Genomic DNA, 56,240 nt, shown 5'->3' on the forward strand with positions numbered 1-56,240 from the left:
CGAAGATCACCGATGGTTGACCTGCCCCATCTCCACCACCGCCAGGCCGTCAAGACCCCCTGACCAGCCAACTCAGGATGGAACTACCCCAGGGAGGATGCGCGGACCTTGGACTGGCGCCCCGGCGCCCCGGTTCCGGGACGCGTCAGTCGACGGTCGGCAGCTTCGGGCCGAGGACGTCGTCGGCGTCGACGATCGTGTACGCGTACCCCTGTTCGGCGAGGAAGCGCTGCCGGTGCGCCGCGTACTCGGTGTCGATCGTGTCCCGGGAGACCACCGTGTAGAAGTGCGCCTGCCGGCCGTCGGCCTTCGGCCGCAACACCCGACCGAGCCGCTGGGCCTCTTCCTGGCGCGAGCCGAACGTGCCGGAGACCTGGATCGCCACCGCCGCCTCGGGCAGGTCGATGGAGAAGTTGCCGACCTTCGAGATCACCAGCGTCCGCAGTTCACCGGTGCGGAACGCGTCGAAGAGCCGCTCCCGCTCCTTGTTCGTGGTCGAGCCCTGGATGATCGGGGCGTCCAGGTATTCGCCGAGCTGGTGCAGCTGATCGATGTACGCGCCGATCACCAGCACCTGGTCGTCCGGGTGCCGGTCGACCAGCGCCTTGACCACCGGCAGTTTGGTGCGGGCGGTCGCCGCCATCCGGTAGCGCTCCTCCGCCTCCGCGGTCGCGTACGACATCCGCTCCGCGTCGGTCAGGGTCACCCGGACCTCGGTGCACTCGGCCGGGGCGATCCAGCCCTGCGACTCGATGTCCTTCCACGGCGCGTCGTACCGCTTCGGCCCGATGAGGCTGAACACGTCACCCTCGCGGCCGTCCTCGCGTACCAGAGTCGCGGTGAGGCCCAGCCGGCGGCGGGCCTGGAGGTCCGCGGTGAACCGGAAGATCGGCGCGGGCAGCAGGTGCACCTCGTCGTAGACGACCAGGCCCCAGTCGCGGGCCCCGAACAGGTCCAGGTGGGTGAACGCGCCGCCGCGCCGCGAGGTGAGCACCTGGTACGTGGCGATGGTGACCGGGCGGATCTCCTTGCGCTCGCCGGAGTATTCGCCGATCTCCTCCTCGGTCAGCGAGGTACGGGCGATCAGCTCCCGCTTCCACTGCCGACCGGCGACCGTGTTGGTGACCAGGATCAGCGTGGTCGCCTTCGCCTCGGCCATCGCCGCCGCGCCGACCAGGGTCTTGCCGGCACCGCAGGGCAGCACCACCACACCCGACCCGCCGGCCCAGAACGCCTCGACGGCCTCCCGCTGGTACGACCGCAGCGTCCACGGCTTGCGCCCGTCCTTGCCGGCCTCGGCCAGCTCGATCGGGTGCGCCTCACCGTCGACGTAACCGGCCAGGTCCTCTGCCGGCCAGCCCAGCTTGAGCAGCGCCTGCTTCAGGCGGCCGCGCTCGGACGGGTGCACCCGGATGGTGTCGTCGTCGATCTTGTCGCCGAGCATGCCGGCGAGCTTCTTGCTCTTGGCCACCTCGATCAGCACCAGCCGGTCGAGCGCCCGCAGCACCAGCCCGTGCGCCGGGTCGTTGGCGAGCTGGAGCCGGCCGTACCGGTCCATCGTCTCGGCCACGTCGACCAGCAACGCGTGCGGCACCGGATAGCGGGAGTACTTCAGCAGCGAGTCGACCACACCCTCGGCGTCGTGCCCCGCCGCCCGGGCGTTCCACAGACCCAGCGGGGTCAGCCGGTACGTGTGCACGTGCTCCGGCGAGCGCTCCAACTCCGCGAACGGCGCGATCGCCATTCGGCAGGCCTGCGCGTCGGGGTGGTCGATCTCCAGCAGCAGGGTCTTGTCCGACTGCACGATCAGTGGTCCACCGCTCACGCCAGCGTCCTCTCCTCGGTTGGCCGACCGGCCGGGACGGGTCGCACACCCGCCGCTGGCCGACCATCCAGTGTTGCACGATGCGGGACGGCCGAAGAAAGATGCGCACCCGGCGCAACCGTGACGGCACTCACGAACGTCTAAGAAGGGGACGATTGTCAGGGGAGGTTCCATGAAGCATGTCCGGATCGCCTCCCGGCTGGTCGCCCTCGTGGTGGTCGTGCTGGTCGGCGCGAGTGCGTGTGCGTTCGATCCGCAGTCCGGCGGGAGTGGTGGCGGGGGAGCCGCCCCAGCCGGTGCCGCGGAACAGGCAACGGGGGCGAGCGACACGCTCGGGCCCGACCAGCACGGCCGGTCCAGGCCGGCCACGCCCACCTCGAAACCCTCCCCGAAACCCACACCGAAGCCGACCCGCACGGCGGCACCCACCACGACCCCCAGCCCCGCTCGGCCGACGGTCGCCGGCTGCCCCCAGGGGCAGCACCAGCGCGCGGTGGAGACGTACCTGGCCCGGTTGGGCGGGTTCGGGGCGCTGACCGTGGACGGGCGGCAGTCCGCCGCCGACTGCGCCGCGATCAAGAAGTTCCAGAAGAGGTACGGCATTCGCCCCGTCGAGGGTCGCGCCGGACCCACCACCCTCGACGTGGCCCAGCGCCTCGCCACCACCGACCCGGCCCGCTGCAAGGCCGGCACCGGCACCACGTTCTGCGTGGACCTGACCCGGCAGACCGTGTGGGCGCTCCGCAACGGCAAGGTGATCATGGGGCCGACGGTGACCCGCACCGGGATGTCCGGCTACCGCACCCCGGCCGGCACGTACACCGTCAACTACCGCAACCCCAAGGAGTGGTCCGACCCGTACGAGGTGTGGCTGCCGTACTGGCAGCACTTCACCCAGGGGATGGGCTTCCACGAGACCACCACCTACCTGCACGACAAGTCGATCGGCTCGCACGGCTGCGTCAACCTCCTGCACGCCGACGCCGTCCGCATGTGGGAGCTGGGCAAGGTCGGCACCCGGGTGGTTCTGATCGGCAGGCGTCCCGGCACCTGAGCGACACGGAGCGAATCGAGGGGATAACCCCCTGTCCGACCGGACCAACGAGTGTCACCCTGGGAGTCCAGGGCCGGACCGGGCGGGGAGGCTGGGCATGACGGTCGACCGTGACGTGATCGCGGAGCACGAGCAGGCACCACCCCACGAGGTGTCCCGAGCGACGGTCATCGCGTACGCCGTCGCGGCGACGCTCCTCCTCGGGTGGTTCCTCTTCGGCTGGCTGGTGCTCCAGCAGGGCTTCGTCGACTCGGTCGGCGAGTCCGCCGGCGCCGGCTTCGCGCTGCTACTGATCATCTCGGTGGTCGGCACCGTCCGCCGCAGCCGCCGCTGACCGACAGCGCCCGCCCGGTGGCGCTGCCGGTCAGTCCGCCACCACCGCCGCGGTGATCCGGTGCAGAGCGAACGTGTGCAGCATTTCGGTCCGCTCATCCTCGGCCCGCAGGTAACCGGCACCGATCGAGACCGGTTTGAGCAGGCGCGACGCGGTCGCCCCGTGCGCGTCGACGTAACCGACCCAGACCAGCGCCTTGTCCCGGACCGCCTGCTGGAGCACCGCCAGGGCCTCGCTGTGGGTGTGCGCCGGCACCGGGCCGCCGCCCAGCCCCGGCGCGCCGCCGCGCACCACCGCCGGTGCCCGCCGGGCGGCCCGCGCCGCCGCGTCACCCCGACGGATGTGCTCCACCACGCCGAGCAGCCGGGGCATCGGCAGCTTGGGAGCGGTCAGCGGATCGATCGTCCGGGTGGTCACCGACACCCGGGCCGGCGCCCGCCGGATTCGCGGCCGGGTCAGCACGGTGCTGCCGGTGCCGTCCTCCTGCACCGGGGCGTACCCCGCGTCGCGGAGCGCGCCCAGCAGCCGACCAACCTGGTACTGCGTGCAGAGCACCGTCGGGGCGAGCCGCCGCAGCGCCAACGACTCCAACCGCCGGTCGGCCAACACCTCGCTGACCAGGGCCTCGTCGTCACTGCGCAGGTACGCCCCGGCCAGGCCGACCCGCAGCCCGCCGTGCTTACGGGCCACGTCGTCGATCAGGTACGTCAGCCCCTGCGGCACCGGGGTACGGGACCGGCGCCGGAACACGTCGTGCAGGTCGTCGGCCACGTAACCGGAGTCAAGTGCGCGCCGAACACTCGCCGTGGTGACCCGGTGCACGCTGGCCGCACCGGCCGACTCCAGTTCGGTCATCGCCTCCAACTCGGCGGCGAGTGCCGGCTCGGGCGGGCCGGGCACCACAACGGTCAGGTCGGCCTGCACCAGGAAGTGGTCGACAGGTGCGGGCAGCAGGGCGTCAAGCGCCCGCGCGGCACCGGACGGGTCGCCGCTCTCGACGTCCGCGTGCACGCCAAGCGGGTCGTCGCCCCGCTCGTCGGCCCCCGTCACGTCACCGAGCAGCAGCCGACCGTACGACGTGAGCGCCCCCAGCCCCGTCACGCCCAGCTGAGCGGCCTCGGCCAGCACCTCGCGGTGGGCGGCGTCCCGGCCCCGGCTGCGGCGTGGGGCCCGCCAGTCGAGCAGGTCCTGCACCTCCTCCGGCGTCGGCGCGGTCGCCGGCTCCAGGTCGGCGAGTACGCCGAGCACCGCCCGCCGGGTGGCCGGCGCTCCGGCTCGTTCGGCCTCGGCGGAGAGCGCGGTGATCGGCCGGTCCCGGTCGTCTCGGCGGCCGACCAGGCCCACCTGCCGGGTCATGCCCAGCCACGCTCGGGCGAGCTGCTCCCACCGTTGAGCCACCGAGACGGCCCGCCACACCTCGTACCCGCCGGTCGGCAGCACCTGCTGATCCACCCCGTACCGCCCGGTGGCCGCACCTGGGGTCTCCAGCTCGCCGAGCAGCCCGGCCGCGTACGCCACCTCCAGCAGCAGCGCCGTGGTCGGTTCGTCGAGCCCGGCGGTACGCGCCAACCGGCGCAGGTCCCGCACCCCGATGCCGCCCGACCGCAGCACCGGCGCGGGCTCGTCGGCGAGCTGCTCCAGCAGCCCCTCGGTGTTCCGAACCACTTCCATGGTCTGCCCGGCCCCGGCCGAGTCGACCGCCTTGGGCTCGCGCGGCGCGGCGGCCACCGGCGGTGGGCTGGTGCGCAGGGGCCCGAGCGGGCCGCTGTCGCGGCGCAGCAGCAGGCCGACCTCGCGGGGCAGCTCCACAGTTCCGCTGGCGGTGGCCGAGCCGGTCGTCACGGGCACCAGCAGCCGGTTGTCGACGAGCCACCGCACCGGGGAGCCGGTCGGCGCGCCACCGTTCGTCGGGTCGGAGAGGACCGGGTCCGCGGCGCCGAGCGGCGGCGCCTGCAACGCCCCCGGAGGCACGCTGCCGACCGGCGGGCCGGCCGCCAGCCGGTCCAGGATCGCCCGGGCCGAGGGCGGCGCGGCGAGCACCGTCCGCCGGAGCTTCGCCGGGTCCGCGCAGAGCGCGGCCGTGCGCGGGTCCAGCTCCTCGGCCGGCCGGCCGAGCCCAGCGGGGTAGGGGGCGACCTCGTCGACGGCGGGCACCACCTGGAGCGCGTGCTCCGGGCCGTACAGCAGGAAGAGCGCACGGAGCCGGCCCACGGCGGCCCGGACGGCCGTCGGAGCCGGCGGTTGTGGCCCCGCGGTCGCCATCGCGAGCACGGTGTCGGTGGCAGTGGTGGTGTCGTCCGGGTTCCGGGTGAGGCGGGCGGCGTCGAGGATCTGGAGGGTGAACTGGTCCAGACCGTCCAGGGCGCGGGCCACGGAGACCCGGGACTGGGCCCGGATGGCCAGGGCGGAGACGTCTGCCGGCACGGGCACGACGAGGTCCGGCCGCAGCTGGAGGAGCGCGGCTAGTGACTCGTCGGGCAGCGACCGTAGGTGGTCGGCGAGTGAGGTGGTCATCGTCTTTCCACGCTAGCCCGGCACTGGCCTTCCGCGCCCCTCGGACGTCCGGCCGACCGGGCGTGGCCGGTACGTTTCTCGACATGCCCGCACTGACCGTCGGATTCGATCTCGACATGACCCTGGTGGACTCCCGCCCCGGCATCGCCGCGGCGTACCGCGCGCTGACCGCGAAGACCGGCGTACCTGTCGACGCCGAGCTGGCGGTGTCCCGGCTCGGGCCGCCGCTGCGTACCGAGATCGCGCACTGGTTCCCGCCGGAGCAGGTCGAGTCGGCCGTGCTGGTGTACCGCGAGCTGTACCCGGCGTACGCGATCACCCCGACGCTCCTGCTGCCCGGCGCGCGGGAGTCCATCGACGCGATCCGTGCGCGGGGTGGGCGTGTGCTTGTCGTCACGTCCAAGATCGGCCGGCTGGCCCGGTTGCACCTGGACCACCTCGGTCTCGAGGTCGACGAGTTGGCCGGCGACCTGTTCGCCGAGCAGAAGGCGACCGCCCTGCGGGAGCACGGCGCGACCCACTACGTCGGTGACCATGTGGCGGACATGGTGGCGGCGGCAACGGCCGGGGTGCCCGGTATCGGTGTCGCCACCGGCCCGTGCTCCTCCGTTGAGCTGCGGGACGCCGGGGCGGAAGTGGTGCTGGACGCGCTCACCGAATTCCCAGCGGCGCTCGACGGGATCATCCAGCTAGCCTTGGAGCAGTAGCGGCTCAAGTGAAGCAGGGGTTTTCAGGTGCCTACGGGTCGAGTGAAGTGGTACGACACGGCCAAGGGATACGGCTTCGTCACCAGTGACGAGGGCGGCGACGTGTTCCTGCCCAAGGGCGCGTTGCCGGCGGGCGTCACCGACCTCAAGGGTGGCCAGCGGGTCGACTTCAGCGTGGTGGACAGCCGCCGGGGCGCGCAGGCCATGGGAGTCAAGCTGCTGGACGCGCCGCCGTCGATGGCGGAGCTGCGCCGTCGGCCGGCCGAGGAGCTGCACGGCCTGGTCGAAGACATGATCAAGGTGCTGGAGGCGAAGGTCCAGCCGGACCTGCGTCGGGGCCGGTACCCGGACAAGAAGACCGCGCAGAAGATCGCTCAGCTGGTCCACGCGGTGGCACGCGAGCTGGAGGTCTGAGGCACCAGGCCAGCGGTGGCGGCCCGGTCGAGAAGTGCCGCCACCGCGGCGAACCCTGCCTCGCCCAGGTCCGCGGTGAACTCGTTGACGTAGAGGCCGATGTGCCGGTCGACGACGTCGAGTTCCATCTCCTGGGCGTGCGCCAGCACGTACTCGCGGCTGGCCGTCGGGTCCGCCCAGGCCTGCCGGACCGATTCGCGGACCCAGCCGGCTGCGGCCTCCGGGTCGACCGCGCCACGCTTGGCCAGGATCGCGCCGAGGGGAATGGGCAGGCCGGTGTCGGCCTCCCACCATTCGCCGAGGTCGACCAGGGCGCTCAGGCCGTGCCGGTGGTAGGTGAAGCGGGCCTCGTGAATGACCAGCCCGGCGTCGTAGCGCCCCGCCGCCACGCCCGGCATGATCTCGTGGAACGGGACCACCTCGATCCGTGCCGGCGGTCGCCCGGCCGACCAGAGCCGGAACAGCAGGTACGCGGTGGTCCGGTCACCCGGCACCGCCACCGTCGCGCCGGTCAGGTCGGTGCGGTCCGGGCCGCCGTCACGGTCGCCCCGGGTGAGCACCAGCGGGCCGCAGCCGCGTCCGAGCGCGCCGCCGCAGGGCAGCAGGTGGTAGTCGTCCAGCAGCCAGGGCAGCGCCGCGAAACTCACCTTCACCAGGTCGAACGCGCCCCGCTCGGCCGCCGTGTTGGTGACGTCCACGTCGGCGTACGTCACCTCGACCGGCGGCGCGCCGGGCACCCGCCCGTGCACCAGCGCATGGAAGACGAACGTGTCGTTGGGGCAGGGCGAGATCGCCAGAGAGAGCGCCACACCCTCACGCTAGCCCCGCCACCACCGCGCCGCCCGCGCCCACCCCGCCCGGTGTGATCCGCGACGAAGATCCGCGAGGCTGTCTCGCGAGGCTGAGCCGCCACGTGGTGCGCGACGAAGGTCCGCGAGGTGGGTGCGCGACGAAGGTCCGCGACAGGTCGCCGCCGGCACCGAACGGCGTCGCCCTGCACCTCGACGGTCACCTGGCTGGCTGCAGCCGACCTCCTGGGCAGCGGTTGATGCGATCCGCCCGGGGTGCGGGGTCTGGCACCTGTGTTGGCCTCCCTTTGGAGCTGATGCCGCAAACGAATCACGGTGAGCAATGAGCCTTGGCAGTGCGGGGTCTGGTGCGGCCAATTCGGCCGAAGGGTTGTGGCGCAGGTCGTCGTGGTGATGTCGCAGACGATTCAGCTCCAAAGGGCGTCTGCGGCCTTAGGTCGTCCACCGACCCGGGAGGTTGTCCACAGCTTTATCCACAGCTCCGACGAGGGTGTTGATAGTGCGCTGACCAGCGGGGAGCATCGGCCTGTGACCGAGGCGACTGAGCACACCGACGAGAGCAGCGGGGTCGATCTCGGTTCGGCGCTCCGCGCCCTACGTCGGCGGGCCGATCTGAGTCAGCGGCAGTTGGCCGAGCGATCCGGGGTGCCGCAGCCGACACTGGCCCGGATCGAGTCGGGGCGGGCGGGCAATCCTCGTCTCCGGACGGTGGAACGCCTCGTCCGGGCGGCGGGTGGGCAGTTGACCATCGGCATCCCGGCACCGACCTCCGGCACCGCCACACTCACACTCACACCTGTCCCGCACGACGACATGCGGGACCAGGGGGGCCGTCGATACCCGGCTCACCTGGACGTGTGGCCGGTCCACGAGCCTCGGGACTGGCCCGGCGCCTGGTGGGCGGAGTGGTACCGGTTGCCGCCCGAGCGGTATCCACTTCCACTGCCACCGGCCGCCTACGAGCTGAACCGGCGCTATCGCGACAACCGGCGGTGGGCTGCCGAGGCGCAGAGGACAGCACAGGTGCGCCGGGTGATCGGCAGTGACCTGCCGGCCACCTGCTGGCGGTACGTCGCCGAACTTCCCGACGGCGCGTTGGTCGGTGAGCTGCGGGCCCATGAGCGCAGCCCGTTTTTGGAGTTCGGGGAGTGGCATCCGGGCCTGCCGGAGCGGGAGATGGTGCTCGACGGCGTGCTCGTCGATGCCCGCTACCGGCGGTTGGGGCTCGCACGTCGGCTTGTCACCGCACTGCTGACCGACATGCGCGAGGCGGGCATCGTCGACGCGGTCGCCATCGCCGAGGGGTTCGGCACGGAACTGTTGCTGGCGTGCGGCTTCGAGATCGAGGCACGCCGCCCTTTCGCGTTGCGCCTGCAAGAGACCGGCAAGCGCGGCAGCTAGTGCCCGGTCAGCGCAGCGCCGGGGCTGCTGCGGTCAGGGCGGCCAGGGCTTCGTGCAGTCGCCAGGCATCCCGGTCGCGGGGGCCGATCGGGTTGGAGATGGTGCGCAGCTCGGCGAAGGGCACGCCGGCCTGCGCCGCGGCGACCGCCACGCCGTACCCCTCCATGGCCTCGGCGACGGCTTCCGGATGCCTCCGGCGCAGCTCGTCGGTGCTTGCGGTGGTGCCGGTGACGGTGCTGACCGTGAGCACCGGGCCGGCCGCGGCCGTCGGGAGCGCGGCCCGCAACGCCGCCAGCAGACCCGGGTCCGTCGGCACCCGACTGCCGGCACCGAGCAGCGCTGGCGGCATGCCCAACTCGTCCACCGGGATGAACCCGTCTGGGGACTCGGCGCCCAGGTCGGCGGCGATGCTGACGGTGCCGACCACCGTGTCGCCGACCTCGGCGCGGCCGGTGAAGCCGCCGGCCACGCCGGCGCAGACCACCGCACGGTACGGGCGGCCGGCGGCCTCGGCCAGTGCCAGCAGCCGGGCGGTGGCGGCACCGGCGACGGCCGGGCCCACGCCGACCGGCGTGACGGTCACGTCGGGGTCGGTCAGGCCGGCGCGGACCGCGTCCGCCTCGGCGGGGACCGCCGTGACCACCAGCAGGGCGGTCACGAGAGTGAGCCGGGGGATTCGCGGCGGGTCTCGTCGTCGGCCCCGCTGCCCGGGCCGCCGACAGCCGATGACGGGCGGTAGATGTGGTAGCCCGGCGGGGCGAGGCTCGGGTCGTCGTACTGCGGGGAACCGGCCTGGGCCGGGGCCGGCGAGGTGGGCGCCACATCGCCGGGTTCGTCGGCCGGTTCGTCGTCGGTCAGCTCGTCGTCGCCGAGTGGTCGGCCGGCCAGCTTCTCGCCGCGTAGCCGGGCGGCGACCAGCACACCCCGGGTCGCGGCAAGCACGCCGACCCCGGCGGCGACGGCGATGCCCATCCGACCGTCGAACGGCACCAGGCCGAGCCCGCCGCCGGCGACGAAGGCCAGCATCAGCACCGTCTCGGAGTGGGCGAAGGAGCTGGCTCGCAGCCGTTCCGGGATGCGTTCCTGAATGGAGGCGTCCACGGCCAGCTTGGCGATTCCGCTGACCATTGCGGCGACCAGGCACAGCAGGGCGACCATCGCCAGCGAGAACTGGATGACGGCGAGCACCGCCACCCCCGCCACGATGATCATGCTGCTGGACTGGATGGCGGTCGGCCGGTGGATGCGCAGTCGGGTGCCGACGGCGGTGGCCAGGAAGGTGCCGACCGCGAGCGCGCCGCCGACCAACCCCAACGCCCACTCGGCGCCCAGGTCCCGGCCGAACACCACAGTGGTCAGGTCGCCCTTCTTGATCGCGAAGGCGAGGAAGAGCAGCAGGAAGCCGTAGAGCGCACGGGACAAGGCCGCGCTGATCAGGGCGGCGATCACCAGCCGGCCGGACGGTCGGCCCCGGCCCAGCGGTCGATCTCCCCCGCGGCGACCCAGCGCGCGCAGCGGCCGAGGGACGCGCTCCGGTGGCTCCGAGTCGGCCTTCGGCGGCAGTCGCAGAGAGATCACCATGCCGACCAGGAAGATCACCGACGCGACCCGGAGCGGCCACTGCGGCCCGAACCAGAACGCGGCCAGGCCGATCGGCGCCACAAGCGCGCCCGCGACCGTGCCGTAGACGCTGGCCCGGGCACCTACCTGGGACAGGCCGAGGCCCTCCGGCAACAACCGGGGCACCGCCGCGGAGCGGGCCACGCCGTACGCCCGGGAGAGCGCGAGGACCCCGAACGCGGCCGGATAGAGCCCGAAGCCGTGGATGTAGTCGGAGATCAACCAGGCCAGGAAGGCGCGACCGAGCATCGTCGCGGCCAGGGCGTACCGCCGACCGTGCCGGAAGTGGTCCAGCAGCGGGCCCACCACCGGAGCGAGCATCGCGAACGGCACCATGGTCACCAGCAGGTAGAGCGCGACCTTGCTGCGGGCCTCGCCGAGCGGCACGTTGAAGAAGATCGTGCCGGCCAGGCCGATGGCGATGAGCGTGTCTCCCGCGCAGGAGAGGGCGTGCAGATCGAACAGCCGGACCATGCCGACCTCGCCGCCGGCGCCCCGGGCGCGGACCCGACCAGCCCGGCGGGTCACCCAGCGGCCGCTGCCCAGCGAACCACGCAGCAGCAGACGGATGGCGCGAATGCCGGTGCCGACGGTCCGCCCGAGGACGGATCGCCCGGAGCGGGAGTACGACGGCATGTGCACCATCCTCGCCCATCTGGTCCGGGTACGCCGCACCACCGCTGGGAAAGGTTCCCCGGGAGTCCCTGTCACCCCTGCGAGGCGCATGGGGAACAATGGTGAGGTGACCAGGCCCGTCTCCACCCGTGCCGCCCGTCTCGACCAGGTCTGCGCCGCCGCCGTCGAGGTGGCCCGCGCCGGCATCACCGAGGTGGGCGCCGACGACGTCGGCGATCACCTGCAGGTCGTTGCTGAGGGCGACCGACTGGTCACCCACTACTTCGAATGCCGCCTCGCCGGTTACCGCGGCTGGCGCTGGGCGGTCACCGTCACCCGGGTGCCGCGCAGCAAGACGGTGACCATCTGCGAGACAGTGTTGCTGCCCGGGCCGGACGCGCTGCTCGCGCCCGGTTGGCTGCCCTGGCAGGAGCGCCTCAAGCCGGGCGATCTGGGTCCGGGTGACCTGCTTCCGACCTCGCCCGACGACGATCGTCTGGTCCCCGGTTACCTGCTGTCCGACGACCCGGCGGTCGAGGAGACGGCGTGGGAGCTGGGCCTCGGCCGGGCCCGCGTGCTGTCCCGCGAGGGCCGCATCGACACCGCGCAGCGCTGGTACGACGGCGACCACGGCCCCGCCGCGGCCATCTCGACCGCCGCACCGTCCGCCGCCCGTTGCGGCACCTGCGGCTTCTACCTGCCGCTGGCCGGTGCGATGCGGCAGGCATTCGGGGCGTGCGGCAACTTCTACGCCCCGGACGACGGCCGGGTGGTGAGCGCCGACCACGGTTGCGGCGCACACTCCGAGACGTTGATCGAGGCGGCCGAGACCGCTGTCGACGAGCTGCCCACGGTGTACGACGACAGCGCGGTGGAGGCCATGTCGGTCAGTCGGGCCCCGGGCTCCGTGGAGACCACCGAGCCGGCGGAGCCGTACGGGCACTCCTGAGCGTTCGCCCCGGCCCGGTCGGGGTCAGCTCGCGCGGCGGCGGCGGCGTCGTCGGTGGGCGTCGTGCCGCATCATCACGGCGAGGCCCGGGAAACCCCAGAGGAAGCCGGCGAGGCAGGTCCAGAGCCAGTTCTGGTGACCGTGGTCGGTCAACCAACCCCGGAAAAAGATCAGCAGGACCAGCCCGGCGACCGCCCAGGCGGCCAGCCCGGCGAGGGCGAACGGCACCATCGGCGGATCCAGTGGTGCGGGCCGCGGTGGCTGCTCGGTCGGCATCCGGCAAGCGTACGGGATGAGCTTCCCCTGCCCGTCGACGATCTGGGACGATGCGCGCGACAAACCGGAAGATCACCTGCGAGGACGCGATGGCAGTAGCGCCGCCCGAGAACGGCACACCTCCCACCCCCGCTCAACCGCGTAACGGTTTCGACAGGTTCTTCGAGATCTCCGCCCGTGGCTCGACGTTGAGCCGCGAGGTACGCGGTGGCCTGGCGACCTTCTTCACGATGGCGTACATCGTGGTGCTCAACCCGCTGATCCTCGGCGGTGCGGTCGACGGCGACGACAAGAGCCTCCCGATTCCCGCGCTGGCTGCCGCGACCGCGCTCGTCGCCGGTCTGATGACCATCCTGATGGGTGTGGTCGGCCGGTTCCCGCTGGCGCTCGCCGCCGGTCTGGGCGTCAACGCCCTGGTGGCGTACGAGATCGCCCCCGAGATGACCTGGGCCGACGCGATGGGCCTGGTGGTGATCGAGGGTCTGATCATCGCGGTGCTGGTGCTGACCGGTCTGCGGACCGCGGTGTTCCGGTCGGTGCCGACCCAGATGAAGAGTGCGATCGGGGTCGGCATCGGTCTGTTCCTGACCATCATCGGCCTGGTGGACGCCGGCTTCGTGCGGCGTCTTCCGGATGCCGCCAACACCACGGTCCCGGTCGGCCTGGGCGTCGGCGGCAAGCTGGTGAGCTGGCCGCTGCTGGTCTTCGTGGTGGGTCTGCTGATCACCCTGGTGCTTGTGGCGCGCCGGGTGAAGGGCGCGATCCTGATCGGCATCCTCGCCTCGACGGTGCTGGCGGTGATCGTGGAGGCGATCGGCAACATCGGGCCGTCCTTCGTCGACGGCAAGCCCAACCCGAAGGGCTGGGCCCTCAACGTGCCGGAGTTGCCGAAGACCGTCGTCGACCTGCCGGACCTGTCGCTGCTGGGCAAGTTCAACGTCTTCGACTCGTGGGGTCGGGCCGGCTGGGTCGTCGTGTTGATGTTCATCTTCACGCTGTTGATCACCGACTTCTTCGACACCATGGGCACGATGGTCGCCGTCGGCCAGGAGGGTGGCCTGCTCGACGAGCAGGGCACCCCGCCGAGGGCCAAGGAGATCCTGCTCGTCGACTCGATCGCGGCGGCGGCCGGCGGTGCGGCGAGCACCTCGAGCAACACGTCGTACATCGAGAGCGCCGCGGGTGTCGCGGAGGGTGCGCGGACCGGCGTGGCCAACCTGGTCACCGGCGCGCTCTTCCTGCTCGCGATGTTCCTGGCGCCGCTTGTCGTGATCGTGCCGTTCGAGGCGGCGTCGACGGCCCTGGTGGTGGTCGGGTTCCTGATGATGACCGCGGTGCGGACGATCGACTGGTCCGACTACGAGATCGCCATTCCGGCGTTCCTCACCATCGTGCTGATGCCGTTCACCTACTCGATCTCGAACGGTATCGGCGCTGGTCTGATCACCTTCGTGGTGGTCAAGCTGGCCCGCGGCAAGGCCCGGGAGATCCACCCGTTGCTGTACGGGGTGGCGGCGCTGTTCGTGCTGTACTTCCTGCGTGGGCCGATCGAGTCCCTGGTGCTCTGAGGCGCGAGCGGGCGGGGAGTCGATCGGGATTCCCCGCCCGTACCATCTGTATCCCCCCGTGAGCCTGGTCATAACGGATGTCGTTAGCCATGCTCATTAGTTAAGCTAACTACTGTGACGGAGCGGACGGTGACGGCGGAACGCGTGCCACCGGCGCAACTGGCTCCCCAGTTGCGTGATGCGATCACCCGACTCAACCGGCGGGTCCGACAGGCCCGACCGGTCGGCGACCTCACGGTCACCCAGGTCTCCGCGCTCACCAGCCTCCGGCTGGCGGGTGCGATGACCCCCCGTGAGCTGGCCGATGTGGAGCGGGTGCAGCCGCCGACGATGACCAAGATCGTTGGGAAGTTGGAGGAACGCGGCCTCGTGCAGCGGACACCCCACCCGACCGACGGCCGACAGGTCATCCTCGCGGCGACCGAAGGAGCGCAGGCCGTGCTCGACCAGTTCGAGCGGGCCCGCGACGAGTGGCTGGCCCACCGGCTGGCCGCACTCGACGAGGACGAACGGGAGACCCTGCAGAGGGCCGCCGAGATTCTCCAGCAGCTCGCTCGCGCCTGAGCCGCACCCGCGCCACCGGGTCCGTGCCGTCACCTGTCGATGACGCGTACGTCCTTGAGGAGGCACACCAAGAGTGCAGGCGAAGCTGAGCACGATGTTCCAGTCCCTACAGGTCCGCAACTACCGCCTTTTCGCATCCGGGCAGCTAATCAAGCTGGTCGGCGTCTGGATGATGTTCATCGCCCAGGACTGGCTCGTCCTCGACCTCTCCAACAATTCGGCGACCGCCCTCGGCGTGGTCACCGCCTGCCAGTTCACCCCGGTCCTCCTGCTCACCCTCTTCTCCGGCCGGCTCGCCGACAGGTACGACAAGCGGGTGCTGCTCTTCGTCGCCAACTCCTTCTGGAGCCTGCTGGCGCTGGGCATGGCGCTGCTGGTCCTCACCGACCTGGTGCAGCTCTGGCACGTCTTCGCCTTCGCCGCACTGCTCGGCACCGCCAACGCGGTGGAGACCCCGGTCCGGCAGGCGTTCGTCTCCGAACTGGTCGGCACCCCGCTGCTGCCCAACGCGCTGTCGCTCAACGCCGCCGTGTTCAACTCCGCCCGGATCGTCGGCCCGGCCGTCGCCGGCCTGGCCATCGCCGCGTTCGACGTGGGGCCGGTCTTCCTGTTCACCGCCGTCAGCTCGATCGCGCCCCTGGTCAATGTGGTCCGGATGCGGACGGCCGAACTACAGCGCGACGCCCTGCCGCCGCGCGACGAGCGGGCGTCCGCGCGGGTCGTCGACGGGCTGCGGTACGTGTCGCGCCGCCCCGACCTGCTGCTGCCGATGGCGGTCATGTCGGTGATCGGCATGTCCCTGTTCAACTTCCAGCTCACCCTGGCCGCCCTGGCCAAGACGGTCTTCAACACCGGCGCGGCCTCCTTCGGCCTGTTCAGCACGGCGCTGGCCGTGGGCGCGCTCGGCGGCGCACTCAGCGGCACCGGTCGGCGGAGCCGGCCGTCGGTCTGGCTGGTGCTCGGTGCGGCGATCGCCTGCGCCAGCTTCGGCACCCTGGTCGGTCTCGCCTCGACGTACTGGCTGGTCGTGGCCCTGCTGGTGCCGACCGGCTTCTTCATGGTCTTCTTCGCCCAGGCCGCCAACCAGCGGGTCCAGTTGGGCGTGGACGCGGCCTTCCGGGGACGGGTGATGGCCCTGTGGGTGCTGGTGTTCCTGGGCACCAACCCGGTCGGCGCGCCGCTGATCGGCTGGGTCGCGGAGCACTTCGGTGCCGGTGCCAGCATCTGGATGGGTGGTCTCATCTCGCTTGCCGCCGCCCTGATCGGCCTCACCTGGCAGCTCCGGCACTCCGGTGCCCGGCTGCGTTTCCGGGTGCTGCCGATGCCCCGCTTCTACGTCACCTCCACCGACTGCTGAGGTTTGGGGCCGGGCCGGGCCGCGTCCGATCGCGCGAATCGCGCGGATGCGGCCAAATCGGTGGCGGGGTGGCACGGTGGGGCTTAGCGTCGATGCGTGGGAGTCGGACGCGCGCTGATGCTGGCCCTGGCGTTCCTCGCCGTGGCCACTCTGCCGGCGGCATTCGCCCTGCTCTTCTGCTACGACGAGATCCTCGACCGGGTGGTCTGCGGCTGGTCCGAGTGGCGTGAGCGGCGCCGGGAGAAACGCACGATCGCCCGTCTCGACCGGGCCGTCGAGGCGGACGCGCTGACCCGGGACATCGACCTCAGCGAGTTCGACAGCGCTGACCGCCGGCCGCTGGAGCAGCTCGCCGCGGACCTGCGCCGTCTTCGCGGTCAGCGGGTCGGCGGCGTCGGTCGCTCGATGGTCTGGCACAGCGCACTGGTCCGGGCGTACGACGATCGGCTTCGCCGTGCCTGCCGCGCGCTCGGTGTCACCGAGCACCTCGCCGAGCTGGACGGCGTCGACCAGGACATCGAGCGGGTCCGGGTGGAAGGCGTGCTGCACGCCGCCGGGCTGGCCCTCCCGGCGGCCCGCCCCGGGCAGTGGCAGCGACACCGCTGACCCCTCCCGTCGGTCAGGTCCGATCCGACTGCCCGGTGGCCGGTGTGCCGGGTGGGGCTCCGCTGTGCAGCACCGCACGGGCCTGCTCGGCGGCGCGAACGATGCTCTCGCTGATGAAGTCGAGGAAACGGGCGATGTTCTCCAGTCGGGCGGCGGCGGGAGTCTGCGGGCCGAGGATGGCGACGCCCTCCCGGGCGGTGGCGACGAGTTGGTCGTTGGCCCGCGCGCTGGCGATCGTCGCCTGGTAGAACAGCTCGTTGTCGACCACGTAGCGGTCGCGGCGGCGTTCGTCGCGTTCACGGCGGACGAGGCTCTGGCTCTCCAGGAAGGTGATCGCCTTGGAGATGGACGCCGGGCTGACCTGAAGACGCTGGGCCAGCTGCGAAGCGGTGAGGCTGCCCGAGTCGGTGATGAACAGGTGGGTCAGCACCCGAGCTGGCATCTTGGACACGCCCGAAGCCATGAGCACGGTGGTGAGCGCCTCCCCGTACTCCGCCACGGCCCCGGGGTCACGTCCGTGTTCCTGGGGGATTGCGGTGGCCCCGGGCGCGGTGACCGGTCTGCGCCGTTGGGCTCGTCGTTCGGTGGCGCGGTGGGCCAGGTCGGCACGGTAGGCGGTGGGGCCACCGTTGCGCATCACCTCGCGCGTGATCGTCGAGGTGGGCCGGTCGAGACGCCGCGCGATCTCGGCGTAGGGGAGGCCGTCGACGAGCCCCAGCGTGATCTGCTGGCGCTCCTGCTGAGTGAGTCTGCCGCCCGGCATCGCGATCTCCTCGGTGGTTCCTCGTCACGTTCGCTGGCCGTCTCACCATAGCCTTCATCTTCAGGCAGTTGCAACGCGCCGGCCCGCCATGTTGCATTATCTTCTGGCTGGTTGCAACAACTTAGCGGCTTTGAGCTGCCAAGATCTGACCCCAACGCAACAATGATGTTGCCTATATGTGGAATGCAACGTAGCGTTTCCGGTGTCAGAAACAGCGCACCAGCACGGGAGAGCAACGATGCAGACGTTCGACACCCCCGCCCCCATCTCGACCGTCCTGGACATCCCCGCCGGACGGATCCAGCTCATCGCCGCGGACCGCGCCGACACCGTCGTCGAGGTTCTGCCCACCGACCCCTCGAAGAGCCGCGACACCAGGGCTGCCGAGCAGACCACCGTCACCTACGCCGACGGTGTCCTGCGGATCGCGGCCTCGACCCCCCAGAACCGGCTCGTCGGCCCGTCCGGGTCGCTGCAGGTGACAGTCCAACTGCCCGCCGACTCGCGTATCGAGGCCAGGACCGCGAGCGCCGAACTTCGCGGCGTCGGGCGTCTCGGCGACATCGCCTTCGAGGGCGCGTACCGCCAAATCAAGATCGACGAGGCCGGAAGCCTCCGCCTCACCGCTGTCGACGGCCACGTCGAGGTCGGCCGGCTCAACGGCCCCGCCGAGATCAGCACCGCGCGGGGCGACATCCGGATCGCCGAGGCCGCGCACGGCACGGTCGTGCTCACCACCCAGTCCGGCGACATCTCGGTCGGTGCCGCCGCCGGCGTCTCCGCCGCACTCGACGCCGGCACCGGCCACGGCCGGATCAGTAACGCCCTCAAGAACGACGGCAGCGCCACCCTCCACATCCGCGCCACCACCTCCCACGGCGACATCACCGCCCGCAGCCTCTGAAAGGGACCGATCGAGATGACGAACAACAGCATGCCCTCGACCAGTACGACGTGGACCGGCATGGTGCCGGTCGACGACACGGCCCTGGCCGTCACCGACACCGGCGGGCCCGGCATCGCCCTGATCTACCTCAACGGCCAGTTCGCCACCCAGGGCTACTGGCGGCGGGTCATCGCCGAGCTGGGCACCGGGTTCCGGCACATCACCTACGACGAGCGGGCTCGCGGCAGAAAGTCGAAGCGCTCAGCCGACTACTCGTTCGAAGCGGCCGTCCGGGACGTCGACGCCGTGCTCGCCGCCCGCGGGGTGGACCAGGCGGTGCTTGTGGGCTGGTCCTACGGCGCGGTGGTCGGGGCGCACTGGGCCAACCGGAACCCGGCGCGTGCCATCGGCGCGGTCCTCGTCGACGGCGCCTTCCCGCACGACTGGCTCGACGAGGCGATGGCGAAACGGATCCGCACCATGTTCCGACGGATGAACCTGTTCATGCCCCTGCTGCGCCCGACCGGCCTGACCCCACGGATGAACGCCGACCAGATGGCGGAGAGCAACATCGAACTCGGCGAACTCTCCCGCGAGCGCGAACTGGGCCCGGTGCTTGACGCCATCACCGTCCCGGTGCGGTACGTGGTCGCCTCCGGGACGTCCCTCGGCAGTCGTGGGGACGAGCAGGAGCAGATCCGAACCAGCCTCGACGCGGTGATCGCCCGCAACCCGAGCATCACCATCGCAGCGAAGGTCACCAGCAACCACGGTGCGATCCTCAAGAAGGACTTCCGAGCCGTAGCCGAAGCGGTACGCGGAGTCGCCACCCTCAGCCGAAGCGAACGAAAGACCCTCGACGAGGGTGCGTAGTCGGCCGCAACACCACGCCGATCTTGCAGTTTCGGTCGCCGAGATGGGCGGATTGCCCCCTTGGTCTGGGCAGAAAGTGCAAGATCGCGGGGCGGACCATGTCGCCCAGGGAGCTGGGGTTCGAACGCGCGCGTTGACGGGTGACACGAGGTCACCCGTCAACGCGAGGCGTCAGGAAGACTCGCGGGCGGCCGGGCCGCTGCCGAAGAGCACGTCGTCCCAGCTCGGCAGTCGCTTGCGAGGCTTGCCGTTGGCGTCGGTCGACTCGCCACCGGTCGCCGCCGCGGTGCCCGTCCGGCGGGGCCGCAGCACCGCAAGCGACGGCACGGCCGGGACCTCCTTGGGCGCGTCCGAGTCGTCGTCGAACGCCGAGCCCTGGCCACCGCCGAGCAGCGCGGCGGCACCCCCACCGACCGGCCGCTGCCGGGGTGCGTCCGACCCGGCCAGGGCAGCCGGGGTACGCGGCTCCAGCCCCCGACCCGACGAACCGCCGAGCGGACGGTCCAGCGAGGCGAGCAGGGCGTCCCGGCCGGCCCGGATCGGATCCCGGCCGGGGCGCGGGTGCTCGGACGCCGCAGGCAGGCCGTGCCCGCCCCGACTCGGCTCGCCACGCGACGGACCGGGCAGGGCGTGCCCGCCCCGCTCCGGAGCCGGCTCCTGGCCGAGGATCGGAGTGGGCCGCTCGGCGCACAGGTACTGCGCCATGTCGTCGTGCGGCGTGACCACCTGTCGGGCCTTGTCCATGTCCCAGATGGCCTGCGCGGTGGCCTTGCCCGACGGCCAGGTGGCGATGATCCGCCAGGTGCCGTCATCGCGCCGGTACGCATCCCACGAGATCTTCTCGGTGTCGATGCCGTGCTGGCTCAGCCGACCGTTGACCACCTCGGCCAGCGGGGTGGGCTTCTCCGCGCCCTTGAGTCGGGTGCGCCGGGCGTGCTGGGCGAGCATCGCCCGCTCCTGCAACACCGGGCCGGCGTAGCGCAGCACGCGGTCGACCGGCACCCCGGCGATCCGGGCGACGTCCTCGGCCGACTCACCGGAGCGGATGCGGGCCTGGATGTCCCGAGGAGACAGTGAGGGAACCGGGTCGACGGTGCTCGGTGCCACCGCGAGCGGCGGAGCACCCGGCTCGGGGTGCATCACACCGGCGATGCGTTCGTCGATGGGCAGGGCCAGGAGGCGCCCAACCTCGTCGGCGAGCACCAGCGCCTGGCCGTCCTCGGAGAGGGCGACGAAGCGTACTGGGCGCATAACGTTGCCTCCGTCCCGCTTCGCTGGCCGCACACCACGAGTCGGCCACCCAGGCGTCTCGGACCACCGTACGCGCATCTGTCTCGGGGTGGGGGAAGCGACACCCCGCATGTCGTGACTGAGCTGCGGCGATGATCACGGTCGGTGTCCGTAGAGGCGTCAACGGACACCGACCGTGATGATGGTCAGAGTCGCTCGACCACGTAGTCGATGGACGCGGTCAGCGCCTCGACATCGGCCGGCTCGACGGCCGGGAAGAGCGCCACCCGCAGTTGGTTGCGACCGAGCTTGCGGTAGGGCTCAGTGTCCACGATGCCGTTGGCACGCAGCGCCTTGGCGATCGCCGTGGCGTCCACCCCGTCGGCGAAGTCGATGGTGGCGACCACGTTGGAGCGCAGCGCCGGGTCGGTGACGAACGGGGTGGCCACGCTGGACCGCTCAGCCCAGCCGTAGACCGCGGCGGCGCTCTCGGCGGTGCGCTTCGCCGCCCAGGACAGGCCACCCTGCGCGTTCATCCAGTCGGTCTGCTCGGCGGCCAGGAAGATGGTGGCAAGTGCCGGGGTGTTGTAGGTCTGCTCCAGCCGCGAGTTGTCGATCGCGGTGACCAGGTCGAGGAAGGCGGGGATGTAGCGCCCGGACGCCTTGATCTCGGCGGCCCGGTCCAGGGCGGCCGGGGACATCAGGGCCAGCCACAGACCACCGTCGGAGCCGAAGCACTTCTGCGGGGCGAAGTAGTAGACGTCGGTCTCGCCGACGTTGACCTCCAGGCCACCCGCGCCGGACGTCGCGTCGACGAGCAGCAGCGCGCCCTCGTCGGCCCCGGCCACCCGGCTGATCGGGACGGCCACACCTGTCGAGGTCTCGTTCTGCGGCGTCGCGTACGCGTCCACGCCGGACTCGGCGACCAGGGCCGGCGCGCTGCCCGCGTCGGCCTTGCGGACCGTCGGCTCACCCAGGAACGGGGCGTCCTTGACGGACTTCGCGAACTTCGCACCGAACTCACCGAAGCTTGCGAACTGGGCCCGGTCGCGGATCAGGCCGAAGGTGGCGACCTCCCAGAACGCGGTGGTGCCGCCGTTGCCGATCACCACCTCGTAGCCCTCGGGCAACGAGAAGAACTCGGCGATGCCGGACCGCAGCCGGGCCACCTGGTCACGGACCGTCTTCTGCCGGTGCGAGGTGCCGAGGTAGGTGGTCGCGACCTCGGCGAGAGCGGACACCGCCGCCGGGCGGACCTTGGACGGGCCGCAGCCGAAACGTCCGTCGGCGGGCTTGATCTCATCGGGAATCCGGATGATCGGTGCGTCAGCCACGGTCTTGAAGATCCTTCCGCAAGGGCGAGGGCGGGCCCGGCGACACTGCCGGCCCTCATCCTCGCACCCGGGCCACACGGCGACGGGCGGGGTCCCGGCCGTCGGTCTGAGTCCTTCGCCACAGTTCGCCCCGACAGGCGCGGCGATGACCCTGCTCGACGCCGGGCGTCGAAAGGGCCCCTCCCCGACGCCCGGCGTCGAGGAGGGGCCCTTTCCTACCGCTCAGACTCCGTGCGGGATGGCCGCCCAGCCCTCGACGTCGGATGGCTTGCGGGCCTCCGGGCCCATGTAACGGGCGGACGGGCGGACCAGCCGCTGCAGGCGCTTCTGCTCCAGGATGTGCGCGCTCCAGCCGCCCATCCGCGCGCAGGTGAACATCGAGGTGAACATGTGCGCCGGCACCTCGGCGAAGTCGAGCACCACGGCCGACCAGAACTCGACGTTCGTGGCCAGCACCCGGTCCGGGCGGCGGGCCTGAAGCTCGGCGAGGGCGGCCTTCTCGAGCGCCTCGGCGATCTCGAAGCGCGGCGCGCCCAGCTCCTTGGCCGTACGCCGGAGCACGCGGGCGCGCGGGTCCTCGGCGCGGTAGACGCGGTGACCGAAGCCCATCAGCCGCTCGCCGCGGTCGAGGACGCCCTTGACGTAACCCTCCGCGTCGCCGCTGCGCTCCACCGCCTCCAGCATGCTCAGCACCCGGGACGGGGCGCCGCCGTGCAGCGGGCCGGAGAGGGCGCCGATGCCGGACGAGATGCAGGCAGCCGCGTCGGCCCCGGTGGAGGCGACGATGCGCGCGGTGAAGGTGGATGCGTTCAGGCCGTGCTCGGCGGCCGAGATGAAGTACGCGTCGACGGCCTTGACGTGCCGGGGGTCGGGCTCGCCACGCCAGCGCTTCATGAACCGCTCGACGATGGTCTGCGCCTTGTCGATCTCCTTCTGCGGCACCGCCGGCAGGCCGAGGCCCCGGGCGGACTGGGCCACGAACGAGAGCGCGGTCACCGAGACCCGGGCGAGGTCCTCACGGGCCTGCTCGTCGGAGATGTCGAGCAGTTGGTTGAGACCCCAGTACGGGGCCAGCATGGCGACCGCGGACTGCACGTCGACGCGGATGTCACCGGAGTGCACCGGCACCGGGAACGGCTCCGCCGGCGGCAGGCCCGGCCCGAAGCGGCCGTCGACGAGCAGTGCCCACACGTTGCCGAACGACACCTGGCCGATCAGATCCTCGATGTCGACTCCGCGATAGCGCAGCGCGCCGCCCTCACGGTCAGGTTCGGCGATCTCGGTCTCGAAGGCGACGACGCCCTCCAGCCCGGGTTTGAAATCGGCCATGTCGCTCTCCTGGATCTGGTCGGTGCGCCCGAACAGCTCATCCGGCCCGATCGGCCGAGCGCCTTAGGCGACCCTCAGGGATGTGTTCGCAACATACTGCCTGCTGAGTAAGGGATACGCGACCCACTGCGACTGTGCTGCACGCGACATCCCCGGACGCGCATTCTGCTCCCCGCTCGGTGAGACTGGGCAGGGCGGGCTGGCCAGCGCGGGAGGGTGCCGGCGAGGTCCGCGAAAAGGAGTGGCGACGTGACGGGTGACACACCCGGCCCGGCCGCGATGCGTAACGAGTACGCCGCGGACCTGGGCCTGACCGAGGCTGACCTGGCCACCGACTGGCACACCCAGTTCGACGGGTGGTTCGCCGACGCGGTGGCCTTCGGGCTACCCGAACCGAACGCCATGGTGGTGGGCACCGCCGATTCGGCCGGCCGGCCGAGCGGGCGGACGGTGCTGCTGAAGGGGTACGACCCGGAGGGCTTCGTCTTCTTCACCAACCACCTGTCGCGCAAGGGCGTCGAGGCGAGCGCGAACCCGTACGCCAGTCTGGTCTTTCCGTGGTTTCCCATGCAGCGGCAGGTGGTCATCGCCGGTCGGGTCACGGCTGTCGACCGCGCGACGAGCGAGGCGTACTTCGCCAGCCGGCCGCGCGGCTCGCAACTGGGTGCCTGGGCCAGCCCGCAGTCCCAGGTCGTGTCGGGCCGGGAGGTGCTTGAGCAGCGGTACCAGGAGTCGGTCGAGCGGTTCGCCGACCAGGCCGAGATTCCGACCCCGCCGCACTGGGGCGGGCTGCGGGTGCAGCCCGAGTCGGTGGAGTTCTGGCAGGGCCGGGCCGGACGGTTGCACGACCGGCTCCGCTTCCGTCGCCTCGACGAGGGTGGCTGGACCGTCGAGCGGTTGGCGCCGTGACGGGTGTGCAGGAGTCCCGGCCGCGCGCCGCGCGCCGCTGGGCGATCGACGTACGTCCGCTGCGGGTTCCGGCGTACCGGCGGCTCTGGCTCGGCAACACCGTGGCGATGTTCGGCTTCCAGTTCACCGCCGTCGCGGTGCCTGTGGAGATGTACGCCCTGACCCGGGACTCGTTCTGGGTGGGCCTGCTCGGGGTGGCCGCCTTCGTACCGTTGCTGGTCTTCGGGCTCTGGGGTGGCGCGGTCGCCGACGCCCGCGACCGGCGTGCGGTGCTGCTCGGCGGCTCATTGTTGCTTTGGGCATCCACTCTCGGGCTGCTGCTCCAGGCGGTGCTCGACGTGGGCAGCCCGGTGCTGCTGCTGGCGTTGATGGCGGTGCAGTCGGTGGCCTTCGCGATCAGCTCGCCGGCCCGCAGCGCCATGCTGCCCCGGCTGGTGCCGGAGGACCTGGTGGCGTCCGCCACCACCCTGAACTACACGACCTTCACCGCCGCCTCGGTCGCCGGCCCGCTCGCCGCCGGTCTGATCCTGTCCGCCTCGCCGGACACCTCGGTGGTGCTGCCGATCGCGTACGGGCTGGACGCGGTGCTCTTCACCGCGATGCTCTGGGCCGCGCTGCGGCTGCCCAAGCTCCCACCCGAGCCCACCGACGACGGTCAGGCCCGGAAGGCCGGCCTGGCCAGCGTCGTCGACGGGTTCCGCTACCTGGCCACCACCCCCGTACTGCTGCTGTCGTTCGGGGTGGACCTGATCGCGATGATCCTGGCGATGCCCCGGGCCCTCTTCCCGGAGATCGCCCACGAGCGGTTCGGCGGCGGTGGCTCGGTCGGTCTGCTCTACAGCGCCATCGCGATCGGCTCGATGATCGGTGGGCTGACCTCCGGCTGGATCGGCCGGCTCCGCCGACAGGGGCTCGGCCTGGTGCTCGCCGTGATCGGCTGGGGCCTGGCGATCGCCGCGGCGGGGCTGGCCCACCAGCTCTGGCTGATGGTCGCGCTGCTCGCCGTGGCCGGCGCCGCCGACCTGATCAGCGCGGTGCTGCGCCAGTCGATGCTGCTGGTCTACGCACCGGACCGGATGCGCGGCCGGCTCCAGGGCGTCAACACGGTGGTGGTGGCGGGTGGTCCACGGCTGGGTGATTTGCGTGCCGGCACCATGGCCGCCGGTTTCGGAGGCGGCGTGGCCTGGGTGGCCGGAGGGCTCGCCTCGGCGGTGCTCGTGGTGGTGCTCGCGGTCGCGTTCCCGGCTCTGCTGCGCTACCGGGCGGCCACGGCGTCGAGCGGGGGGCGGACGTGACCAGTTAGGGTCGCCGGCATGGAAAGCCCCGAGCCGCGCCCCTTCTCCGGCGCCCAGTGGACCATCTCCGCCGCCGGTCACGAGGCCGTCATCGTGGAGGTGGGCGGCGGCCTCCGGACCTACCGGCACGACGGTGTCGACCTGGTCGACGGTTACCGGACCGACGAGGTCTGCCCCGGTTGCACCGGACAGGTGCTGGCACCCTGGCCGAACCGGATCCGCGATGGCCGCTACCCGTTCGGCGACCGGACGCACCAGCTCGCGTTGACCGAGCCGGAGCGGCACGTGGCCATCCACGGGTTGGTCAACTGGGTGCCGTGGCAGGTGTTGGAGCAGTTGGCGGACGCTGTGACGGTCGGCTACGACCTGCCGCCGCAGCCGGGCTACCCGTGGCCGCTGCGGCTGCGGAGCCGGTGGAGCGTCGACGCGGACGGGCTGCGCGCCGAGCACGAGGTGACGAACATCGGCGGGGAGTTGGCCCCGTTCGGTTTCTCCGTGCACCCGTACCTGCAACTGGCCGGCGTCGCGGTGGACGACCTGGTGCTGCGGCTGCCGACCCGGAGCCTGGTGCTCGTCGACGGACGGCTGCTGCCGGTGGGCGTGACCCCGGTGGCCGGCACCGAGTACGACTGGACCAGCGCTCGTCGGATCGGTGCGTCAGTACTTGACTCCTGCTTCGGTGACGTGATTCGGGACGCCGACGGCGGCTCGTCGGTGAGCCTCGCCGCGCCGGACGGTTCGACCGGGGTGAGCATCTGGGCCGACGCCGAGTTCGGCTGGTGGCAGGTGTTCACCGGGGACACCCTCGCCGGTGAGCGGCACCGACGCTCGGTGGCGATCGAGCCGATGACCTGCCCACCGGACGCGTTCCGGTCGGGCAAGGACCTGCTCACGCTCAAGCCCGGCACGACCTGGCGCGGTGCCTGGGGCATCCGCCCCGGAGTCTGATGGAGTTCGCCGACGTCGTCCGCCGTCGGCGGATGGTGCGCAACTACGACCCGGACCGCCCGGTCCCGCCCGACGTGGTGGACCGGCTGCTCGACCACGCGGTCCGCGCGCCGTCGGCCGGCTTCGCCCAGGGCTGGGGTTTCCTGGTGTTGGAGGAGCCGGCCGATCGGGAACGGTTCTGGGCTGCCACCACCCCCGACGGGGGCGGGCGGGAACGCTGGCTGGCCGGCATGCGTCGGGCACCCCTGATCGTGGTGCCGCACGCAAACGAGTCGGCCTACCTGCGGCGGTACGCGGAACCGGACAAGGGCTGGACGGATCGGTCCACGGACCGGTGGCCGGTGCCGTACTGGCACGTGGACACGGGCTTCGCCGCGTTGCTGATGCTGCTCACCGCCGTGGACGAGGGGCTGGGGGCGTGTTTCTTCGGCATCCCGCCGCAGCGGCTCGACGCCTACCGGGACGCGTTCGGTGTGCCGCCGGAGTACCAACCCGTAGGTGCCGTCACAGTCGGTTACCGTGCGGCCGACCATCGGTCACCGTCATTGCGCCGGGGGCGTCGTCCGATGGACGAGGTGGTGCGGCGCGGTCGGTGGAACTGACGCCGACGTCCCGTTCGTCCGGTTGAGGATCGGACGAGCGATAGCGAAACTGACATCAGGGAGCAGAACGCAGCGTGCGCTGGGCGGCTAGGCTGGCACGGTCATCGGGGTGCCGCGCCGCGCGGTGCCCGCCGCGGCCCGGCTCGGCGCCGTAGGTCGGCCCGGCCACGGGGAGGGGAGCGTGCCGTCGTGATCTTCAGAGCGGTCCGGGACGGGCGTCCCTATCCGGAGCACAATCTGACGCTCAAGCAGTGGGCGGAGATTCCGCCGCGGCCACTGCGCCTGGATCAGATGATCACCACCAAGCGCGAGTTGGCGCTGGACAAGCTCCTCGCCGAGGATTCCACCTTCTACGGTGACCTCTTCCCGCACGTCGTGCAGTGGAACGGCGGGCTCTACCTGGAGGACGGGCTGCACCGGGCGCTGCGCGCCGCCCTCCAGCAGCGCAACCAGATCCACGCACGGGTGCTGGTGCTCTCCGAGCCCATCGAGTGACGAGCCCTTCATTCACCCGCTGAACCTTCGTTAGGGTGACGTCCATGACCGCTGCGCTGGACCTGCTCGACCTGGACCCGTCGCTCAGCGAGGAGGAGCGGCAGATCCGTGACGTCGTCCGACAGTTGGTCGACGACCGGGTACGCCCGCACGTCGCCGACTGGTACGAGGACGGCCGGGTGCCCGCCCGCGAGTTGGCCCGCGAGTTCGGCAAGCTCGGCCTGCTCGGCATGCACCTCACCGGTTACGGCTGCGCCGGTGCCTCAGCGGTCGCCTACGGGCTGGCCTGCCAGGAGCTGGAAGCCGGCGATTCCGGCCTGCGCTCCCTGGTCTCCGTGCAGGGGTCGCTCGCCATGTACGCCATCTGGCGCTACGGCAGCGAGGAGCAGAAGCAACGCTGGTTGCCGTCGATGGCCACCGGTGAGGCGATCGGCTGTTTCGGGCTGACCGAGCCGGACCACGGCTCCGACCCCGCCTCGATGACCACCCGGGCCCGCCGCGACGGCGACGACTGGCTGCTCACCGGGGCAAAGATGTGGATCACCAACGCGCCGATCGCGGACGTCGCGGTGATCTGGGCACGCACCGACGAGGGGGTACGGGGTTTCGCCGTACCCATGGACACGCCAGGTGTCACGGCCCGGGAGATCCGCCGCAAGATGTCGCTGCGCGCGTCGGTGACCGGCGAGATCGTGCTCGACGACGTCCGGCTCCCGGCCGACGCCCAACTGCCCGAGGCGGCCGGGCTCAAGGCACCGCTGAGCTGCCTCACCGAGGCCCGTTACGGCATCGTCTGGGGTGCCGTGGGCGCGGCCCGCGACTGCCTGGAAACCACACTGGCGTACGCGACCACCCGCACCCAGTTCGGTCGCCCCCTCGCCGCTTTCCAGCTCACCCAGGCGAAGCTCGCCGACATGGCCGTCGAGTTGGTGAAGGGGCAACTGCTCGCGCTGCACCTGGGCCGGCTCGCCGACGCCCACCGACTGCGGCCCGAGCAGGTGAGCGTGGGAAAGCTGAACAACGTGCGGGAGGCCCTGGCCATCGCCCGACAGTGCCGCACCATCCTCGGCGCCAACGGCGTCTCCGGCGAGTACCCGGTGATGCGGCACGCCAACAACCTGGAGAGCGTGCTGACCTACGAGGGCACCTCCGAAATCCACCAACTGATCGTCGGGCAGCGGCTGACCGGGCTCTCCGCATTCGCCTGACCTGCGCTTCTGTCGCTTCCTGGCGCTCGCCGAGCGACTGTCGTATCGGGGCCGTACCGTCATTGACAGACGACGTGTCTGACGAGGACGGTGAGCGTGATGGCCCGCGACGCTGGCAACAACGAGCCCACGAGGGAGTTCCCCGGTTACCCGACCGGTGACGATCTCAAGGCGCGGTCGGCCGCGACACCCGAGTGGACGACCGATACGCCGGAAGGCCCCGGCGGTCCGGCCGGTCCCGGTGGCCCTGGGGGTCCTGGTGGCCCGACGAGCGGTGACGGTGGCCCGGTCGGCGGTGGTGGGGGCGGTGGTGCGGCCCGAGGTCTGCTCCTGCTGCTCGGCGCCGCCGCGCTGGCCGTGGTCGTGCTGCTCGGCATTCAGGCGACCGGCATCCTGCCGGAGTTCCGCAACCCGTTCGCCAAGGAACAGACCGACCGCAGCCAGCCACCACTGCTGAAGTCGATCCAGGATCTCAGCCGCTACGTCGCCGCCGAAGGCAACTTCCAGGTCGTCGTCGACACGCAGAACGACAGGCGCAACGTCCCGGACTTCCTGCTCAACGAGCGCACCCTCTTCGTCGGGGCCGGCAGCGTCGAGGCGTACGTCGACTTCGCCAAGATCGGCGAGGGTGCCGTCGTCCAGTCCGCCGACGGCAAGTCCGTCGAGATCAAGCTGCCCGCGCCGCAGCTCGGCGAGACGAACCTCGACATGGAGAAGAGCTACGTCTTCGCCGAGCAGCGCGGTCTGCTCAACCGACTCGGTGACCTGGTCGGCAACGATCCCAACCGGCAGCAGCAGGTCTACCAACTCGCCGAGGACCGGATCACCGCCGCCGCACGCGACAGCGGCCTCTCCGCCCGCGCCGAGGAGAACACCCGCAAGATGCTCGAGGGGCTACTCCGCTCCCTCGGCTACCAGCAGATCACGGTCACCTACATCGCCGCCTGACCCGCCCCTCCGTACGCCGAAGCGCCCGCCCCGACTCTCGTCGGAGCGGGCGCTTCCGTCTGGTTTGCCCCTGGCTCACGGCCCGGTGGGCTGGCGGCCGGGGGCCTCGCCGTTGGTGGGCCTTAGGGCTCGAGTCGCTCCGGTGGCCATCGGTCTGCTGGACGTGCGCTGCTGCGTGGCGGCGCGGCGGCAGGCCGCGTGGCCGCGATACGAGCGATCTTGGACAGTTTCCGTCAGCGCGTGACGGAAACTGTCCAAGATCTACGATTCGGGGGGGTGTGCGGGGCGGAATCAGTGTCCGGTGGAGGCGAGGTAGCGGTCCTCGTTCGGCATCAGCACCCACAGGATCAGGTAGACGATCACCTGCGTGCCGGGCAGCAGCAGCGACAGCAGGAACAGCAGCCGGACCATTCCGGCCGACATGCCGAACCGCCGTCCGAGACCGGCACAGACACCGGCGATCATGCGCCCCTCGCGGGGTCGAACCAGTTTGCGACTCATCGTCGTACTCCCACTCTGCGGCGGTGCGCCGCGTCTGCAATCCACGGTAGAAAGGGATGACCACCTCGCCCTCGGTCCCGAGGAGGATCGGCAACCCGTGGACCCGTAAGTGCTTTACCCGGGCAGCCCCTTGCTGACGCCTCCTCCGAGCTCGCCCGCCAGCTGCCGGCCGTCTGCCGCGCACCGCCCCCCACCCGTCGCCCGCCGCGCACCCGCCCGCTCGTCTGCACTGGCCCTCCCGATCTCTCGCTCTATCGCCGCGCCACGTGTCGGCCGCCGAGTCTGCTTAGTGCGCTTTGGAGCTGATGTCGCAAACGATTCAGCGTTCGGCAGGGAGATCGTGCTTGATCCTGGTTGTAGTGGCATCGACGCGCGTTGACACCACTAGATCCTGCATCGAGCACCATCTTGCGGCGAGCAGGGTGCGGGAGCAGGGCGAGCAGGCGGGGCGGGGCGGTCGGAGAGAGCAGGGCGGGCTGGTAAGCGAGCGGGGCAAGTAGGGCAGGCGAGCGGCGGGCGAGCGGGGCGGACGGGACGGACGGGGCATGGCGAGCGACCGGGGCGAGCGGGGCGAGCGGAGCAGGGAGAGCGGACCGGGGCGAGCAGGCGGGCGGGGCAAGCGGACCGGGGCGCGCGAGCGGGCGGGGCAAGCGGACCGGGGCGAGCGAGCGGCGAGGCGGGAAGGGCGGGGCGAGGCGGGCGAGGCGGGCGGGAGATGGCGGTCGGGTGTTCATGTCCCGGACCGGGTGGGCGGTGAGCTGGGCGGGTAGGCTGGCTGATCGGCCTTCCACACCCCGGGAGGCCGGCACCCATACCCCGGACGGTCACCAGCGGGGCCGCCAGACCGGTGGTCACGACCCGGCCGGGTCCCGTACGCCGGGACGACGGCGAGGAAGCGCGGCCATGATCAGTGTTTTCGACCTCTTCAGTGTTGGTATCGGGCCGTCCAGCTCGCACACGGTGGGGCCGATGCGGGCCGCGCGGACGTTCGTCGGAGGGCTGAAGGCCGACGGGTTGCTCAGCGACACGGCGCGGGTGCAGGCCGAGTTGTTCGGCTCGCTGGGTGCTACCGGGCACGGCCACGGCAGTGGTCCGGCGGTGCTGCTCGGGTTGGCCGGCGAGTCGCCGGAGACCGTCGACACGGATACCGTCGGTCCTCGGGTCGAGCGGATCCGGGCCGAGCGGCGGCTCAACATCCTGGACGCGCACGAGATCGACTTTGACCCGGATCGGGACTTGACGCTGCACCGCCGCCGGTCGTTGCCGTACCACCCGAACGGGATGACCTTCGTGGCGTACGACGACGCGGGTGCCGAGCTGCGTAGCCGCACCTACTACTCCGTCGGTGGCGGTTTCGTGGTGGACGAGGCGGCGGCGGGGGCGGACCGGATCAAGCCAGACAGCACCGTGGTGCGGTACCCGTTCCTGACCGGGGCGCAGTTGCTCGACGTCACCACCCGGACCGGGCTGTCGATCAGCGAGGTGATGCTCGCCAATGAGCGTTCGTGGCGCAGTGAGGCGGACATCCGGGCCGGCCTGCTGGAGATCTGGCGGGTGATGCAGGAGTGCGTGCGTAACGGCTGCGAGCGGGACGGCGTACTCCCTGGGGGGTTGAAGGTCCGGCGGCGCGCGGCGGAGCTGCGGCGTGGGCTGGAGGCGGAGGCCGGGTCGGCCGACCCGCTGCACGCGATGGACTGGGTGACGCTGTTCGCGCTCGCTGTCAACGAGGAGAACGCCGCTGGCGGCCGGGTGGTCACCGCCCCGACGAACGGCGCGGCCGGGATCATTCCGGCGGTGCTGCACTACTACACCCGGTTCGTGCCGGACGCCGACGACGAGGGCGTAGTGCGGTTCCTGCTGACGGCGGGCGCGATCGGCGTGCTGTTCAAGGAGAACGCCTCGATCTCGGGCGCCGAGGTGGGTTGCCAGGGTGAGGTCGGTTCGGCGTGTTCGATGGCGGCGGCGGGGCTGGCCGAGGCGCTCGGGGGTACCCCGGAGCAGGTGGAGAACGCGGCCGAGATCGGGATGGAGCACAACCTCGGGTTGACCTGTGACCCGGTGGGTGGCCTGGTGCAGATCCCCTGCATCGAGCGGAACGCGGTGGCTAGCATCAAGGCGATCACGGCTGCCCGGCTGGCGCTGCGCGGCGACGGTGTGCACAAGGTGTCGCTGGACAAGGTCATCAAGACCATGCGGGAGACGGGCGCCGACATGAAGGTCAAATACAAGGAGACGGCGCGTGGCGGTCTGGCCGTCAACGTGATCGAGTGCTGAGTCCGGTCGATTCGGGGCAATCGTTCACCGACTGCTAACCTGTCGTCCGTTTCAGGAGGCGGGAGGCTCGCGGTGACCTCTGGCGTCGCGGCGTTGTGGTCGCACCGCAACTCGCTGCGCATCCTGGTCCGGCGGGACCTGGCGGTGAAGTACCAGCAGTCGTTCCTGGGCTACTTCTGGTCGTTGATCGAGCCGCTCGGCATGGGCGCCATCTACTGGTTCGTCTTCGGGGTGCTCTACTCCCGGGACACCGGTCGGCACCTGGGTGAGGCGGCCGGGTCGTACCCGCTGTTCCTGATCACCGGCATCTTCGCCTGGATGTGGACGAGTTCGGCGCTGAGTGAGGCGACGAACGCGCTGACCGGCCAGTCCCGGCTGATCACCACGATGAACGTGCCGCGCCAGGTCTTCCCGATCGGCCGGGTCACCGGCCGGTTCGCCGAGTACGCGGCCGGCCTGCCGATCCTGATCGCCATCGCGGTGATCTACGCGGCGCACGGTCGGATCCACCCGGGCTGGTCGCTGCTCTCCCTGCCGCTCGCGGTCGCCGTCCAGGCCGTCCTGTTGACCGGCCTCGCCCTGCTGCTGTCCGCGTGGAACGTGCTCATGCGCGACGTGGAACGGTTGATGCGGCTGATCATCCGGGTGCTCTTCTACGCCACGCCGATCATCTACCCGCTGAGTCTGGTCCGGGAGTCCGGGCTGCCCGGCTGGTTGAAGGTGGTCTACGAGCTGAACCCGCTGGTCGGGATCTTCCAACTGCACCACGCGATCTGGTACCCGGACGAGTTCCCGGACGCCCGGCTGCTCGCCACCACGATCGTGGGCAGCCTGCTGGTGCTCGCCGCCGGCTGGTGGTCGTTCCGCCGGTTGGAGCCCGCCGTGCTCAAGGAACTCTGACGTGGCCGCGCCGATCATCGAGGCCGACGGGCTGGGCATCCGGTTCGTCCGCAACCGTCGCCGCCAGCTACGGCTGCGCGAGCTGTTCATCCACCGGGGTGCGCGGGGGGCGCTGCCGGGCCAGTTCTGGCCGCTGCGGGACGTGTCGTTCACCGTCGAGCCGGGCGAGACGGTCGGGGTGATCGGCCGTAACGGCACCGGCAAGAGCACGCTGCTGCGGCTGATCGCCGGGGTGCTCATTCCGGACGAGGGCGGCATCCGGGTGCACGGCGCGGTGGCCCCGCTGCTGGAGTTGTCCGCAGGTTTCTCCAACGACCTGACCGGCCGGGAGAACCTGCACCTGGTCGGTGGGCTGCACGGGCTGTCGACGAGCTACCTGAAGCGGCACTTCGACGAGATCGTCGAGTTCGCCGGCGAGCAGGTGGAACGGGCCATCGACACGTCGGTGCGGCACTACTCGTCCGGGATGAAGGTGCGGCTGGGCTTCGCCATCATCTCGCACCTGCCGCACCCGATCCTGCTGATGGACGAGGTGACCGCGGTCGGTGACGCGGAGTTCCGCAAGAAGTGTTACGCGACGATTGATCGTCTGCTCGGGGAGGGGCGCACGCTGGTGCTGGTGTCACACAACGAAAAGGACCTGACCCGGTTCTGCCGTCGGGGGTTGTACCTCGACGCGGGCCGGTTGACGCTCGACGGCACCATCGCCGAGGCGCTCGACGCTTACCACGCCGCGGTCCCGCGGTGACGCTCGCGATCGTGCTCGCCGCTGGGATGCCCGCGGCGGGCCTGACCACGGCGACAGGTGAGCCGCTGGCCGACCGCCTGGCCGCCCAGTTGCGGCTGGCCGGGGCGGACGAGGTGCGGCACGCCGCCACCCTCGACGAGCTGGCCGCGCTGGTCGCCACCGCGACCACGCCGGTGCTGGTCACCGGCACGGATCTGGTCGCGCACACCGCCGTACTGCGGCACCTGGCCACCAGCCCGGTGGGGCCCACGGTGGCGCTGGTGCTCGGCGACCCGCCGGTGCCCGGTCGGACCGCGGTGCGGGAGGAGCGCGGCCAGGTGGTCGACGCCGGCCCGCTGGACGCCCTCGACGGGTCCGCCACCGGCGTGTTCGGCGGCGCGCTGCGGGTCGGCGTGGACGACCTGCCGACCCTGGCCGCCGCCGCCCGGGCCGCCGCGTCCGGGATGCTTCCCGTCGCCGCCCCGATCGGCCCGGCCGGCGACGTGGCACCGCTGCCGGTGGCCGGTGGGGCCGGTTCCGGGGGCGAGGTCGTGGCCGGCGGCCCCGGGTCCGCCGTGGACCGGCTCTTCGCGGGCCTCGCGGCGCTCGGCACCCTGGTCTTCGCCCAGCGGGTACGCCTGCTCGTCGCCCACCGGATCGAGGACCAGGCCGGGCTGACCGCTGCCGAGGCGGCGGTGACCGCCGTCGACGAGGACCGGGCGGAGCTGCGGCTGTCGGTGAAGGAGCGGGACGACTTCTTCTCCACCTACTTCGTCAGCACCTGGTCGCCGTACGTGGTCCGGCTCTCGGCCCGGCTCCGGCTCACCCCCACCGGGGTGACGGTGATCTCGGTGCTGTTCGCGCTCGGTGCGGCGGTGCTGTTCGGGGTCGGTGGGCGACCCGCGCTCGTCGGTGGCGCGGTGCTGCTCTACCTCGGCTTCGTGCTCGACTGCGTGGACGGCCAGTTGGCCCGCTACACCCGGCACTTCAGCGCCTGGGGTGGCTGGCTGGACACGATGGCGGACCGGGCCAAGGAGTACCTGGTCTACGCCGGGCTGGGCTTCGGGGTGAGCCACGCCGGGTTGGGCAACGGGTGGGCGCTCGCGATCGCCGCGATGACGTTGCAGACCGTCCGGCACATGACCGACACCTGGTACGGGGTGCTGCACGACGAGGCGGCCCGCCGGCCGCGTACGGCGACGAACGCCAGTGGTGGGATCGGTGACCGGCTCAACGCGGCGTCGACCCGGGTGCAGGCGGACACCGGGTCGGTGTCGTACTGGCTGAAGCGGACCGTGGTCTTCCCGATCGGTGAACGGTGGGCGCTCATCGCGCTGACCGTGGCGCTGTTCAACCCGCTGGTCAGCCTGATCGCCGTGCTGGTCTGGGGGGTGCTGGCGTTCGCGTACACCGGGGCGTTGCGGACGCTGCGGGCCCGCTGGATGTGGGTGCCGGTGCTGGACACGGTCGACGCCACCCTGCACCGCGACGACGGGCCGTTGGCCCGCTGGTTGCCGGTGGTCCGCCCGATGGGGCCGCTCACCCTGGCGGTGATCGCCGCGCTCGGTCCGGCGGCGCTGCTGGTCGGGGCGTTGCTGAGCGACGCGCCCGAGGGGCTGCGCTGGGCGGTGCCGGTGGCGCTGCTGGTGCTGCTCGTCGGCGGGTTGGGCGCGGGGGCGGCGCACAACGGTCCGCTGGACTGGTTGGTGCCCGCCGCGTTGCGGGCCGCCGAGTACCTCTTCGCCATCACGGTGGGGGTGGTCGGTGGGGCACCCGGCTGGTTGATCTTCGGGTACGTCTTCGTGCTCACCGTGCACCACTACGACCTGACCGCCCGGTTGGAGAAGCGGCAGGTGGCACCGCCTCTGCACGCGGCGACGCTTGGTTGGGAGGGACGCTCGGTGCTGTTAGCCCTCGCCGCGATCGCCGGTATTGCGGGTATCGGACTGGCTACACTCGGTGCGTACCTTCTCGTGGTTTTCGTGGTGAGCGTCGTCCTGGCCTGGTTCGTGCGACCGGCCGGTAGCGCGCGGGCGTCGGTGGCGCCGGCGGGCGCTGGAGGTGCCGCGCCGCGCTGACGGAGGGCGGCCGGATGACCCTGATCAGCTTCGTGGTGCCGGCCTTCCGGGTGCAGGGATACCTGCGGGAGTGCCTGGACTCCATCCTCGGTCAGCCGGAGACGGACATCGAGGTGATCGCCGTCGACGACTGCTCGCCGGACGCCAGCGGCGAGATCATCGACGAGTACGCGGCCCGCGACCAGCGGGTCCACTCGGTCCGGCTGCCGGAGAACGTCGGCCTCGGTCCGGCCCGGAACATCGGGCTGGACCGGGCCGTCGGCGAGTACGTGTGGTTCCTCGACGGCGACGACTGGTTGGCTCCGGAGTGCCTGACCGAGGTCGCCGAGCGGTTGCGGGTCACCCGTCCGGACGTCCTGCTCGTGGACCACGTCCGCACCCACTGGAACGACACCGCCACCCGCAGCGCGATGGCCGAGGTGTTTCCGGAGTCGCCGGGTACGGGCACCTTCCGGTTGCGGGAGCGGCCGCAGGCGATGCACCTGCTGCACACCGCGTGGAACCGGCTGGTCCGTCGGGAGTTCCTCGTCGACCTGGGGCTGCGCTTCGCGCCCGGCTGGTACGAGGACGTTTCGTTCAGCTACCCGGTGCTGATGGCCGCGCGGCGGATCGGCGTACTGGATCGGGTCTGCGTCAACTACCGCCAGCGCCGGGCCGGCGCGATCACCCGGACCCGGGGGGACCGGCATTTCGAGGTCTTCCCGCAGTGGCACCGGGTCTTCCACCTGATGGACGAGTGGGGCCCGGCCATCGAGGCGCTGCGGCCGGCGGTCTTCGAACGGATGATCTGGCACTACCTGACCGTGCTCGGCAACGGTCAACGGATCGCGCCGGAGCTGCGGGAGGCGTTCTTTGCGCAGATCACCGCCGACTACGAGCGCTGGCTGCCGCCGGGCGGCTATCCGGTGCCGAACGGGGTCGAGGGGGTCAAGCACAAGCTTGTGGCCTCCGGCCGGTGGCGCACCTTCAGCGCGCTGCGAACCGCCAGCCGGGCCCGTGACGCCGCCCGTCGGCAGGCCCGCACCGCCCGACGCAGGGTCGGCCCGGTCGCCCGGCGTGGTGCCCGGCTGACCCGCGACAGGCTGCTGCGCGAGTACTACCGGGCCGAGCTGCGGCGGCCCGTCGACCCGACGCTCGCGGTGTACGCCGCGTACTGGTACCGGGGATACTTCTGCAACCCGGCGGCGATCTACGAGGTCGCCCGCCGGTTGGCTCCGGGGGTACGCGGGGTGTGGGTGGTGCGCCGGGACCGGGTGGACAGCGTGCCGGCCGGGGTGCAGTACGTGGTGGCGGGCACGCCCGCGTACTACCGGGTGCTCGCCCGCGCCCGGTGGCTGGTCAACAACGTCAACTTCCCGGACTTCGTCCGCAAGCGACCGGAACAGGTGCACGTGCAGACCCACCACGGCACGCCGGTCAAGGTGATGGGGCTGGACCAGCAGCGCTACCCGATCGGCGCGGGGCGGATGGACTTCGGCGGGCTGCTGCGCCGGGTGGACCGTTGGGACTACAGCGTGAGCGCCAACAGCTTCTCCACCCAGATGTGGGACCGGGCGTACCCGGCCACGTACACCACCCTGGAGGTGGGGTACCCGCGCAACGATCGCCTGGTCACGGCTGGCCCGGACGAGGTGCGCCGACTCCGCGCGGAGTTCGGCCTCGACCCCGACGAGCAGGTCGTCCTGTACGCCCCGACGCACCGCGAACACCTGCCCGGCTACCGGCCGCCGTTCGACCCGGACCGGTTCGTCCAGGCGCTCGGTGGCTCGGGCCGGTTGTTGATGCGCAGCCACTACTTCCACGACCGGGATCGCCGTCCCGGCCAGCCGAAGGACTGGGAGCGGGTTCGCGACGTCAGCGGCCACCAGCGGGTGGAGGATCTGTATCTGGTGGCGGACGTGCTGGTCACCGACTACTCGTCGGCCATGTTCGACTATGCGGTGCTGGACCGGCCGATCGTGCTCTACACACCAGACTGGGAGGCGTACCGGCTGGCCCGGGGCGTCTACTTCGACGTCACGGCCGAACCGCCGGGCGCGGTCGCCGCCACCTTCGCCGATCTGCTCGACCTGTTCCGTACCGACGCGCTGCGCTCGGACCCGGCGGTCAAGGCCCGCGAGCACTTCCGGGCCCGGTTCTGCACGCTCGACGACGGGCGGGCGGCGGAGCGGGTGGTGCGTCGCGTCTTCCTCGGCGAGCCGGACGAGCGGTCGACCCGCTGCTGATCGGTGCTTCTGTCGTGTAATGGCAGTGTCATCGGTGGAACATGAGACGTTTACCCGATGTCACAAACCCATGATCCTGGTCACAGTCTTCTGGGGTTCGGCCGACGCGCTGGGGGGGAAGACGGTGAGCACCGTCACGCTCAAGGATGTGACCAAGGTTTTCCGGGATGGCACTGTCGCCGTCGACAGCATCAACCTCGATGTGAACGACGGCGAGTTCATGGTGCTGCTCGGGCCTTCCGGGTGCGGCAAGTCCACTGTGCTGCGCATGATCGCCGGGTTGGAGGATCCAACCACCGGCGCCGTCATGCTCGACGGTGAGTTGGCGAACGACCTGCCCCCACGGGATCGCAAGATCGCGATGGTCTTCCAGGACTTCGCCCTCTACCCGCACATGACCGTCGGCGACAACATCGCGTTTCCGCTGCGGCTGGCCGGGATCGAGCCCGAGCCGAGAGGTGAGCGGGTCAGTGACGTGGCAAGCGCGCTGGGCATCGGTGACGTGCTGGCCCGCAAGCCGGGTCAGCTCTCCGGCGGGCAGCGGCAGCGGGTGGCGATGGGGCGTGCGATCGTCCGCCGCCCCGGCCTGTTCCTCATGGACGAGCCACTGTCCAACCTGGACAGTGGTCTCCGTGCCGAACTGCGCGCGGAGATCTCCGGCCTGACGCGGGAGCTGGGCGTCACCACCGTCTACGTCACGCACGACCAGGCCGAGGCGCTGACCATGGCCGACCGGGTGGCCATCATGCGCCGCGGTGTGCTCCAGGACGTGGGCACACCGACCCAGGTGTACGGCCGGCCGGCGACGCTCTACGTGGCCGCGTTCCTGGGTAGCCCGCGGATGAACCTGCTGGAGGCGTCGGTCTACGTCCACCTCGACCGGTACGTCACCCTCAACCTCGGTGACCAGTCGCTCTACCTGCCCTGGAACGACATCCGCAGTCGGGCGGTGGCGCACTACCACGGCGAGCGGATCGTGGTCGGCATGCGGGCCGAGGCGCTCACCCCGGTCGCCCCGGACAGCCCCGGTGACGTGCTGCGCGGGCGGATCCGCTACCTGGAGCACCACGGGCACGAGTCGTTGGCGTTCCTCGACATCGGCGCGACCGCGATCATGGTCGACGAGATGGGCGCGCCGCTCGACCCGCCGCCGGTAGGCCAGCGCGGCCTGCGCCGGTTCGGTTCGGTGATGCAGCGGCTCACCGGTAAGCCGGTGGAGAAGCAGGAAGCGCCGGTCAACGGCGTCCAGACCAGCGTGCTCCCCGATCCGGGCCGGCACCACCGACGCCCGGCGGAGCTGGCGGTGCGGCTGGCGCCGTACCCGGCGGTGAGCGCCGGTCACCCGCTCGCCGTCTCGGTGCGGATGGACGCGCTGCACTTCTTCGACGAGCGTGGCGACCGGATCGACGTGGGTTGGCGCTGACTACCTGCGGGAGCCCGGTGGCGGGTTCGTCCCCCGGCCCCCTGACGTCTGCGAACTGCCTGTTGCCCGCCTGGTTACTGGCGAGTAACGTCGGGCCATGACTATCGACTCCCGCCAGGTGGCGGCCGGCATGCTCGAGGCGGTGCCGTTCGCTCGTACGCTCGGCATCGAGTTCGTCGAGGTGGCACCCGAGGCGGAGGGTGGCGTGCGGGCGGTCGTCCGGCTGCCCGACTCGCCGGCCACCCACAACCACGTCGGCGGGCCGCACGCCGGCGCCATGTTCAGCCTCGGGGAGACGGCCTCGGGCGCGGTCGTGCTCGCCGCCTTCGGGCAGTTGCTCGACCGGGTGGTGCCGTTGGCCGTGCGCGCCGAGATCGCCTACCGGAAACTCGCCATGGGCCCGGTGCTTGCCACCGCGCGACTCGGCCGGCCGGCGGCCGAGGTGATCGAGGAGTTGGAGGCCGGTCGGCGTCCGGAGTTCCCCGTCGTGGTGGAGATCGCGACCGAGCAGGGCAAGCCGACCTCTGAGATGACCGTGATCTGGACATTGCGACCGAACTGAACCGCTTCGGAGCGGCGGAAACGGGTTTGCGGGCGCAGTGGGGTGGATAGATTCGTAGCGTGCTGGGCCTACCTGCTCACGTGACCGCCTGTCTCTTCGATCTGGACGGTGTGCTGACGCAGACCGCCCGGGTCCACAACGCCGCCTGGAAGCAGACGTTCGACGAGTTTCTCCGTCAGCGCGCCACCGCCTCCGGTGAACCGTTCCAACCGTTCGACCCGGGTCCGGACTACAACCGCTACGTCGACGGCCGACCCCGCGCGGACGGCGTCCGAACGTTCCTCGCCTCCCGGGGGATCGTGCTGCCCGAGGGCAGCCCGGACGACCCGCCCGAGGCCGAGACCGTCAACGGCCTGGGTAACCGCAAGAACGTTCTGCTGCTGCACCAGTTGCGCACCGCCGGCGTCGAGGTCTACCCGGGCTCGGTGCGGTATCTGAAGGCGGCGACCGCCGGTGGGCTGCACCGAGCCGTGGTCACCGCAAGCGCGAACGGGGGCGAGGTGGTCGCCGCCGCCGGGCTGGAGCCGCTGCTCCAGGCCCGGGTGGACGGGCTGGTCGCCCGCGCCCAGGGGCTGCGGGGCAAACCACAGCCCGACACCTTCCTCGCCGGAGCCAAGCTGCTCGGCGTCGACCCGACACAGGCCGCCGTCTTCGAGGACGCGCTGTCCGGGGTGGCGGCCGGCCGCGCCGGTGGCTTCGGCTACGTGGTCGGCGTCGACCGGGTCGGGCAGGCCGACGAACTGCGCGCCCATGGCGCCGACGTCGTGGTGACAGACCTCGCCGACCTCCTCGACGCCGCCGAACCGGCGGCTCCGCCCCGCAACTCGACCGACCCGCTCGCCGCCGAAAGAGGCTCCACATGATTCGCGAGCGCGCCTATCCGGTCGAGCCCTGGCACGTCCGGGAGACCCGGCTGGACATGGACGTGCTGGCCCAGTCGGAGTCGGTCTTCGCGCTCTCCAACGGGCACGTCGGCCTGCGGGGCAACCTCGACGAGGGTGAGCCGCACGGGCTACCCGGCACCTACCTCAACTCGTTCTACGAACTGCGCCCACTGCCGTACGCGGAGGCGGGCTACGGCTTCCCCGAATCCGGGCAGACCATCGTCAACGTCACCAACGGCAAGCTGATCCGGCTGCTCGTCGACGACGAACCTCTCGACGTGCGGTACGGGGAGCTGCTCGCCCACGAGCGGATCCTCGACCTGCGGGCCGGCACGCTGCACCGGGAGCTGCACTGGCGCTCGCCCGCCGGCCGGGAGGTCAAGGTCCGCAGCACCCGGCTCGTGTCGTTCACCCAGCGGTCGGTGGCCGCCATCAGCTACGAGGTGGAGGCCGTCGACCGCCCGCTTCGGCTCATCGTGCAGTCCGAGTTGGTGGCCAACGAGTCACTGCCCGCGCAGAGCAAGGACCCCCGGGTCGCCGCGGTGCTGGAGTCGCCGTTGCAGGCCGAGGAGGAGCTGACCACGCCGGACGGCGGGCAGCTCATCCACCGCACCAAGGTCTCCGGTCTGCGGGTCGCCGCCGCCATGGAGCACGAGGTGCACGGCCCGGACCACACCACCATCGAGTCCGAGGGCTACCAGGACTGGGTGCGCACCACGATCGCCTGCGTGCTCAAGCCCGGCGAGAAGCTGCGGGTGATCAAGTACCTGACGTACAGCTGGTCGAGCCGTCGGTCGCTGCCGGCGCTGCGCGACCAGGTCGGCGCGGCGCTTGCCGGCGCCCGACTCGACGGCTGGGACGGGCTCCACCGGGAGCAGCGCACCTACCTCGACGAGTTCTGGGACGCCTCCGACGTGCTCGTCGAGGGCGACCCGGAGGTGCAGCAGGCCGTCCGGTTCGGTCTCTTCCACGTGTTGCAGGCCGGAGCGCGGGCCGAGCAGCGGCCGATCTCGGCGAAGGGGCTCACCGGTCCCGGCTACGACGGTCACGCCTTCTGGGACACCGAGATGTTCGTCCTGCCGGTGCTCACCTACACCCAGCCCAGCGCGGTGCGCAGCGCGTTGCAGTGGCGGCACAGCACGCTGGACTCGGCCAGGGAACGCGCCGAGACGCTCAACCTCCGGGGGGCCGCCTTCCCCTGGCGGACCATCGAGGGCCCGGAGTCGTCCGGATACTGGCCGGCCGGCACGGCAGCCTTCCACATCGCCGCCGACATCGCCGACGCCATGCGCCGCTACGTGATGGTCACCGGCGACATCCAGCTGGAACGGGAGATCGGGCTGGAGCTGATGGTCGAGACCGCCCGGCTGTGGCGCTCGATCGGCCACCACGACCGGCACGGGCAGTTCCACATCGACGGTGTCACCGGCCCGGACGAGTACACCGCAGTGAAGAACGACAACATCTACACCAACCTGATGGCGCAGCGGAACCTGCTCGCCGCCGCCGACGTGGTCATGCGCCACCGGGACGAGGCGCTGCACCTGGGCGTCACCGACGAGGAGGCCGCGAGCTGGCGGGACGCCGCCACCGCCATGCACATCCCATACGACGAGGAACTCGACGTCCACCAGCAGGTGGAGGGCTTCACCCGACTCGAGGAGTGGGACTTCACGCACACCCCGGCGGAGAAGTACCCGTTGCTGCTGCACTACCCCTACTTCGAGCTGTACCGCAAGCAGGTGGTGAAGCAGGCAGACCTGGTCCTCGCCATGCACTGGCGGGGAGACGCCTTCACCCCCGAGGAGAAGCTGCGCAACTTCCTCTACTACGAGCGCCGTACCGTGCGCGACTCGTCGTTGTCGGCCTGCACCCAGTCGGTGCTCGCCGCCGAGGTGGGCCATCCGGAACTCGCGCACACCTACCTGCGTGAGGCCGCGCTCATGGACCTGCACGACCTCAACGAGAACACCCGCGACGGCGTACACATGGCGTCGTTGGCCGGCGCGTGGCTCGCCCTGGTCAGCGGGTTCGGCGGCCTACGGGACCACGACGGCGAGCTGTCCTTCGCGCCCCGACTCTCCAGCCGACTCAGCCGACTGGAGTTCTCGTTGCAGTGGCGAGGGCTGGCGCTGCGGGTGGATGTCCGGCCGCACCAGACGACATACTCGCTGCGCCACGGCGGGCCCGACGACGTGGTGGAGCTACGCCACCACGACCAGAAGCTCCGGGTGACCTGCGACGAGCCGGTCACGGTGCCGATTCCGCAGGCCGAGCCGTCCGGCCCCCCGCCCGAGCAGCCACCGGGCCGGTCCCCGCTGCTGCGGTTGCCCGAACGCGAACAGTGACGGGCGGGGCGGAGGTTGCCCCGCCCCGCCCGCTCAGCTCGACCTGTCAGACCGGCTCACCTGTCGACGGACGTCCGATGGCGTCCCGGGGTGCGGCCGCCTTCGGATCGTCGGGCAGCCGGGCCGAGGCGGCCTGGTCGCCGAAATCCTGGTCCCCGAAGTCCTGGTTGCGCTCGGCGTCCTGTTCGCGCTGGGTCCGCTCGGTCAGCTGCTGCTGCCGCGAAATCTGTTGCTTGGCCATGGCGATCCTCGCGATCCGTCGGGGCGCGGTTGCGCCGACACGGTCTGCGGTCGCTCGTCGCGTACCCGACGCCTCAGCGGGCAAACGCGGCCCGGCGGCGCTCCGACCCGGGTGACGCGGCCGTCGGTGGCGTGTCGCGCGGCGGGCGGGGTACCCGGAGCACCGGCGAGGACGCGGAGGTGCGGCATGGACGAGCAGCGCGGCACGGTGACGATTCCGGTCGGGGACGCCCAACTCCCCGCCGACCTGACGCTGCCCGTCCAGCCGGTCGGCATGGTGCTGTTCGCGCACGGCAGCGGCAGTTCCCGGCGCAGCCCGCGCAACGTGGCGGTGGCCCGGACGCTCAACGACCGGGGGCTCGGCACGGTGCTTGCCGACCTGCTCACCCCGGCCGAGGACGAGGTGGACGCGGAAACCGCCGAACTGCGCTTCGACATCGGGCTGTTGGCCAGCCGGCTGGCCGGGATCGTCGACTGGCTGGCCGCCGAGCGCCCTGCCGGTGACGTGCCGATCGGCCTGTTCGGGGCCAGCACGGGTGCCGCCGCCGCCCTGGTCGCGGCGTCGACGCGGGCCGACCGGGTGGGTGCCGTGGTCAGCCGGGGTGGTCGGCCGGACCTGGCCGAGGGTGCGCTGGCCCAGGTGCGTACGCCGACGTTGCTGTTGGTGGGCGGGCTGGACGAAGAGGTGATCACGCTCAACGAGCGGGCGCGGGCCGAGTTGGGGGAGGTCGGCGAGCTGCGGGTGATCCCGGGCGCCACCCATCTTTTCGAGGAGCCGGGCACCCTCGAACAGGTCGCCGACCAGGCCGGCGGCTGGTTCACCACGCACCTCAGTCGATGATCACTCCGTGGGCAGCAGGGCCGAGGTCGAGCGGCGTTGTTGGACGGTGTCGATGACGCGCCAGAGGACGGCGGTGATCGGGACGCTCACGAAGGCACCGGCGATGCCGGCGATCAGCGTGCCCGCAGTGACCGCCACCAGGATCACCGCCGGATGCAGTCGGACCTGACGCTTCATCACCAGGGGTTCCAGCAGGTTGCCCTCGATCTGCTGAACGGCGATCACCGCCGCGAGGGTGAGCAGCGCGGTGGTGGGACCGTTCGCCGCCAGTGCCACGAGCACCGCCACCGCGCCGGCGACAGTCGCCCCGATGATCGGCACGAAGCCGCCGAGGAACGTGATCAACGCCAGCGGCAGGGCGAGTGGCACCCGCAGCACCACGAGGGCCAGCCCGATGCCCAGCGCGTCGATGGCGGCGATGAACATGGTGCCCCGGCTGTACGCCCCCAACGTCTGCCAACCGTTGCTGCCGGCCTCGGCCAGCACCGGCTGGTTCGGGCCGGACACCCGGGCCAGCACCCAGTGCCACATCGACCGCCCGTCCTTGAGCAGGAAGAAGAGCAGCACCAGAGCCAGCAGCGCGGAGCCGAACACCTCGGTGGCGGTCCGGGCGCCCGCCACCGGGTCCGGAGAGCTGCCACTGAGCCCCTCCCGGGCCTGGTCGACGAGCCGATCCAGCTGTGCCTCGGTCACCGGCAGCGTGGACGTCACGAAGTCCCGGCTGCGTTCGACCCCCTGCGTCAGCTCCTGGCTGAGCTGATCGAACTGGCTGGCGGTCAGGTTCCACACCAGGGCGCCGACGCCGACCAGGATGCCGAGCAGCAACAGTACGGTGCAGAGCGCGGCCAGCGCCGCCGGCAGGCGCAACCGGCGCAGCAGTAGCAGGACCGGGTCGAGCAGGGCGGCGAGGAAGATGGTGGCGGCCAGCGCGATGGCCAGCGGCGCCAACAGGACGGCGATCCTGCCCAGCAGGTAGAGCCCCGCGGCGATCACCACCAGACAGGCGCTCCACAACACCGCGGTTCGGACCAGCCACGGCAGCGCCGCCCAGGTCTGGCGCGGCCCGGGGCCGCCTGTCGGTCCGGGGTCCTCTGCGGCCATGTCGGTCCTCCTCGATCTCGACGAGGTCGGTACCCGGTCGGTCGTGCCCCGACACCCGAATCGGTGGCCGATGCCCGCGCGGATCGTACGCCTGCCGACGTGGCTTGTGTGGACGTTTGCGCGCCGCAACCGGGACGACGGCGTTTGCGCTGTCGGGTCGAGGGAACGCGAGGTCGACGGACCGGACTGAGGAGGAACGCCGTGGGTGACTTCATGGACAGGGCCAAGGACTTCGCGGACAAGCATGACAAGCAGGTCGACCAGGGTGCGCAGAAGGCCGGCGAGATGGCCGACAAGCGCACCGGCGGGAAGTACGGCGACCAGATCGACAAGGGCGTGGACCAGGCCCAGGCGCGTACCGGTGAGGGCGACCAGGTGCGTTGACCCACCACGCCTCCCCCCGGGCCGCCGAGCGGTCGGCGACCCGGGTGAGGTGCGGGTCAGCGCTGTTGCCTGTGGTGCAGCTCGTCTATCGAGGTGGGCCGCCCGCTCAACGCGTCGCGCAGCCGGTCGACCAGACCGATCCCCGGGGCGAGCAGCCTGTTCGCCGGGGGATGCTCCGGGTTGCCCGGATGTGGCCGGGTCGGCCCGAACTTCTTGATCGCCGTCACCCTGGCGGCGACCTCGACCAGCTCCTCCCGGGCCGTCGCCGCGCGGAGCCGGGGAAAGAGTTCCCTCTCCTCCTCCGTCACGTGGTCCCGCACGGTGCTGGTCAGCCGAGCGAGCAGCTCGTCGAAGCGGGGGTCGGCCGGGTCGGCGGCTTCCAACTCCTTCATGGTCCGCTCGACGTCGGCGTGCTCCGCGATCTCCCGGTCGGCGATCTCGTGGCCGTCGGGCAGCACCTCGCGGGCGATCGGATACACGTACGCCTCCTCGGCCACCGAGTGCCGGACGAGTTCGGCGATCACCACGTCGGCGAGGCGCCGACGATGCTCATGATCGCCCTGGCGGGTCGCCAACTCGACGAGGACTGCCTCGATCTGACGGTGGTCGGAGAGCAGGATGTCGACGACATCATGGTCGTCGACGGTCGGTGGATTACTCATGTCACGGCCCCTTACCGGTTGCGGATCGGTGGGAGGTGTGTGGCTCTGGTACCCCCACGGGGCTGCACGAACCCACGGTTGACGATGTGTTCGACGGGGTCGGTGGTGCTCGCGGTGGCGAGCCGCGACGATTGCCCCGCCGTCGCCGGGGTAAGCGCCGCCATGGCCGACGACCGCCCACCCGCCGACCGCGATCAGTCGTGGATCGACGAGACCACCGAGCGGGCGGTTCGCCGGGTGCGGCACCGTGGTGGGCAGGCCGGTCGGATCAGGGCCCGACAGTGGGAGGTCACCCTGGTGATCTCCATCCAGGCCGGGCTGGCCGCGGCGATCGCCGCCCTGCTCGCCAAGAACCTGCTCGGTCCCGGATCGCACGTCTTCGCTCCCGCCGCCGCCGTCGGTACGATCGCCACCGCCATCGGGCAGCGGGCCCGGCGCACGTTCGAGCTGCTCGGCGGCGTGGCTCTGGGCATCATCATCGGCGACACGCTGCGTTTCCTGCTCGGCTCGGGCCCGTGGCAGACCGGTGTGGTGGTCGCGCTGGCCATCGCCTCCGCGTTGCTGGTGGCCGGCAAGGGTGGTCCGCTCGTCGGTCAGGCCGGCGGTACCGCCGTCCTGATCGCCACGCTGGCCCCGATGCAACGGGGCCTGGAGCTGCCGCGGATCTTCGACGCGCTCGTCGGTGGGGCGGTCGGCCTGGTGGTGGTCGCACTGTTGTTACCGATCAACCCGATGCGGGTGCTGGATCGGGCCGCGGCACCGATCTTCGCGATCCTCTGCGAGCAGCTCGCCGAACTGGCGCAGGCGGTGCGTGCGCGCGACGGCGCCCGGACCATGACCGTCCTGGAACGGCTCCGCACCACCGACGACGACCTGGGGCGGCTGCACGACGCGCTCAGCGGCGCCGAGGAGGTGGTGACGATCGCCCCGGTGCGCTGGCATCGCCGCCAGCAGTACCACCGTTACGCCCGCAGCGCGGGGCACCTGGAGCGGTTGCTGCTGGACAGCCGTGCGATGGCCCGCTGGTCGGCCACCGCGCTGCAGTACGGCGAGCCGATTCCGCCGGAGCTGCCGGACGCGATGGACCGGCTGGGCCAGGCGGTGGCGGAGATGCGTACGGAATGCAGGGTCGGCGACGATCCCCGGCGCACCCGGCGGTTGGTCCAGGAGTGCGCCGAGTTGGCCGGGCGGGCCTCCGCGAGCGGGGTCCACTCGTTCGGTGAATCCCTCGTCACCGGACTGCGTACCGCCGCAAGTGACCTGCTGCGGGCATCAGGTAGTGAACCCGAGGACGCGAACCGGATCGTGCGCCGCGCGGCAGGTGCCGGCGAGGCGGAGATCCACCCGCCGCTTCGGCGGCTACTGCACCGGGCCCGGCCGACGCGGGCCGCCAGAGCCCGCCGACGCGCACACCTCGCCGCCCGGAGCCGTAACGACGGTCGGGCCGGCCTCCCCGCACGGGAGAGACCGGCCCGGTGACCTGTCCGGATCAGGAGGAGTAGCCGCGCTCGGCGATCCAGTTGGCGACCTTGGGCAGGCTCATCCAGTACTCGCCCAGGGCCGGGTCGGCCGGGTCGGCGACCCGGATCGTGTCGCCGCCGTCGCGGTAGCCGACCAGGGTCAGGTAGTGGCCGCCCTCGTACGAGTGCGGGTTGCCGTCGGTGTCCACGGTCGTGCCCTTGATGTTGGCCACCACCGGCCGGCCGGCGTCCACCGCGGTCAGCACGTCGCGGCGCAGCTGCTCGACCTGGTCGGGGCGGGCCACCGAGTCACGGATCTCGGTGGTCTTGTACTTGCCCCCGGTCAGCTCGTTGAGCACCCGGGTGGTGTCCAGGGCCGAGGGGGTGCCCGCCTCGGTGGTGCCCAGCAGTCGGGCCACCTCGTCCTGGGTAAGCGCCTTGCCCTGGGCGGACAACGCGATCCTGGTCGCGGCCGGGCCGCAGTAGTAGAAGTTCGGCTGGGCCTGGTAGTCGACTCCGAGGATCCGCTCGGCGTGTCGGTCGGTCTGGCTCGACGAGGCCGGGGCGGCAGGCGCCGGGGCGGCCTGCGCGGCCACCGCCGGTCCGAGGGCACAACCGCCGGCGACCAGCAGGCCGACGACGGACAGACCACTCTTCTGGACGATCGGGTTCATGGTCGAGTCTCCGTTCGGGGGTTGGCGCCTCCGACAGGCGGAGGGCGGCAGCACCGGGAATGGCGCTCGGCGCAACACGGGGGCCGACCGTCTGTGGTCTCGGCCCTGGGCGTACCGAGGGCGTAACCGCTCTGCTGCACGGAGAATTCCGCAGGCCGAGGGCACTGCGGCGCCCCCCGGACCCGAATCGGTCAGCGGGGACGTGCGGTCGGCTCAGAGGCTCCCGAGCAGCCTGGTCACGGTGATCTCGATGACCACGCGCTCCGGATTCGGACGTGGCGTCCGATACCGCTCGGCGTACCGCCGCTCTGCCTCCGCCACGGCGGCCGGGTCCGACCGCAGCACCGCGCGACCCTCGATGGTCAGCCAGCGGCGGCCATCCACGTGGCACACCGCCACCGGGGCGCCCGCCGCGCCGGCCGCCGCCACCTGGCGGGCCTTGCGGGAGGTGCCGGAGGTGATGACCCGGGCCAGCCCGGCCGTCGGGTCGAGAGTCACCCCGACCGGTACGACGTGCGGGGTGCCGTCCGTCCGCAGGGTGGTGAGCGTCGCGAGGTGTCGTTCCGCGCAAAAGGCGACAACACGCTCATCGTGCACGCTCAACTGGTGATTGCCCGCCATGCCCCGTCCCCTGTCCGCCGAACCAACTCGATCATGGCACGCGGCGGCGTGCCCGGTTCCGGTCCGGCGGGGCGTCCGGCTGACCGGGCAGCTGGCGACCCGCCGCCCGACGTTGGTGCACCAGCCGGGTCAGGTAGATCAACGCGGCGGCCAGTACCCCCATGTCATCCAGGTAGATCGGGTCCGGCAGCACGTCGACCGGGAAGATCGTATAGATCAGCGCCCCGTAGAAGGCGACCTTGCCGCCCGCACCGAGCCCGGTCAACATCCGCCGCGTACGCACCACCCGCACCGCGAGCACCACGGCACCGACAAGTGTGGCGAGCGCCAGGATGCCAGCGATCACCACGAGGACCCACGCCTGTCGGGACATGCCGTCACGCTAACCCACGCGACGCCGCGCGGCTCAGAACGCGGGCACCGTCGCCCGACCGCGAGCGGTCACCTTGTTCTCCCGGGTCTGCTCGACGTTGTCGCGGGTCGGTCGGGCGACCTCGCTCAGCGGCAGCACCGACGCCGACTCGGCAACCCGTCGGCCGGTCGCCGCGTGCGCCTCCTCGCGCAGACTGCGGGCGGCGGCCACCGCCACCTCCGCTGCCCGCCAGGTGGCCTGCTCCCGCTCGCGAGCTGCCGCGTGCCCGGCCGCCAGGTTGTCCCGGATCGCCCGCTGGAGCACCAGCTCCTGCTCGACCGGGTGCAGCCGCGGGTCCCACCCGGCGCGGTGCGCGAAGACGTCGCTGAGCTGCTCCACCGACAACTCCCGCCGCCAGTACGCATCCAACGCCGCCCGGTGCAGGTAGCGCTCGCGGTCCGCGTACTCGGCGGGCGTCCGGACGGTGTGCGGCAGCGGCATCGCGGCCGCCGCGTCGAGCCGTCGTACGCCAGCCTCGGCGGCCTCGTACGCCAGCCAGGCCGCCTCGACCGCCTCCTGCGCGGCCACCCACTCCGCCCGGCGGCGCTGCGCGGTGGTGGTCGCCCGCTCCGCCGCCACCGCGACCTCCTGCGCGTAGCGGCTCTGCTCCCGCTCCTCCTGCGCCTGCTCGAGGTGGCTCGGCATCGCCGCGCGGCGGATCCGGGCCCCCGGGTCGAAGCCGAACCGGCCGGGCCGCAGCAGCAGGGCGGAGACGGCGACTGCGACCACCCCCAGAAGGCTCAGCCAGATGACGGCGGCCCGGGAGAGGTCGGGCAGGACGGCGGAGAGGACGGTCTGCATGATCAGCACCTCGCGGTCGGATGCGGGTATCGACGGGCGGCAGGAGGGCGCGGCGGGCACCTGTCGGCCCGGTCAGGGGGCGTCCCGTCGACGGCGACTCAGGTGCCGAGCGGGATCAGCCGGGACCGGGCGCCGGGAATGGCCGGGCCTGGCTCAGCGGGCGGGCGGGCCGCGTCGCGCTGGAGTGTCACGACCGGGATCGATGGCCCGGAGGTGCACCGGGGCCGCCGCGACCGGACCGGTCGCCGTCGCGGTATCGACAGCGTCGGCCGGCGGTGCGGGCGCGGGCTGGGCGGCCCGCTCGATGGCCGGCCCGGCGTCGGGATGGACAGCTGCCACCCGGCTGCTCACGGCACTGGGCCGTAGCTGCGTGGGGGCCGGCGGTGGGGTCGCGGCGAGGGCGGCACCGAGGCCGACCGCGAGCACCAGCGCGGTGATCGCCAGACGGGTCAGCTCGCGCAGTGACCGCAGCACAGCCCACCGGGCTGGGCGGGCAGACGCTGCGGACGACACCCGACCAACCTATCGCCAGTCCTGGCCTACCGCAGCACGGCAACGGGCCGCGCTGGCGTGACCGCCACCACCATGCGCACTGTGGACGCCACCGGTCGGGCCCCGGGAACGGTGGTGCCCCCGACCGGATCAGCTCCGATCGGGGGCACCTCGCACAGTCCGGGTGGTGCCGCCGGTGCTGCGAGCCTGCCGACGGCGGACGTGGTCAGTTGCCGGTGCCGAGCACCGGCGGCGCGGCCCTGTCGTCGCCCTGCCACACCATCTCGTCCTCGGTCAGCCAGGTCAGTCGCTCGTCGGAGTCGTCGTCCTGAGTTCGACCCTGCCCGCCGAGCACGCCGGGACGACCGCTGCCCGACCCCGGCCGGGCGTTGCCACCGGTCACCGCGGCCCGGCCGCCACCACCGCGCTGGCCGTCGATGCTGCGCCCGACCGCGTTCGCGGCGCGGGTCTCCGTCGGGGTCGCGGCGCCGCCGGTCGGCCGAGGCGAGGTGGGAGCCGCGCTGCCCGAGCCCGCGAGCGCGCCGCTGCGCAACACTCCACCGGCCGGTGCCCCGCCCGGTGCTCCGTAGAGCAGGCCGGGGCCGGTGCTCGCCGCGGCGGGCGCACCGGCCGGCCCGGACAGGCCGATCAGCCCCGCGGCACCCCCGCCGAGCAGCGCGCCGCCGACAAGTGGGTCCGCCCCGGCGAGGGACGTGCCGCCCCCGTTTCCGGCGCCGATCGGGCCGGTGACGACGGCCGGGCTGCCGCCGGTGCCCGAGCCGACCTCGCCCGGATCCGAATCGCCGTCGGGCAGCCCGGCGACGCTGTCCGGTGTGGAGATCGTCGCGTTGCCGATGTGCCCGGTGTCAGTGCCGGTCCCGGGGCCGCTGGTCACCTTGGCGATGGCCGAGACACTCTGCGGCGTCGTCGGATCCTTGCGGGCGGTGGTCGGAGTATCCGGATCTGGCGGCGGCGGCTTGACCACGTGGTCGTAGGCGGAGAGGTCATAATTGCTGGCCAGGCCGGCCACCAGGTTGACCATCCGCTGGTGGGCCTTCTCCTGCTCGGCCTTGTCCTGCTGGTGACCCGCGATGCCCCCGACGATCAGACCGGTCAGACCGAAGGTCGCGCCACCCTTGATCGCGCCGGAGATGGCCTTGTCGTTGTCGTCGGTCTCCTCCGGGCTCTCGGCCTGCTTGTGGGCGGCACGCAGATGGTCGGCCATCATGGTCAACCCCTGCTTGATGCCGGCCATCCCCTCGCCCAGCGCGTTGCTGTGGGCGACGATGAAGCCGAGCCGCCGGTGGAACTCCTGGCCCGCCGGACCCGTCCAGGTGTTGGCGAGCTTGTCGAGATCACCGCTCAGCTCGCGGCCGAGGCCGTCGAGAATGCCCTTCAGCTCGGCCCACTGGGTGGCCACGCCCTCGATCTGCTCCGGCTCGCCCGCCATCAGGCCGTCATACAGCTGCTGGTGGCTCTGGCCCTGGTAGCGCTGGGTGTATTCAGACACGCCCGTCCTCCTTCGGCTGCAACGCCCGGTCGACCGGGGTCAGCGCGGCGGTGACATCGCCGGCGTTTGCCGCGTTACGCGCCTCGGCGGTGCGGTAGCTGCTCAGGATCGTGCTCGTCGCCTGTTGGGCCGCGAGCACCGCCTGCCGGACCCGTTCGGCGTGGTCCACGTAGGACTGGTGCACCTCGCTGTAGCGACGCGCGTTGTCGGTGGCGTCGAGGAACGAGCCCAGAGCAGGAGGGCTGCACTGCATCTCGGTGTTGAGCTTGCGCAGCACCGACTCGGCCTGGCTCAACCGCGTCGCCAGGTGCTCGTGGAAGTCCTCGAGGGACAACAGGTCGACTTCCGTACGCCCGGCCATGGCAACATCCCCGTCGTTCTGGTTGACAACCGTCAGCGACATCCAGGTTAGTCCACCAGTGCGACTCCGGGCGACCCGCCGAAGCGGCTCAGCCGTCGGCGCCCGTCGATTCCGTCGAACCCCCGCCGCCGGCCCCGCCGCTCGGCGTGGCGCCACCGGCCGGAGCCGACGGTGACGACGAGCCCGACGGTGACGACGAGCCCGACGGCGGTGCGACGGACGGCGAGCCCGAGGGCGGTGCCGCCGACGGGGAACTCGACCTCGGCGCCGCCGGCGGGGGTGCGGCCGGTGCCGGCGCGTCCGGCGCGAAGACGGCGAACGCGTCCTCGCGGTCCAGGGTCGGCCCGGTCGGAATCAGCGCGAGCAGGGAGCCGGGCACCGCCAGCGGCGTGACCCCGCCGTAGCCGAGCACGTCGAGCGTGGCCGCCGAGGCGAGCGGATACCTGATGCCCTGCGGGCTGATCAGGTAGATCGTCGCCCCGGCGGCCCCGGACCCGCTGGTCCCGGCACCTGGCGAGGCCTGCGCGACGACACCCTTCCCACCGGGCAGCAGCACCGCCTCGGCGGTGCGTACGGCGTCGCGCCGGGTCTGGCGCACCGGCACCAGACCCGGATCGCTGTCGGTCAACTCGGTCGGCACCCGGTCGAAGATTTCCAGGGTGGTGGTCGGTGGGCCGCCCGCGCTGCCCTTCCGGTACGTCGCGCAGAGCGTGGTCTGGCCGGGCTGGGCCGCGTAGAGGGCGGGCATCGTCGGCGGCACCCCCGCCTCCTCGATCCGCCGCTCCTCGAACGCCTCGCTGGCCTCGTTCGGGGTGATGTCGGTGATCCGACCGCCGTTGCTGACCAGCAGCAGCGCGGTGATCTCGCTAATCGACACGAGAGCGTCACGGGTCAGCACGTAGTGCCGCCCAGCGGCCTTGAACACCGAACCCACGTCGTACGACTGCCCCGCCACCCTGCGGCTGCTGGGCTCGCCCTCACCGGTCAGCGACGGCCTGCGCAGCGGTGGCCCGGCCGGCACGGCGTTGAGCAGTTGCTGTCCGATCTGGAGTCGCTGGGTGCCGGCCATCCGCAGTGCCGTGATCGTGCGGGCCGGATCGAGCAGTTGGAGTCGACTGTTGTTGGTGAGCAGGTACCGCTGGTCGTCCACCGAGACCAGCACGCCCTGGTCGCCGAGCGGCTTGCCGCCGGGCAGCGCACGGTCGATCACCAGCCGGGTGCTGGACCGCTGTCGGTCGACCGGGTCCGGCACGTCACAGACCGACCAGGGCAGCCCGGTCAGCGACTTGCGGTCGGGTAGGGCGTCAGGTGCCCCGACGATGCCGACGGTGACGCCGCGAGGCCGCTCTCGCAGGGACGCCTGGGACATCGTCCGCACCTCGGCACTCGCGTCGTTCAGGATGAGGCGCGCCGAGGTGTAGTTGAGCGTCGGGTGCAGCTTCCCGTCGATGAACACGTACGTCGCGCCGGTCTCCCGTTCGATGACCAGGGTCTTGTCGTCGAGCGGAGCCGAGCCGCCGGTCAACTGGCCGTACGCGCCCACCCCGCCGAGCACGATGGCTGCGGCGAGAACGCTGCCGAAGACGGCCATGCCGAGCCGTCGCATCGGCAGGTTCGTGGTCTCCGGATCGCCCGACAGCAGGGCCGAGACGATGCGGCGGGTGACGAAGCGGTACGCCTGCACCTGATCGCGGCGGGTCCGCATGACTTACCTCCGGCGGGGTGGATCCGCGACGATCAGGTCGAGGTGTCGTCGCGGGCTTCCCTACGATAAGGGGCCGACGGTGGTTCCTTGGGACCACCGCTGTTGGCCGGCACCGGACCGACCCGGCGCAGAGCCGTACCGTGCAGGAGGGACAGTCAGCGATGACGCAGGTTCAGGCGCCACCCGCCCGAGCGGTCACGGACCCTGTCGACGTTCCGACCCGGCCGGTGCCACCGGCGGAGCGACCCGCCCGTGGACGGGTCGGCCCCGTGCTCGTCGGGCAGCTCGTCGTGCTGGAGTTGTGCGCGGTCGGGGTCTGGGCGGCCACGGCCGGGCCCAGCTGGGTTCTCCCCGCGGCGGGCGCGGCGGCGCTGCTGGTCGTGCTTGCGGCCTTCGCGCGCCGGGGTGGCCGTTGGTGGTTCGAGGATCTGCTGTTGCGCCGACGGCTGCGGCGGCGCGCCGATCGCGCGTCGGCCGCGTTGAGCAGCGGCACGGCGACCGACCCGCGGTTGGCTGCGCTCGCCCCCGAGCTGAGCGTCATCGAGCTGACCGACCGGGGCACCCGGCTCGGCATCGGGCGCGACGACCAGGGCTGGTTCGCGGCCGTCGCCCTGCAGTCGGCCACCGGTGCGGCGGTCGGCTCCGTCGACGCCTCCGCGGTGGACCGTGCGCTGCGGGTGCTCGCGGACTTCAGCGCCCCGGTCTCCCGGACGCAGGTCGTCGCGCACACCCTCGTCTGGTACCCGGCACCCGGTGCGCCACCGGCGGCACACCGGACGGTCTGGGTGGCGGTGCGGCTCACCGTCCGCGACGCCCGGGTCGAGTCGGTGAGCCGGGGTGGCGGGCTGACCGGTGTGCACCGGACGGTGGCCGCCGGGGTCGGCCGGCTCGGTAAGGCGCTGACCTCGGCGGGGCTGGCCCATCGCCCGTTGGGCCGTGAGGAGCTGCGCGCGGCCATCGTCTCCGCCGCCGGTCTGGACCTGGTGCCGGAGGCGCCGGCCGAGAGCTGGGACGGGTTGCGCGGCGGCGGCTGGACGCACCGCTGCATGGCGTTGCGAGGCCGTTCCGACGCGCCGCTCGGTCCGCTCGTGGACGCGATCACCGCGACCTCGGCGCCGTCGCACACGGTGGCCGTGACCGTCTCGGGCGATGGCCGGGTGGCGGCGCCGCTGTTGCGGGTCGCGGCGATGGACAACCATGTCGAGGCCCTGGTCAAGGTGGTACGCGACGTCGCCGACCGGGTGGGCGCGTCCACCCGGCCGACGGACGGTCAGCACGCGCCCGGCGTCTACGCCACCGCCCCGGTCGCGTCGACGCTCGGTGTCTCCACCGGCCTGCGGTCGCACTGACCGGGGCGGCGGCGCGGCGCGGTCAGGGTCGGAGGTTGACGATCCAGCCGTAGAGGCCGCAGACCCAGAAGGCGAGCGGTACCAGCGCGATGATGAGCAGGATCTCCGCGATGTCGAGCAGCCGGCCCCAGACCGGCGAGATGCGCTTGCCGGCGACGGTCAGACCGTAGATCAGGCTGATCACGGCAGCGAGCACCAGCCCGCCCAGGATCAGGCCGAGCCGGACCGGCATCGACCCACCGGCGAAGGTGGTCGCGGCGGCCAGGCCCAGC

55 protein-coding genes (1 of these 55 running past the window's edge) are annotated in these 56,240 nt (G+C 71.8%); 32 read left to right on the top strand and 23 right to left on the bottom strand.

The annotated features are described in order from the left end of the window. Positions 1–145: 145 nt before the first annotated feature. Positions 146–1,825, bottom strand: a complete 1,680-nt coding sequence (locus AB0C15_RS25190) for a DNA repair helicase XPB (protein ID WP_357355808.1) — start codon at positions 1,823–1,825, stop codon at positions 146–148. Between the two features lie 172 nt (positions 1,826–1,997). Between AB0C15_RS25190 and AB0C15_RS25195 the strand changes: the two genes are divergently transcribed. After that, positions 1,998–2,879: a L,D-transpeptidase family protein gene (locus AB0C15_RS25195; protein WP_357355809.1), complete on the top strand. Its 882-nt coding sequence runs from the start codon at positions 1,998–2,000 to the stop codon at positions 2,877–2,879. A gap of 97 nt (positions 2,880–2,976) precedes the next feature. Further along, positions 2,977–3,213, top strand: a complete 237-nt coding sequence (locus AB0C15_RS25200; protein WP_357355811.1) for a hypothetical protein — start codon at positions 2,977–2,979, stop codon at positions 3,211–3,213. Between the two features lie 30 nt (positions 3,214–3,243). Here the strand turns inward: AB0C15_RS25200 and AB0C15_RS25205 are convergent, their stop codons facing one another. Then, positions 3,244–5,727 carry a helicase-associated domain-containing protein gene (locus AB0C15_RS25205; RefSeq protein WP_357355813.1) on the bottom strand — a complete coding sequence of 828 codons (2,484 nt, stop codon included), beginning with the start codon at positions 5,725–5,727 and terminating at the stop codon, positions 3,244–3,246. An 83-nt stretch (positions 5,728–5,810) separates the two neighbouring features. Between AB0C15_RS25205 and AB0C15_RS25210 the strand changes: the two genes are divergently transcribed. Both AB0C15_RS25210 and AB0C15_RS25215 read left to right on the top strand, forming a co-directional pair. Then, positions 5,811–6,434 (top strand): HAD hydrolase-like protein, encoded by a 624-nt coding sequence (locus AB0C15_RS25210; protein ID WP_357355815.1) that lies wholly within the window; start codon positions 5,811–5,813, stop codon positions 6,432–6,434. A 27-nt stretch (positions 6,435–6,461) separates the two neighbouring features. Further along, positions 6,462–6,848 (top strand): cold shock domain-containing protein, encoded by a 387-nt coding sequence (locus AB0C15_RS25215; RefSeq protein WP_088986676.1) that lies wholly within the window; start codon positions 6,462–6,464, stop codon positions 6,846–6,848. Here AB0C15_RS25215 and AB0C15_RS25220 read toward each other — a convergent pair. After that, positions 6,809–7,657 carry a 1,4-dihydroxy-6-naphthoate synthase gene (locus AB0C15_RS25220; protein ID WP_357355817.1) on the bottom strand — a complete coding sequence of 283 codons (849 nt, stop codon included), beginning with the start codon at positions 7,655–7,657 and terminating at the stop codon, positions 6,809–6,811. The two genes, AB0C15_RS25215 and AB0C15_RS25220, sit on opposite strands and share 40 nt — an antisense overlap. A gap of 528 nt (positions 7,658–8,185) precedes the next feature. On the opposite strand from AB0C15_RS25220, the gene AB0C15_RS25225 reads away from it, so the two are divergent. Continuing rightward, positions 8,186–9,058, top strand: a complete 873-nt coding sequence (locus AB0C15_RS25225) for a GNAT family N-acetyltransferase (RefSeq protein WP_357355819.1) — start codon at positions 8,186–8,188, stop codon at positions 9,056–9,058. A 7-nt stretch (positions 9,059–9,065) separates the two neighbouring features. Here the strand turns inward: AB0C15_RS25225 and AB0C15_RS25230 are convergent, their stop codons facing one another. Together AB0C15_RS25230 and AB0C15_RS25235 are read right to left on the bottom strand one after the other, a co-directional pair. Continuing rightward, a complete protein-coding gene (locus tag AB0C15_RS25230) occupies positions 9,066–9,716 on the bottom strand; it encodes a futalosine hydrolase (protein ID WP_357355821.1) in 651 nt (216 codons plus the stop codon). Continuing rightward, complete coding sequence (locus AB0C15_RS25235; RefSeq protein ID WP_357355823.1) at positions 9,713–11,314, bottom strand: MFS transporter; 1,602 nt, start codon at positions 11,312–11,314, stop codon at positions 9,713–9,715. Before AB0C15_RS25235 ends, AB0C15_RS25230 begins: the two co-directional genes overlap by 4 nt. Positions 11,315–11,402: 88 nt before the next feature. Between AB0C15_RS25235 and AB0C15_RS25240 the strand changes: the two genes are divergently transcribed. Next, on the top strand, positions 11,403–12,242 hold the full coding sequence (locus AB0C15_RS25240) for a DUF3027 domain-containing protein (RefSeq protein ID WP_357355825.1): 840 nt from the start codon (positions 11,403–11,405) through the stop codon (positions 12,240–12,242). 24 nt (positions 12,243–12,266) lie between these two features. Here AB0C15_RS25240 and AB0C15_RS25245 read toward each other — a convergent pair whose 3' ends face one another. After that, entirely contained in the window at positions 12,267–12,518 is a 252-nt protein-coding gene (locus AB0C15_RS25245) for a DUF2530 domain-containing protein (protein WP_357355827.1), read from the bottom strand. 50 nt (positions 12,519–12,568) lie between these two features. On the opposite strand from AB0C15_RS25245, the gene AB0C15_RS25250 reads away from it, so the two are divergent. From AB0C15_RS25250 to AB0C15_RS25265, 4 genes are all read left to right on the top strand, one after another. Continuing rightward, positions 12,569–14,086, top strand: coding sequence for an NCS2 family permease (locus AB0C15_RS25250; RefSeq protein WP_357355829.1), 1,518 nt, complete (start codon positions 12,569–12,571; stop codon positions 14,084–14,086). Positions 14,087–14,200: 114 nt separating this feature from the next. Then, a complete protein-coding gene (locus AB0C15_RS25255; protein ID WP_357355831.1) occupies positions 14,201–14,650 on the top strand; it encodes a MarR family transcriptional regulator in 450 nt (149 codons plus the stop codon). A 73-nt stretch (positions 14,651–14,723) separates the two neighbouring features. Continuing rightward, complete coding sequence (locus tag AB0C15_RS25260) at positions 14,724–16,007, top strand: MFS transporter (RefSeq protein ID WP_357355833.1); 1,284 nt, start codon at positions 14,724–14,726, stop codon at positions 16,005–16,007. Positions 16,008–16,103: 96 nt separating this feature from the next. Next, on the top strand, positions 16,104–16,613 hold the full coding sequence (locus AB0C15_RS25265) for a hypothetical protein (RefSeq protein ID WP_357355835.1): 510 nt from the start codon (positions 16,104–16,106) through the stop codon (positions 16,611–16,613). 13 nt (positions 16,614–16,626) lie between these two features. On the opposite strand, the gene AB0C15_RS25270 is transcribed toward AB0C15_RS25265, so the two are convergent. After that, complete coding sequence (locus AB0C15_RS25270) at positions 16,627–17,376, bottom strand: helix-turn-helix domain-containing protein (RefSeq protein ID WP_357355837.1); 750 nt, start codon at positions 17,374–17,376, stop codon at positions 16,627–16,629. Between the two features lie 238 nt (positions 17,377–17,614). On the opposite strand from AB0C15_RS25270, the gene AB0C15_RS25275 reads away from it, so the two are divergent. Together AB0C15_RS25275 and AB0C15_RS25280 are read left to right on the top strand one after the other, a co-directional pair. Then, the gene (locus AB0C15_RS25275) at positions 17,615–18,280 is read left to right on the top strand and encodes a DUF4097 family beta strand repeat-containing protein (RefSeq protein ID WP_357355839.1); all 666 of its coding nucleotides are present in this window, start codon (positions 17,615–17,617) and stop codon (positions 18,278–18,280) included. A gap of 15 nt (positions 18,281–18,295) precedes the next feature. Further along, entirely contained in the window at positions 18,296–19,135 is an 840-nt protein-coding gene (locus AB0C15_RS25280) for an alpha/beta hydrolase (RefSeq protein ID WP_357355841.1), read from the top strand. A gap of 171 nt (positions 19,136–19,306) precedes the next feature. Here AB0C15_RS25280 and sepH read toward each other — a convergent pair whose 3' ends face one another. From sepH to AB0C15_RS25295, 3 genes are all read right to left on the bottom strand, one after another. Next, a complete protein-coding gene (sepH, locus tag AB0C15_RS25285) occupies positions 19,307–20,386 on the bottom strand; it encodes a septation protein SepH (RefSeq protein ID WP_357355842.1) in 1,080 nt (359 codons plus the stop codon). A 185-nt stretch (positions 20,387–20,571) separates the two neighbouring features. Further along, complete coding sequence (gene serC / locus AB0C15_RS25290; RefSeq protein WP_357355844.1) at positions 20,572–21,699, bottom strand: phosphoserine transaminase; 1,128 nt, start codon at positions 21,697–21,699, stop codon at positions 20,572–20,574. Between the two features lie 222 nt (positions 21,700–21,921). Further along, positions 21,922–23,028, bottom strand: a complete 1,107-nt coding sequence (locus AB0C15_RS25295; protein ID WP_357355846.1) for a citrate synthase 2 — start codon at positions 23,026–23,028, stop codon at positions 21,922–21,924. Between the two features lie 279 nt (positions 23,029–23,307). Here AB0C15_RS25295 and pdxH point away from each other — a divergent pair, with 279 nt between their 5' ends. The 7 genes from pdxH (at position 23,308) to AB0C15_RS25330 (ending at position 29,433) form a co-directional block, all read left to right on the top strand. Continuing rightward, positions 23,308–23,937 carry a pyridoxamine 5'-phosphate oxidase gene (gene pdxH / locus AB0C15_RS25300; protein ID WP_357355970.1) on the top strand — a complete coding sequence of 210 codons (630 nt, stop codon included), beginning with the start codon at positions 23,308–23,310 and terminating at the stop codon, positions 23,935–23,937. Continuing rightward, the gene (locus tag AB0C15_RS25305; protein WP_357355848.1) at positions 23,934–25,232 is read left to right on the top strand and encodes an MFS transporter; all 1,299 of its coding nucleotides are present in this window, start codon (positions 23,934–23,936) and stop codon (positions 25,230–25,232) included. The genes pdxH and AB0C15_RS25305 overlap by 4 nt, the downstream gene beginning before the upstream one ends. Positions 25,233–25,250: 18 nt before the next feature. Further along, entirely contained in the window at positions 25,251–26,180 is a 930-nt protein-coding gene (locus AB0C15_RS25310) for an aldose 1-epimerase family protein (RefSeq protein ID WP_357355850.1), read from the top strand. Continuing rightward, complete coding sequence (locus tag AB0C15_RS25315) at positions 26,180–26,782, top strand: nitroreductase family protein (RefSeq protein WP_357355852.1); 603 nt, start codon at positions 26,180–26,182, stop codon at positions 26,780–26,782. The genes AB0C15_RS25310 and AB0C15_RS25315 overlap by 1 nt, the downstream gene beginning before the upstream one ends. Before the next feature lie 189 nt (positions 26,783–26,971). Further along, the gene (locus tag AB0C15_RS25320) at positions 26,972–27,277 is read left to right on the top strand and encodes a type II toxin-antitoxin system VapB family antitoxin (RefSeq protein ID WP_030329612.1); all 306 of its coding nucleotides are present in this window, start codon (positions 26,972–26,974) and stop codon (positions 27,275–27,277) included. A gap of 44 nt (positions 27,278–27,321) precedes the next feature. Then, a complete protein-coding gene (locus AB0C15_RS25325) occupies positions 27,322–28,485 on the top strand; it encodes an acyl-CoA dehydrogenase family protein (protein WP_357355854.1) in 1,164 nt (387 codons plus the stop codon). A 99-nt stretch (positions 28,486–28,584) separates the two neighbouring features. Beyond that, positions 28,585–29,433, top strand: a complete 849-nt coding sequence (locus AB0C15_RS25330) for a DUF4230 domain-containing protein (protein ID WP_357355856.1) — start codon at positions 28,585–28,587, stop codon at positions 29,431–29,433. 291 nt (positions 29,434–29,724) lie between these two features. Here AB0C15_RS25330 and AB0C15_RS25335 read toward each other — a convergent pair whose 3' ends face one another. After that, positions 29,725–29,934 (bottom strand): PspC domain-containing protein, encoded by a 210-nt coding sequence (locus AB0C15_RS25335; protein WP_030486383.1) that lies wholly within the window; start codon positions 29,932–29,934, stop codon positions 29,725–29,727. 903 nt (positions 29,935–30,837) lie between these two features. Between AB0C15_RS25335 and AB0C15_RS25340 the strand changes: the two genes are divergently transcribed. The 9 genes from AB0C15_RS25340 to AB0C15_RS25380 all read left to right on the top strand — a co-directional run bounded on the left by AB0C15_RS25340 (position 30,838) and on the right by AB0C15_RS25380 (position 43,355). After that, positions 30,838–32,208, top strand: a complete 1,371-nt coding sequence (locus AB0C15_RS25340; protein WP_357355858.1) for an L-serine ammonia-lyase — start codon at positions 30,838–30,840, stop codon at positions 32,206–32,208. A 72-nt stretch (positions 32,209–32,280) separates the two neighbouring features. After that, a complete protein-coding gene (locus tag AB0C15_RS25345) occupies positions 32,281–33,108 on the top strand; it encodes an ABC transporter permease (RefSeq protein WP_357355860.1) in 828 nt (275 codons plus the stop codon). A 1-nt stretch (position 33,109) separates the two neighbouring features. After that, positions 33,110–33,856: an ABC transporter ATP-binding protein gene (locus AB0C15_RS25350; RefSeq protein WP_357355862.1), complete on the top strand. Its 747-nt coding sequence runs from the start codon at positions 33,110–33,112 to the stop codon at positions 33,854–33,856. A gap of 26 nt (positions 33,857–33,882) precedes the next feature. Next, positions 33,883–35,913 carry a DUF5941 domain-containing protein gene (locus tag AB0C15_RS25355; RefSeq protein ID WP_357355972.1) on the top strand — a complete coding sequence of 677 codons (2,031 nt, stop codon included), beginning with the start codon at positions 33,883–33,885 and terminating at the stop codon, positions 35,911–35,913. A gap of 14 nt (positions 35,914–35,927) precedes the next feature. Then, complete coding sequence (locus tag AB0C15_RS25360; protein WP_357355864.1) at positions 35,928–38,138, top strand: bifunctional glycosyltransferase family 2 protein/CDP-glycerol:glycerophosphate glycerophosphotransferase; 2,211 nt, start codon at positions 35,928–35,930, stop codon at positions 38,136–38,138. Between the two features lie 124 nt (positions 38,139–38,262). Continuing rightward, positions 38,263–39,561 carry an ABC transporter ATP-binding protein gene (locus AB0C15_RS25365; protein WP_357355974.1) on the top strand — a complete coding sequence of 433 codons (1,299 nt, stop codon included), beginning with the start codon at positions 38,263–38,265 and terminating at the stop codon, positions 39,559–39,561. A gap of 97 nt (positions 39,562–39,658) precedes the next feature. Continuing rightward, positions 39,659–40,123 carry a DUF4442 domain-containing protein gene (locus tag AB0C15_RS25370; protein WP_357355866.1) on the top strand — a complete coding sequence of 155 codons (465 nt, stop codon included), beginning with the start codon at positions 39,659–39,661 and terminating at the stop codon, positions 40,121–40,123. 59 nt (positions 40,124–40,182) lie between these two features. Further along, positions 40,183–40,986: a beta-phosphoglucomutase family hydrolase gene (locus tag AB0C15_RS25375; RefSeq protein ID WP_357355868.1), complete on the top strand. Its 804-nt coding sequence runs from the start codon at positions 40,183–40,185 to the stop codon at positions 40,984–40,986. After that, positions 40,983–43,355, top strand: a complete 2,373-nt coding sequence (locus tag AB0C15_RS25380; RefSeq protein WP_357355870.1) for a glycoside hydrolase family 65 protein — start codon at positions 40,983–40,985, stop codon at positions 43,353–43,355. The genes AB0C15_RS25375 and AB0C15_RS25380 overlap by 4 nt, the downstream gene beginning before the upstream one ends. Before the next feature lie 46 nt (positions 43,356–43,401). Here AB0C15_RS25380 and AB0C15_RS25385 read toward each other — a convergent pair whose 3' ends face one another. Next, positions 43,402–43,596 (bottom strand): hypothetical protein, encoded by a 195-nt coding sequence (locus AB0C15_RS25385; protein ID WP_357355872.1) that lies wholly within the window; start codon positions 43,594–43,596, stop codon positions 43,402–43,404. A 186-nt stretch (positions 43,597–43,782) separates the two neighbouring features. Here AB0C15_RS25385 and AB0C15_RS25390 point away from each other — a divergent pair, with 186 nt between their 5' ends. After that, positions 43,783–44,436 (top strand): hydrolase, encoded by a 654-nt coding sequence (locus AB0C15_RS25390; protein WP_357355874.1) that lies wholly within the window; start codon positions 43,783–43,785, stop codon positions 44,434–44,436. On the opposite strand, the gene AB0C15_RS25395 is transcribed toward AB0C15_RS25390, so the two are convergent. Beyond that, positions 44,437–45,537 (bottom strand): AI-2E family transporter, encoded by a 1,101-nt coding sequence (locus AB0C15_RS25395; RefSeq protein ID WP_357355876.1) that lies wholly within the window; start codon positions 45,535–45,537, stop codon positions 44,437–44,439. A 201-nt stretch (positions 45,538–45,738) separates the two neighbouring features. Between AB0C15_RS25395 and AB0C15_RS25400 the strand changes: the two genes are divergently transcribed. Then, positions 45,739–45,921, top strand: coding sequence for an antitoxin (locus AB0C15_RS25400; protein ID WP_357355878.1), 183 nt, complete (start codon positions 45,739–45,741; stop codon positions 45,919–45,921). Positions 45,922–45,977: 56 nt separating this feature from the next. Here the strand turns inward: AB0C15_RS25400 and AB0C15_RS25405 are convergent, their stop codons facing one another. Next, positions 45,978–46,583, bottom strand: coding sequence for a hemerythrin domain-containing protein (locus AB0C15_RS25405; protein ID WP_357355880.1), 606 nt, complete (start codon positions 46,581–46,583; stop codon positions 45,978–45,980). An 84-nt stretch (positions 46,584–46,667) separates the two neighbouring features. On the opposite strand from AB0C15_RS25405, the gene AB0C15_RS25410 reads away from it, so the two are divergent. Beyond that, complete coding sequence (locus tag AB0C15_RS25410; RefSeq protein ID WP_357355882.1) at positions 46,668–48,062, top strand: FUSC family protein; 1,395 nt, start codon at positions 46,668–46,670, stop codon at positions 48,060–48,062. A gap of 10 nt (positions 48,063–48,072) precedes the next feature. Here the strand turns inward: AB0C15_RS25410 and AB0C15_RS25415 are convergent, their stop codons facing one another. From AB0C15_RS25415 to eccB, 8 genes are all read right to left on the bottom strand, one after another. Continuing rightward, on the bottom strand, positions 48,073–48,717 hold the full coding sequence (locus AB0C15_RS25415; RefSeq protein WP_357355884.1) for a C39 family peptidase: 645 nt from the start codon (positions 48,715–48,717) through the stop codon (positions 48,073–48,075). Positions 48,718–48,930: 213 nt separating this feature from the next. Then, on the bottom strand, positions 48,931–49,338 hold the full coding sequence (locus AB0C15_RS25420; RefSeq protein WP_357355886.1) for a TIGR03618 family F420-dependent PPOX class oxidoreductase: 408 nt from the start codon (positions 49,336–49,338) through the stop codon (positions 48,931–48,933). 31 nt (positions 49,339–49,369) lie between these two features. Further along, positions 49,370–49,711: a YkvA family protein gene (locus AB0C15_RS25425; RefSeq protein WP_357355888.1), complete on the bottom strand. Its 342-nt coding sequence runs from the start codon at positions 49,709–49,711 to the stop codon at positions 49,370–49,372. A gap of 33 nt (positions 49,712–49,744) precedes the next feature. Next, on the bottom strand, positions 49,745–50,551 hold the full coding sequence (locus AB0C15_RS25430; protein WP_357355890.1) for a hypothetical protein: 807 nt from the start codon (positions 50,549–50,551) through the stop codon (positions 49,745–49,747). Between the two features lie 153 nt (positions 50,552–50,704). Beyond that, a complete protein-coding gene (locus AB0C15_RS25435; protein ID WP_357355892.1) occupies positions 50,705–51,064 on the bottom strand; it encodes a hypothetical protein in 360 nt (119 codons plus the stop codon). A 205-nt stretch (positions 51,065–51,269) separates the two neighbouring features. Continuing rightward, entirely contained in the window at positions 51,270–52,553 is a 1,284-nt protein-coding gene (locus AB0C15_RS25440; protein WP_357355894.1) for a hypothetical protein, read from the bottom strand. Then, complete coding sequence (locus AB0C15_RS25445; RefSeq protein WP_357355896.1) at positions 52,546–52,956, bottom strand: hypothetical protein; 411 nt, start codon at positions 52,954–52,956, stop codon at positions 52,546–52,548. The genes AB0C15_RS25440 and AB0C15_RS25445 overlap by 8 nt, the downstream gene beginning before the upstream one ends. Positions 52,957–53,002: 46 nt before the next feature. After that, on the bottom strand, positions 53,003–54,619 hold the full coding sequence (gene eccB / locus AB0C15_RS25450) for a type VII secretion protein EccB (protein ID WP_357355898.1): 1,617 nt from the start codon (positions 54,617–54,619) through the stop codon (positions 53,003–53,005). A gap of 161 nt (positions 54,620–54,780) precedes the next feature. On the opposite strand from eccB, the gene AB0C15_RS25455 reads away from it, so the two are divergent. Beyond that, positions 54,781–55,968, top strand: coding sequence for a type VII secretion protein EccE (locus AB0C15_RS25455; RefSeq protein WP_357355900.1), 1,188 nt, complete (start codon positions 54,781–54,783; stop codon positions 55,966–55,968). Positions 55,969–55,990: 22 nt separating this feature from the next. On the opposite strand, the gene eccD is transcribed toward AB0C15_RS25455, so the two are convergent. After that, positions 55,991–56,240, bottom strand: partial view of a type VII secretion integral membrane protein EccD gene (gene eccD, locus AB0C15_RS25460; RefSeq protein ID WP_357355901.1) — the end only. Its footprint extends 1,148 nt past the window's final position; the window shows 250 of its 1,398 coding nt (coding positions 1,149–1,398); the start codon falls outside the window, past its right edge; its stop codon occupies positions 55,991–55,993.

It is taken from the genome of Micromonospora sp. NPDC048835 (genome assembly GCF_040649995.1).
Classification (GTDB): domain Bacteria; phylum Actinomycetota; class Actinomycetes; order Mycobacteriales; family Micromonosporaceae; genus Micromonospora.

Coding starts and splice junctions, on each gene's coding strand:
- AB0C15_RS25275 (WP_357355839.1), top strand. CDS start 17,615: ATGCAGACGTTCGACACCCCCGCCCCCATCTCGACCGTCCTGGACATC.
- AB0C15_RS25430 (WP_357355890.1), bottom strand. CDS start 50,551: ATGCAGACCGTCCTCTCCGCCGTCCTGCCCGACCTCTCCCGGGCCGCC.
- AB0C15_RS25200 (WP_357355811.1), top strand. CDS start 2,977: ATGACGGTCGACCGTGACGTGATCGCGGAGCACGAGCAGGCACCACCC.
- AB0C15_RS25240 (WP_357355825.1), top strand. CDS start 11,403: ATGGGGAACAATGGTGAGGTGACCAGGCCCGTCTCCACCCGTGCCGCC.
- AB0C15_RS25335 (WP_030486383.1), bottom strand. CDS start 29,934: ATGAGTCGCAAACTGGTTCGACCCCGCGAGGGGCGCATGATCGCCGGT.
- AB0C15_RS25455 (WP_357355900.1), top strand. CDS start 54,781: ATGACGCAGGTTCAGGCGCCACCCGCCCGAGCGGTCACGGACCCTGTC.
- AB0C15_RS25330 (WP_357355856.1), top strand. CDS start 28,585: ATGGCCCGCGACGCTGGCAACAACGAGCCCACGAGGGAGTTCCCCGGT.
- AB0C15_RS25280 (WP_357355841.1), top strand. CDS start 18,296: ATGACGAACAACAGCATGCCCTCGACCAGTACGACGTGGACCGGCATG.
- AB0C15_RS25250 (WP_357355829.1), top strand. CDS start 12,569: ATGCGCGCGACAAACCGGAAGATCACCTGCGAGGACGCGATGGCAGTA.
- AB0C15_RS25355 (WP_357355972.1), top strand. CDS start 33,883: ATGCCCGCGGCGGGCCTGACCACGGCGACAGGTGAGCCGCTGGCCGAC.
- AB0C15_RS25205 (WP_357355813.1), bottom strand. CDS start 5,727: ATGACCACCTCACTCGCCGACCACCTACGGTCGCTGCCCGACGAGTCA.
- AB0C15_RS25415 (WP_357355884.1), bottom strand. CDS start 48,717: ATGAACCCGATCGTCCAGAAGAGTGGTCTGTCCGTCGTCGGCCTGCTG.
- AB0C15_RS25325 (WP_357355854.1), top strand. CDS start 27,322: ATGACCGCTGCGCTGGACCTGCTCGACCTGGACCCGTCGCTCAGCGAG.
- AB0C15_RS25410 (WP_357355882.1), top strand. CDS start 46,668: ATGTGTTCGACGGGGTCGGTGGTGCTCGCGGTGGCGAGCCGCGACGAT.
- AB0C15_RS25270 (WP_357355837.1), bottom strand. CDS start 17,376: ATGCCGGGCGGCAGACTCACTCAGCAGGAGCGCCAGCAGATCACGCTG.
- AB0C15_RS25405 (WP_357355880.1), bottom strand. CDS start 46,583: ATGAGTAATCCACCGACCGTCGACGACCATGATGTCGTCGACATCCTG.
- AB0C15_RS25310 (WP_357355850.1), top strand. CDS start 25,251: ATGGAAAGCCCCGAGCCGCGCCCCTTCTCCGGCGCCCAGTGGACCATC.
- AB0C15_RS25370 (WP_357355866.1), top strand. CDS start 39,659: ATGACTATCGACTCCCGCCAGGTGGCGGCCGGCATGCTCGAGGCGGTG.
- pdxH (WP_357355970.1), top strand. CDS start 23,308: ATGCGTAACGAGTACGCCGCGGACCTGGGCCTGACCGAGGCTGACCTG.
- AB0C15_RS25360 (WP_357355864.1), top strand. CDS start 35,928: ATGACCCTGATCAGCTTCGTGGTGCCGGCCTTCCGGGTGCAGGGATAC.
- AB0C15_RS25395 (WP_357355876.1), bottom strand. CDS start 45,537: ATGGCCGCAGAGGACCCCGGACCGACAGGCGGCCCCGGGCCGCGCCAG.
- AB0C15_RS25420 (WP_357355886.1), bottom strand. CDS start 49,338: ATGGCGGGCAATCACCAGTTGAGCGTGCACGATGAGCGTGTTGTCGCC.
- AB0C15_RS25390 (WP_357355874.1), top strand. CDS start 43,783: ATGGACGAGCAGCGCGGCACGGTGACGATTCCGGTCGGGGACGCCCAA.
- AB0C15_RS25295 (WP_357355846.1), bottom strand. CDS start 23,028: ATGGCCGATTTCAAACCCGGGCTGGAGGGCGTCGTCGCCTTCGAGACC.
- sepH (WP_357355842.1), bottom strand. CDS start 20,386: ATGCGCCCAGTACGCTTCGTCGCCCTCTCCGAGGACGGCCAGGCGCTG.
- eccB (WP_357355898.1), bottom strand. CDS start 54,619: ATGCGGACCCGCCGCGATCAGGTGCAGGCGTACCGCTTCGTCACCCGC.
- AB0C15_RS25195 (WP_357355809.1), top strand. CDS start 1,998: ATGAAGCATGTCCGGATCGCCTCCCGGCTGGTCGCCCTCGTGGTGGTC.
- AB0C15_RS25380 (WP_357355870.1), top strand. CDS start 40,983: ATGATTCGCGAGCGCGCCTATCCGGTCGAGCCCTGGCACGTCCGGGAG.
- AB0C15_RS25210 (WP_357355815.1), top strand. CDS start 5,811: ATGCCCGCACTGACCGTCGGATTCGATCTCGACATGACCCTGGTGGAC.
- AB0C15_RS25235 (WP_357355823.1), bottom strand. CDS start 11,314: ATGCCGTCGTACTCCCGCTCCGGGCGATCCGTCCTCGGGCGGACCGTC.
- AB0C15_RS25385 (WP_357355872.1), bottom strand. CDS start 43,596: ATGGCCAAGCAACAGATTTCGCGGCAGCAGCAGCTGACCGAGCGGACC.
- AB0C15_RS25425 (WP_357355888.1), bottom strand. CDS start 49,711: ATGTCCCGACAGGCGTGGGTCCTCGTGGTGATCGCTGGCATCCTGGCG.
- AB0C15_RS25315 (WP_357355852.1), top strand. CDS start 26,180: ATGGAGTTCGCCGACGTCGTCCGCCGTCGGCGGATGGTGCGCAACTAC.
- AB0C15_RS25245 (WP_357355827.1), bottom strand. CDS start 12,518: ATGCCGACCGAGCAGCCACCGCGGCCCGCACCACTGGATCCGCCGATG.
- AB0C15_RS25340 (WP_357355858.1), top strand. CDS start 30,838: ATGATCAGTGTTTTCGACCTCTTCAGTGTTGGTATCGGGCCGTCCAGC.
- AB0C15_RS25445 (WP_357355896.1), bottom strand. CDS start 52,956: ATGTCGCTGACGGTTGTCAACCAGAACGACGGGGATGTTGCCATGGCC.